Source organism: Janthinobacterium sp. GW823-FHT03B06 (assembly GCF_058796955.1).
Window position 1 is genome coordinate 607257 of sequence record NZ_JBXAJE010000002.1, and the last position, 56523, is coordinate 663779.

Sequence of the window (56523 nt, forward strand, 5' to 3'; positions counted from 1 at the left end):
CCGGCGGTGATGAAGGTGACCAGGGCGGTCTTGTTGTTGGATTTTAATTGGGCGAAGGTGGTGGCGATACGGGACATGGTGAGCTTTCGTGGTGATGGATAGAGGAAGTAATTTCAACCCAGGAGCAAAGACCGGGGTCGGACCCTGAGGGTCCGACCCCAGCCGTTATTGGGGTCTCAGGAGAAATTGAGTCCCATGCGTTCCGCCACGGTATGCATGTCCTTGTCGCCACGGCCCGACAGGTTGGCCAGCACGATCTGGTCTTTCGGCAAGGTGGCCGCCAGCTTGGCCGCGTAGGCCAGCGCGTGCGACGATTCCAGGGCCGGGATGATGCCTTCGATATGGCAACAGTCGTGGAAAGCCTGCAGCGCCTCGTCATCGGTGATCGACACGTATTGCGCGCGGCCCGAATCTTTCAGCCACGCATGTTCCGGCCCCACGCCCGGATAGTCGAGGCCGGCCGAGACGGAATGCGTCTCGATGATCTGGCCGTTGTCATCCTGCAGCAGATAGGTGCGGTTGCCATGCAGCACGCCCGGGAAGCCGGCCGTCAGCGAAGCCGAATGCTTGCCTGTGTCCAATCCCTCACCAGCCGCTTCCACGCCGATCAGTTTTACATCCTTCTGGTCGATGTACGGGTAAAAGATGCCCATGGCATTCGAGCCGCCGCCGATGCAGGCCAGCACGTAGTCGGGCTGGCGGCCCGTCATTTCCGGCATCTGCACCAGGCATTCCTCGCCGATCACGGACTGGAAGTCGCGCACCATCATCGGGTAAGGATGGGGGCCGGCCACGGTACCGATAATATAAAAGGTATTCTCGATGTTGGTGACCCAATCGCGCATGGCTTCGTTCAGCGCATCCTTGAGTGTCTTCGAACCCGATTCGACGGGCACGACGGTCGCGCCCAGCAATTTCATGCGGTACACGTTCTGCGCCTGGCGCTTGACGTCTTCGCTGCCCATGTAGACCACGCATTCGAGGCCGAAGCGCGCGCAGATGGTGGCCGTGGCCACGCCGTGCTGGCCGGCGCCCGTCTCGGCGATGATGCGCGGCTTGCCCATGCGCTTGGCCAGCAGGGCCTGGCCGATCACGTTGTTGATCTTGTGCGCGCCCGTGTGGTTCAAGTCTTCGCGCTTGAAATAAATTTGCGCGCCGCCGGCCATCTCGGACCAGCGCTTGGCGTGGTAGATGGGCGAGGGACGGCCGACGAAGTGTTTCAGCTCGTAGCGGAATTCTTCGAGGAATTCCGGGTCCGTGCTGTAGCGCGCATAGGCGTCTTTCAGTTCGGCCAGTGCATGCGTGAGCGTTTCGGCAACGAAGGAGCCGCCGTACGGGCCGAAGTGGCCGCGCAGGTCGGGAAACGGGTAATCGGTAGCGTGGAACAATGCGGCGGCTGCGCCGGGCGAGTTGGTGTGGTCATTCATGGTGGTTTCCTCTGGCAATGATGGCATCGGCATCCCCCACCGCGGCGATGAACGCGCGGACTCGGGATGCGTCCTTGATGCCCTTGGACGCTTCGACACCACTGCTGATGTCGACGGCGTAAGGGCGCACGCGCACCACTGCGTCAGTCGCGTTTTGTACGCTCAAGCCACCACTTAAAACGACCCGAGGCGCGAGTTCTTCTGGAATGAGGGACCAATCGAATACCTTTCCTGCACCGCCGTAGGCATCCACATAGGTATCGAGCAAGAGGCTCGAGAACAAGGGGCTGGCGGCGCGATAGCGCTGTTCGTATTCTAGCAAATCTTCAAAGCGGGTGTCGGGTTTGACGCGGAACACTTGCGTAAACGGCGTATTCACGGCACCGGCGAGCGCCGCGCTGTGCTCAGGCGTCTCGTCGCCATGAAATTGCAGCAGAGATAAAGGCGCCACGGCCCTGGTGGCCCGCACCTCGTCCACGGTGGCATTGACGAACAGGCCCACCGTCGTCACGTAGGGGGGCATGGCGGCGATCAGGCTGGCGGCCTGCCCGGGCGTCACGTAACGGGGGCTTTTCGGATAAAACACGAAACCGATGGCGTCGGCGCCCGCCGCCACGACAGCCTGGATGTCTTCGACGCGGGTCAGGCCGCAGATCTTGATGCGTGTGCGTGGCATGGCTATCCTTTATTGATGCAGATCAAAACCAGGGCAAGGCGCTGCTGCTGTCTTGCGGCAAGGCCCATTTCGGATCGTAATCGATCTGTGCCAGGTACAGGCCGTCCGGCATGAAGGTGGGCGCCGCCGCGTGGCGGTCCTTGCTTTCCAGCAAATGCCCGAGCCACTCCGGCTTTTCTCGTCCCGTGCCGATGTAGACGAGCGAACCGACCAGGTTGCGCACCATGTGGTGCAGGAAGGCATTGGCCGTAATCGTAAAAATCACGCAATCGCCGCGCCGCTCGATGCGGATGTCATGCATCAGCTTGACGGGCGACTTGGCCTGGCATTGCGCGGCGCGAAACGCCGTGAAATCGTGCCAGCCCAAGAGCGGCTGCACGGCCTGGCGCATCAGTTCCACGTCCAGCGGACGGAAAAAGAAACCGGCGCGCCCCTCCACCAGCGGCGAACGGGTGGCGTTGTTGTACAACACATAATGATAGGTGCGCGCGCGGGCGCTGAACCGGGCGTGGAAGAAGTCATTGACCGTCGGATCGCCGTCAAGTTCCTTGGCCCAGCGCACGGCGATCGATTTGGGCAGGAAAGCGTTGACGCCGCGCACCCACGAGTGCACATCGCGGTTCAAATCCGTATCGAAATGCACGACTTGCTCGAGCGCATGCACGCCCGTATCCGTGCGGCCAGCGCACGTGGTGGCCAGGCGCACGCGGGCAAACTGTTCCAGCGCGTTTTCCAGCTGGTCCTGCACCGTTTGCCCGTCTTCCTGTTTCTGGTATCCATGCCAGGCCGTGCCGTCGTACTGCAGGCCGAGGACGATACGCTTCAATGGCGTTGCTGTCGTAATATTTTGCATCGAAGCATTATACCGGCGCAAAGGCGGCCCCGCCTCCTGCCACACAAGCGCCTGAGACGGCGTTCAGGGCAAGGCGCATGGTCGAAGACAGTACGAATAGTACGGCGAGACCGTGCAACGCAGCCATGGACGTCGTATCTGGTGCTTAGCTCAGCAAAGCTCTCATGGTATTCGCCTTGGCGACCTGCTCCTCGCTCCCCCCCTTGATGACCTCATCGATCAGCTCGCGCGCGCCTTCCTTGTCGCCGATTTCCTGGTATGCGATCGCCAGGTCCAGCTTGGTATCCATTTCCATGTGGATGGCCGACAACGGGTCGTCCACGCCCACGCTGGCCGTCTTGCCATCGTTGAGGTCCAGGTCGATGCCGGACAGGTCGAATTCCTGTGCGGGCGGTATCGCTTCCGGCAAGCTCGCCGGCGCTTGCGCATCGTCGAACAGGCTGTCGAGGGAAGGCTCGGCCGCCGCGACGGGTGCGACGGGCGCGGCAGCCGGCGCCACGGGTTCGTCGAGGTCGAAGTGGGCCAGGTCGACCTCCTTCAACGGATCAGGCAACGGCGTCAAACCGGCGCCCACGCCATTGACGGGGCCGGCAGGCGGCTCCAGGTCCAGGCCGAAATCCATGCTGGCGTCATACTGCGCATCGTGCGCGGCAGGGACCGGCTTGCTGTCCGGCCCCGGCATGACGATCGGCTCGCTGGTGGAAACAGGTTCGAAATCGAGGCTGTCGAGGTCAAAGTCGAGGGGGGCGCGCGCATCGCGGGCCGTCACGGAGGAGACCGGCTCGGCCGGCGCCAGGTCGGCCAGCGGCCCGTGCGGCTCGTCGGGCAAGTCCATGCTCTGGCCATGCACGTCGTCGCCGGCTGCCTTGCTCAGGCTGACCACGGCGTCGTCTTCCGTATCGCCATACAGGGGATTGGTGGGATCGAGCGCCAGTCCCAGTGCGGCCGCCTGCGGCCACTCCTCGCCCTGGCCACGCGTCAGACTGTAGAGCTCGCTGGCCTGGTCTTCAAACGCGCGCACGTCGTTGCGGGCCGAATAGATTTCCAGCAGCTTCAGGCGGGCCGCATGGCGTTCCGGGTGGATGCGCAAGGCTTCCTTGAGGATGTCTTCCGCCTGACCATCGCGGCCGTAAGCGATATACACGTCCGCTTCGGCGACGGGGTCCGTTTCATTCGCATCGAGCATGCTCGCGCCCACGGCGGCAGCCACGCCGGCAGCGGCCGCGCCCGTACCGAACAGGTGATTGCTCGCTTCGGACTGCTGGTCTTCCGGCGCCAGGCCGGACGGCGGCGTCACGGGCGCTTCCGGTTCCGGCTCGACCACGGGGGCGATATCGCCCTGGGCTGGCGGCGGCGTCTCCTTGCGGCGCCGCGCGACCACCAGCGCCGCCACGGCCGCCAGCAGCGCGGCGATGCCGATGCCGATGGCGCCCAAGTGGTCATTGATCTTGTCGGTAATCGTCGGCTCCAGCGGCGATGGTTTTTTCACCAGCGGCACCGGTTTGACCTTCGGTGCGGCCGGCTGAGGTGCGGGCGGCTGCGCCTCGGCCGGCGCGCTGGCGGGCGCGCTGGCAGCGGCCTCAGCCGGTTTGGCGGGTGCGGGGGCGCTCTTGTCGGCCATGGCCTTGCTCTTGACCGCCATCAACTTTTCCAGGTCGCTGACGTTCTTTTCCAGCTCCTTGACGCGGGCAGCGGCTTCATCGACCTGTTTCGCCTTGGCGATCTTGTCTTCCTCGCTGGCGACGGCGCTCTTGCCGGCCGACTTGGCCGCCGGCTCCGCCTTCGACAGTTTCAGCTTGTCTTGCGACTCGCTCACGGCCGTCGGCTTTTCCTGCACCTTGGTCGCACCGATCTTGCCGGCCGTGCTTTGCGTCGCTTGCGCGGCCTTGGCCGGCTTGCTTTGCGACACCTGACCTGCCAGCTTGTTGCGGTAGGCCTCGAAATCGATGGCGTGCGCCGTCACGATGCCCTTCGCTTCAGCCGCACCGGTAGCGCGCACGGCGTCCGCGCCAGGCACGGCCAGGATGCGCCCGGCCTGCATGCGGTTCATGTTCTCGCCCTTGAAGGCGTCGGGATTGGCGCGGTACAGGGCGACGAGCATCATGTCGAGCGACACGCCCGAAGGCTTCAGTTCGCTGGCGATGCGGCTCAGGGTGTCGCCCGTCTTGACCTTGTATTCCCCGGCCGGCTTTTTCGCCGCAGCTGGCGCAGCATCGGCCGCCGCCTTGCCTTTGCCCGGTTCGGCCGGCGCCGTCACTTGCGCGCCGCGCGTCTGGCGCGCTTCCGGCGTATCGAGCACGAACGCATATTCGCGCACCTGGCGACCGCTCTTGCCGCTCAGTTCCAGCAAGAGATCCACCATGGGCTCGGCCACCGGTTGAGCCGAGCTGATGCGGATGAAGGGCTTGCCATTGCGGTTTTCCACGGCAAACGTCAAGGCGTTCAATGCGGGATTGAATTCCACGTTGGCCTGGCGATAGGCCTCCGGCGGCGCCAGCTTGGCCAGCAGGCTGGCTGCCTCGCCTGGCTTGATGGCCGATAATTCGACCTCGGCGCGCAGCGGCTGGCCGGCGGCGGACAGCACCGTGATCTTGCCCAGCTCGGCTGCGGATGCCGCCGGTGACAATAACACCGCACAGGCGACAGCGCTGCTGAGTGTTTTAATGGCAAGGGAGGCGACCCGGGGACGAGTGTGTACAGGCATAGTTGGCGGCATCTTAGTTGACATGGGAAAACAGTTACTTTTCCAGAGGTATCAACATATCATCATGCCCAGAGCTATGCAAGCTCCGCATGGTTGAGCCTTGACGGGCTCAGGGCGAAAAAAAAGCCGGGAAAACAGCCCCGGCTTGATCCGCATCAGCAATTAATTGCTGATTTATTGCTGTTACGCATCCAGCAAAATACGCAGCATGCGGCGCAGCGGCTCGGCCGCGCCCCACAGCAACTGGTCGCCCACGGTGAACGCGGACAGGTATTCGCCGCCCATGCTCATCTTGCGCACGCGGCCGACGGGAATCGTCAGGCTGCCCGTGACAGCCGCCGGCGACAAGTCGCGCACGGACGCTTCGCGCGTGTTCGGCACGAATTTCACCCATTGATTGTTGCTGGCGATGATGTCGTTGATTTCATCGAGCGGCACATCTTTCTTCAGCTTGATGGTCAGCGCCTGCGAATGGCAGCGCATGGCGCCGATGCGCACGCACAGGCCGTCGACGGGAATTTCCTTGGTGCCGAAATCGATGCCGCGGCCGAGGATCTTGTTCGTTTCCGCGCCCGCCTTCCATTCTTCCTTGGACTGGCCGTTGCCCAGGTCCTTGTCGATCCACGGGATCAGGTTGCCGGCCAGCGGCGCGCCGAATTGCTTGATTTCATCCGGCGAATAGCCGTGCTGGGTGGCCAGCACCTGGCGGTCGATTTCCAGGATGGCGGACGCCGGGTTTTCCAGCAGCGCCTTGACTGAGCTGTTGATGGTGCCAAATTGCGTCAGCAGTTCGCGCATGTGCTGCGCGCCGCCGCCCGAGGCCGCCTGGTACGTCATCGACGTCATCCAGTCGATCAGGTCGTGCTGGAACAGGCCGCCCAGGCCCATCATCATGCACGACACGGTGCAATTGCCGCCGATGTAGTTCTTGACGCCCTTGCCCAGCGCATCCTTGATGACGTGCAGGTTGACGGGGTCGAGCACGATGACGGCGTCTTTTTCCATGCGCAAGGTCGAGGCCGCATCGATCCAGTAACCGTTCCAGCCCGCTGCGCGCAGCTGCGGGAACACAAAGCTCGTGTAATCGCCGCCCTGGCAGGAAATGATGATGTCGCACTTGGACAGTTCGGCGATGTTGTTGGCATCCTTGAGGATGGTTTCATTCTTCGCCATGGCCGGCGCCGCGCCGCCCGTGTTCGAGGTGGTGAAAAACACCGGTTCAATGTGGGCGAAATCGCCCTCTTCCTGCATGCGCTGCATCAGGACCGAACCGACCATACCGCGCCAACCTACCAAGCCAACTAATTTCATTACCATTCCTCAAGATGAGACGGCGACTGCCATCATTGAAATATTTTATCCTAATGCACGCACTACGGCATCACCCATGGCCTCGGTACCGACCAAAGTCGTGCCCGCTTCGTGGATGTCGGCCGTGCGCAGCCCCTGCGCCAGCACCTGCTTGACGGCGCCTTCGATGCGGTTTGCCTGCTCTTCGCGGTTCAGCGAATAGCGCAGCATCATGGCGGCCGACAGGATCGTCGCCAGTGGATTGGCGACGCCCTTGCCCGCGATATCGGGCGCCGAACCGTGCGACGGCTCGTACAAGCCCTTGTTGTTGGCGTCCAGCGAGGCGGACGGCAACATGCCGATCGAGCCCGTCAGCATGGCGGCCGCGTCCGACAAGATATCGCCGAACATGTTGCCAGTCACCATGACATCGAATTTCTTCGGCGCCCGCACCAGCTGCATGGCCGCGTTATCGACATACATATGGTCGAGCGCCACGTCCGGGTATTCCTTGTGCACATCGGTGACGATATCTTTCCAGAACTGGAAGGTTTCCAGCACGTTCGCCTTGTCCACGCTGGTGAGGCGCTTGTCGCGCTTTTGCGCGGCCTGAAATGCCACGTGGGCGATGCGGCGGATTTCGCCTTCCGCATAGCGCATGGTGTCGAAGCCTTCGCGCTGGCCCTTGAACGGACCGTCCGGGCACTCGCGCACGCCGCGGGGCTGGCCGAAATAAATATCGCCCGTCAATTCGCGGATGATCAGGATATCCAGGCCCGACACCACTTCCGGCTTCAGGGTCGAGGCGCCCGCCAGTTCCGGATACAAAATGGCCGGACGCAGGTTGGCGAACAGGCCCAGGTTCTTGCGCAAGCCCAGAATCGCCTGTTCCGGGCGGAACTGGCGCTCGAGGTTGTCGTATTGGTAGTCGCCCACGGCGCCGAACAGCACGGCATCGGCCGCTTTCGCCAGGGCCAGCGTGCCTTCCGGCAAAGGGTGGCCATGGGCCGCGTAGCCGGCGCCGCCCACGGGCGCCGTTTCCAGCTCAAACGATTCGCCCAGCACATTCAAGACCTTGACGGCTTGCGCGACGATTTCAGGACCGATGCCGTCGCCGGGTAAGATTGCAATTTTCATATTTTAATCGTTTAAATGACGTTGGCCAGCCAGGGCTGAGCAGAAAGATGGCGTTCTTCGAAGGCGCGGATGTCGTCGGCGTGGCGCAGGGTCAGGCCGATATCGTCGAGCCCATTCATCAGGCAATATTTGCGGAAGGCATCGATCTCGAACGGGTACGAGACGGAACCGTTGCTGGTGCGCACGCATTGCTGCTCCAGGTCCACCACCAGCTTGAAGCCGGGGAAAGCCTTGACTTCATTGAACAGGTGCTCGACCTGGCTTTCCGACAGCACGATGGGCAGCAAGCCGTTCTTGTAGCAGTTATTGAAGAAGATGTCGGCAAACGAGGGCGCGATGATGGCGCGGAAGCCATATTGATCGAGCGCCCACGGCGCGTGTTCGCGCGAGGAGCCGCAGCCGAAGTTCTTGCGCGTGAGCAAGATCGAGGCGCCCTGGTAGCGCGGCTCGTTGAGCACGAACTCGGGGTTCAGCGGGCGGCGGCTGTTGTCCTGGCCCGGTTCGCCATGGTCGAGGTAGCGCCATTCGTCGAACAGGTTGGGGCCGAAGCCGCTGCGGTGGATCGATTTCAGAAATTGCTTCGGAATAATCGCGTCGGTGTCGACGTTGGCGCGGTCCAGCGGGGCGACCAGGCCTTCGTAAATCGTAAATTTATCCATGCTGTTTCTACTCGGTAAGACGCGCGGCGCGGGGCGCCGCCACGTCACGGTTTATTTTCCGCCGGCGCCAGTGACGACCTGGCCGACTTTCTGCACATCGCGGCCGATGCCCGAGACGGTGTTGCAGCCGGACAAGATGACGGTGGCGATGAGGAGGGCGAAGAGTTTTTTCATGATGATTTCAGTCTATGTGCTAATGGTTGCAAATCCCGTTAGTGTAAACCACCGGCAAATGCTGGGGTCAGACCCAACGGGTCTGACCCCAAATTCATCGCAATCCCCGCACGTCGACAAAGTGGCCGGCGATGCCCGCCGCCGCCGCCATCGCGGGCGACACCAGGTGGGTACGACCGCCCTGCCCTTGCCGGCCTTCGAAGTTGCGGTTCGAGGTCGAGGCGCAGCGTTCGCCCGGTTCCAGACGGTCCGCATTCATGGCCAGGCACATGGAACAGCCCGGCTCGCGCCACTCGAAGCCGGCATCCTTGAAGATGCGGTCGAGTCCTTCGCGCTCGGCCTGATCTTTCACCAGGCCGGAACCGGGCACGACCAGCGCCAGGGTGACGTTCGAGGCGCGGTACTTGCCGCGTACCACGGCGGCGGCCGCGCGCAAATCTTCGATGCGCGAATTGGTGCAGGAACCGATGAAGACCTTGTCGATGCGGATGTCCGAGATCGGCGTGTTCGGCTTCAGCGCCATGTAGACGAGCGCCTTTTCGATGGCGTCGCGCTTGACGCTGTCTTTCTCATTGTCCGGATCCGGTACGCGGCCATCGATGCCAACCACCATCTCGGGCGAGGTGCCCCACGTCACTTGCGGTTCGATCTCTTGCGCGTTGAGCGTGACGACGAGGTCGAAACGGGCGCCCGGGTCCGAATGCAGCGTGCGCCAGTAGGCCACGGCGCGTTCCCAGTGCGGACCGGCCGGCGAAAACGGACGGCCCTTGACGTAATTGATGGTGGTATCGTCCACGCCGATGATGCCGGCGCGCGCGCCCGCCTCGATGGCCATATTGCACACCGTCATGCGGCCTTCCATCGACAGGGCGCGGATGGCCGAACCGCCGAACTCGATACAGTAACCGGTGCCGCCGGCCGTGCCGATCTTGCCAATGATGGCCAGCACGATATCTTTCGCCGTCACGCCGGCCGGCAAGGCGCCGTCGACCTGCACCAGCATGGACTTGGATTTCTTTTGCAGCAAGGTTTGCGTGGCCAGCACGTGTTCCACTTCGGACGTGCCGATGCCGTGCGCCAGCGCGCCGAACGCGCCGTGCGTGGACGTGTGCGAATCGCCGCAGACCACCGTCATGCCGGGCAGGGTCGCGCCCTGTTCGGGGCCGATCACGTGCACGATACCCTGGCGCTTGTCGTTCATGTTGAAGTAGGTCAAGCCGTAGTGCTTGGCGTTCTTGTCCAAGGTTTCCACCTGCAGGCGCGAGACGGGATCGGCAATGCCGTCGACCCGGCTGGTGGTGGGCACGTTATGGTCGGCCACGGCCAGGTTGGCGGAAATGCGCCACGGCTGGCGGCCCGCCACGCTGAGGCCATCGAAGGCTTGCGGGCTGGTGACTTCGTGCAGCAAGTGCCGGTCGATGTACAAAATTGTCGTGCCATCATCTTCGGCCCGAACAACGTGGGATTCCCAGAGTTTGTCGTAAAGCGTCTTCATCATGATTTATGCAGCGTTGCCACAGCCTGTAGTAAGTGATCAAGTGATACCAGGTCATACGGTGATCCACGAGGATTATGCCATATATTGCGCGACACAGAACCGAAACAGGCAAAAGCGTGGGATTGGCGATACAAAGTTTGGCCGCATTGTTGGATATGAGCTGGAAATTGCCGATATCAGCATATCGGCGACATGACGGCCCCATCTGCGGGCAGGCCGCCGAACGAGCCACGGCGCGGCCAGAAATCGATACTTTTTCTTTAATCTTTCGTGTATTGTATTCGACAACAATTTCAGGAAAGACTGCATTGATGAGACTGTGTTCTTTTGCCGCCACGCTCCTGGCTACTTTGACAGTCAGCCATACGCAAGCGGCCACGCCGGGCGAGACCTGCCGGCAGGACTTGCGCGCCCTTCCCGCCTTTTTGCTGGAAAACGATACTGGCGCGCGCCAGCATCTGGCACAAAAAGGTCAAGCGTATTTCGACCAGGCATTGGCCAGCGCCAGCACCGCGGCGGCCAGGGTGAACGATGAGGCTGCCTGCAATACGGTACTGTCCGGTTACCTGAGCCAGTGGCGCAAAGGCCACCTGCAGATCATGCCGACCGGTGCGCTGAAACATGAGACACCAGCTGCAGCGCCATCCTCAACCGCCGCGCCAACGGCCACCATCGATGACAGGGCGCCATCGCTGCAGCTGCTGTCGCCGCACACGGCGCTGCTGACCTTACCGAGTTTTTTCCCGGGGTACGCCGAGCTCATCAATGATTTACTGGAAAGCAAGCGCGACGAACTGGCCAGCCGTCGAAACTGGATTATCGATGTGCGGCGCAACAACGGCGGCAGCGACAGCACATATGCGCCCTTGCTGCCATGGCTAGCTTCAGGCGAGAGCGTCAATATCGGTGGCGAATGGCTGTCCACGCCGGCCAATATCGCCAGCCAGGAAAACATCTGCGCGCTGTACGCTCCCGGCGACGCCACCTGCACGAAATATATGGCACTGGCCGTCACCCGCATGCGCAGCGTGCAGCCCGGCCAGTTCGTGGCGCAAAGCACCAACGGGCCTGTCAGCTATGCGAGTGTGTCTGGCCAGGCAGTACAGCCGTCCAGGGTGGCGGTGCTGGTTGACCGCGATTGCGGCAGTTCCTGCGAACAGTTTCTGCTGGAAGCGCGGCAAAGCTTTCGCGTCAAGCTGATCGGACGCAACAGCGGAGGCGCGCTCGATTATTCGAATCTGCGCATGCACCCTCTGCCCTCGGGACGGCGCCAGCTGGCCTACGCCACCTCGCGCTCGGCCCGCTTGCCATATCTGCAGGTCGATCTCGACGGCATCATGCCCGACATCTATCTGCCGCCGCCGAAGGACGAGGCGGAGCGCGCCCAGGAAATCGTGCGCGTGCAGCGCTGGCTGGAAGGCGGCACCTTACGCCCTAACAACATCTGACACCGCTGGCGCCATAAAAAAAGCCCGCTATGCCTAGCGGGCTTTCTAACGATTGAAGCAAGACTCAGGCAGCTAGACGAACGCTTCCCCGGCAGCCGTCCATCAGGAACGACAGGCCCACGACCAGCACCAGCTCGCCTTCGGCCGAGCGGGCCGTACCGGTAATGCCTTCCACGGTGATGGCCGTCATCGGCTTGATCACCAGGTCGGCCGTGCCGTCGACGGCTTCCACGGCAAGAATGTACGGCTGTGGCGCGGCGACGACGATGCCGACGCGTTCGCTGCACGATTCATAGCCCAGGGCACCGGCCAGCGACCGTACGGGCAATGGACGGCCCTGGTCTTTCAGCACGGGCGCGCCGCCCACTTCCATGAAGGTTTCCGGCAATTCGACGACGCGCTGCACCACCGCCATCGGCAGCGCCAGCGCGGCGCCCGAGGTCGACACGAGCATGGTCGGCACGATCGACAGTTCGATCGGCAGGCGGATGGCGAACTTCGTGCCCTTGCCCAGCGTCGACTCGATGTGGATGGCGCCGCGGTTTTTCTCCACGGCCGTTTTCACCACGTCCATGCCCACGCCGCGGCCGGAGACGCTGGACGCCACTTCCTTGGTCGAGAAGCCCGGCAGGAACACCAGCTGGAAGCATTCGTCGTTGCTCAACTGCGCGTTTTCGCTGATCAAGCCCTTTTGCTGGGCCTTGCTGCGCAGGAAGACCGGATCCATGCCCTTGCCGTCATCCTGCAGCACGATCATGACGCTGTTGGCCTCTTGCCAGGCTTTCAGCGAAATATACGACTTGGCGGGCTTGCCGGCGGCCAGGCGCGCTTCCGGCGATTCGACGCCATGGTCGAGCGAGTTGCGCAGCATGTGCACGAGCGGATCGTACAGGCTGTCCACGACGACGCGGTCGACTTCCGTTTCCGCGCCTTCGATGGTCAGCTCGACATCCTTGCCCAGGTCTTTCGCCAGCTCGCGCACCAGGCGCGGGAATTTCTGGAACAGGCGGCCGACAGGCTGCATGCGCGTGGCCAGGGTGGCCCGCTGCAGTTCGGTCGAGTAACGCGAGGCGCGCTCCAGGGTTTCCGCCAGGGTCGCCATCAGGGTAGCGGCCTGACCTTCGAATTTGAATTGCAGCAAGCGTTCGAGCAGCACGGCAGCCTGGTTGGCGGCCTGCACGGATTCGCCGGCCACTTCCAGCAGCGCGTCGAGCTTGACGGCGTCGACGCGGATGCTGTCTTCCTTGACGGGCGCGGCATGGCGCACTTCCGGACGCTCTTCGCGTCGCTCGGCGCCATCCCAGGCCTTGGCGGCCGGCTTGGCGGCAGCGGCAGCAGCGGCGGGCGCAGCGGCGGCCACGACGGCAGGGGCAGCGGCGACGGCGGACACCGGCGCGGCAGCGACCCGGTTGCCCTCGGGCACGACGGCGTTATACATGCCTTCCCAGTCCAGGCCATCGGTGCCGGCAGTGGAGACGGCGGCGGCAGGCGTGGCGGCAGGCACTTCCGCAACCTCGGCAACGGGCGCGGCCACTTCCGCCACCACGGCGGCGGCAGGCGCAGGCGCATCCATGCCCTTGCCTTCGATGGCGTTCGTCAGGATGTGTTCCAGCTCTTCCGGCATGGCCGGCAAGCTTTCCGGCGCGGCGCCGTTGGCCAGTTCCGTCAGCTGGTCGGCGACGAAACCGGACGCCTGCAGCGCCGCCTCGATGGCGATGGGGGTGACGGGCGCGGCGCCCGTGCGCAAGGCGTCGAACAGGTTTTCCGTCAGGTGGCAGGCCGCCACCAGCGCGGGCAAGCCCATGAAGCCGGCACCGCCCTTGATCGTGTGGAAGGAACGAAACACCGCATTCAGTGTTTCCTTGTTGTCAGGATCGCGCTCGAGGCGCAACAAGTGCTCTTCAACATTAACCGCAAGATCCATCGCCTCAACGACGAAATCCTTGAGCATATCGTCCATTAGAATCCCAAATCCGCAAGAAGGTCGTCTACATTATCCTGGTCCAGCGCCACCGACGGCACGGACGGGCCCTGCATCAGCGGCACCGGCTTTTGCGCCAGTTTCTCGCGCACCTCGGCCGGCGCGTTGTCGCGCAACAGCTGGGCCAGTTCGTTTTCCACGGTCTTGGTGATGTTGACCACTTTTTTGATCAGCTGGCCCGTGATGTCCTGGAAGTCCTGCGCCATCATGATTTCCAGCAAGCGCGCTTTTTCCGCTTCCGTCGCTTCGGCAACGGCTTGCGCGAACTGGCGCGAGTCGCCGGCCAGGGCCTTGAATTCTTCCAGGCTCAGCTTGCCGTCGAACAGCGCCGTCCAGCGGCCGTCCATGTCCTTGGCTTTCTTCGACAGTACATCCTGCGCCGGCATGCCTTCGTCGAGCGTGTTCAGGACCTTGTTGGCGGCCTGCTCGGTCAGGGTGGCGACGTATTCCAGGCGGTCCTGGGCGTCGACGATCTGCGACGACGCTTCCGTCAGCGCCTTGTCGTAGCCCAGTTCGCGCAGCGAATCGTGCAGCAGGCGCACGATGCCGCCCAGACGCTCGAACATCGGCTTGTCGGACTGGTCGACGGGATCGGCCGCGTCGCCAGACGCCTCGGCGCTGGCCACAGGCAGCGCTTCCGCCTCGGCGGCCACGGGCTCGGCGGCTGCCGGCACGGCGGCGTTGGCCGACACCGAGTCGAACAGCGCGTCGAAATCGTCCTCCGCAATCACGGCGGGAGCGGGCGCGGCGGCAGGCGCGGGCTGAGCCGCGGCCGCACTTTGCGCAGATACTTCATCGAATAATGCGTCGAAATCATCAGCGGCGTTGGTCATATCCCTGCTTCTCCATAATTTGTCAAAATTCCGCCTGAACTGTGCGTTTTACAGACTGATACCCACAATTTCTCGATTAAGATGATTTGAGGCAATACCGCTGCGATGGTGCGAGTGTAGCAGGGCGCCGCCCTGTTGGTAAATCTCAAAACGCGCTTCCTGGTGCAAAGCTGGCCTACAAGAGCTTTTCCACAAGGAAATATGTGTTCCAGCTGTTGTATTTTGAAATACTACCATTGGCGTGCGTGCAAGACCACGCACAGCAGAAGAAATCCTGCTTCCGGGCGTCTGCGCAACAGCGCCACATGGACATCGTTGCAGCTACACACGATCTTTCTGCCAATGTTGTCTATACTGAAGGTGCAGTTGTATTGATAATTATCAAGTCTTTGCATGAATACAATGCTGCCGCCGCGTCTACAATAAGAGGCGTTGCGCGCGCTCAGTCACCGCCAAAGGACCTGCCATGTATAAGAAAATTCTGATCGCCACCGATGGCTCCACCGTCTCCAACCTGACGGCCTGCGCCGGCGTTGCTTTTGCCGAACAGATGCACGCCGACATCCTTGCCTTGTATGTGGCGCCCGAATACCAGTACCCGGTGTACATCGAAATCATTCCGCCAAGCTATCCCAGCGAGGAGGAGTACCGCATCGCCATGCGCAAGGCCGGCGCCGACCACTGGCAGCCCATCCTCGACGCGGCCGCCAAGCGCGGCCTGGAAGCGACGGGCCTGACGGCCTTTTCCGACAGCCCGGCCCTGAAGATCGTGGAAGTGGCGCAATTGCAGCATTGCGATCTGATTTTCATGGGTTCGCATGGCCGCAGCGGCTGGGGGCAATTGCTGTTGGGCAGTGTGACCAATAAAGTGCTGTCGCATTCGAAATTGCCCGTGCTCGTGCATAGGCTGATCAAGGAACCCCCGTCCGAATAAGAGGTCACATGACCACCGGGGCCGCCGTTGCCGGCATATGCAGAAAAAGGCATAATGCGGCCGCCTCAGTTAAAATGACAACGTTTCTCGTTTCTCAACATTTGATTGTCCGGTGACGGACAGAGCAGATTTCACGCATCCAGATTGCCCGCCTATGATACGTATTGTAATTGCCGACGACCACACCATCATGCGAGAAGGCTTGAAGCGCATCCTTGACGGCGCGCCGGATATCGATATCGTGGGCGAAGCCATCGACGGCTTTGAAGTACTCAATCAGGTGCGCCAGGGCGGCTTCGACCTGCTGCTGCTCGACCTGTCAATGCCGGGCCGCAGCGGCGTCGACCTGATCCGGCAAATCCGCAGCGAGGCGCCCAAGCTGGCCATCCTGATCCTCACCATGCACGAGGAAGAACAATATGCGGTGCGCGCCATCCGCGCCGGCGCACAAGGCTATCTGACCAAGGAAAGCGCTGGTACCCAGCTCGTGGGCGCCATTCACAAGGTGGCGTCGGGACGCCCCTACATCAGCGCCGAGGTGGCCGAGCAGCTCGTGCTCAACATCATGATGCCGAATGAAAGCTTGCTGCACAAACAGTTATCGGACCGCGAGTTCGAAGTCTTTTCCCTGCTGGTGGCGGGCAAGTCGATCACGGAAATCGCCAACAACCTGCACCTGAGCGTGAAGACGGTGAGTACGCACAAGACGCGCATCATGCAAAAAATGGGCATGAGTTCGCTGTCCGAAATGGTGCAGTACGCCGTGGCGCACCGCCTGCTCTCCCCCTTCAAGACGTAAGCCCGGCGGCGCGCGCCCGCGCGTCGACCGTAGGAACAATCCTACTCCCCCTACCGTAGCTCCTACTGCCATATTCAGCCACTGCTGATATTAATTGCATATGGTTGTTGGCATACTGAAACCAGTAATCAAGTTGCTGGGAAGTTATTTCATCACACAGCAAGTCGTCAGCGAATTGAGCTTTACCAGCCTGGACGCGCGCCGCCCTTTCCCTGCCCGCCGTCTGCGCACCCTGTCATTCAACTCTGAACTACCTGTCACCAGGAGATGAACATGCTGTCCACGCAAACGCCCGAAACCCGCGCCGCCGCCCCATCGCTGGCCCCCTCTTCCCCGATGGAAGCAGGGCGCCAGCGCCAGGGGCGGCTATGGTCGAACCTGAAGGAAGTATGCGATCTGCTGCATATCTCCAGCGCCTGCACCATCGCCGCCGACGAACTGCTGTTCCAGCACGTGCAATTCAAGACGGGCCAGCGCGTGCATACCATCGGCCAACCGTTCGACACCTTGTACATTGTCAATTCGGGCTTCCTGAAAACCGTGCTCATCGACGAATTCGGCAATGAACAAGTACTGAGCTTTCCCATGAAGGGCGACATGCTGGGCGTCGACGGCATCCACTCGCGCCACTACTCCTCGGAAGCGGTGGCCCTGTCCGACTGCGACCTGATCTTGTTGCCGTTCAAGAAGCTGACGGCGCTGGGACGTGTTCACCTGGAACTGGAAAACGTCATGTACGGCGTGATGAGCCGCGAACTGGTGCGCGAACAGGCGATGATCGGCATGCTGGGCGCCCTGAGCGCCGAGGCCCGCGTGGCGCGCTTCCTCGTCTCGCTGGCCGACCGCTTCGCGCAGATGGGCTATTCGAGCAAGCTGTTCAACCTGCGCATGACGCGCCACGAAATCGGCAGCTACTTGGGCCTGACCCTGGAAACGGTGAGCCGCACTTTGTCCGCCTTCAATGAAATCGGCCTGATCTCGGTTGACCAGCGCACCATCGGCATCAAGGATCCGGACGCCCTGAAAACCCTGCGCCGCTTGCCGCCGTCGCGCTCGCGCGCCAAGCAGCTGGCTGCCGCCAAGCTCAAGGCCGACACCACCGCCGCCGCGGCCGCCTCGGCGCAATTGCTGGCCACGATTTAACGCCATCCCGATTTCTTCCAGCTTGGCACAGGCTTGACCCGACCAAGGCGCGCACCGCCTTGCCGGGTCTTTTTTGCTGCCGCTCCCCTTCCATGCCGCGGCAGTGGCCGTCTTCGCGCAGCGCCATGCTCCACGCTGCCATCCCATCGCAAAAAAGCACGGATTGCGCATAAATAAGCCTTGCTTTTCGGGCCACATTCAACAATAATGCAAATACGAATCATTCTCAACTGAGATAAAGAAAGCCCAACATGCAAAGCTCAAAACCAGCCTTGATCCAGGATGCCGCTACCGCCCACGTCCGTCCTCCCGTCAGCATGGCCCAGCCGGCGCGCCGCATTACCAGCGAAGCGCTGCTGCAGCAGGGCCGCGAAGTGGAGATTGAGCACAGCGGCAAGATCTATCGCCTGCGCGTCACCCAATTGAACAAGCTGATCCTGACTGCCTGAAGCAGCACGGCAGCCAGTCACCACGCTCGCCAGCCAGTCGCGCCCCGTGCGCGCAGCCAGCCAAACCACCGCACAGGAGTGTTTGATGGCGAACGACCGACCTTCCTCGATGTTTCCTTCCCCGCAAGGCCAGCAGCCTGAATTGCTGCTGTCGGCCGTGCTGCACCTGATGTCGCACTACCATGCGGACAGTCCCTGCGAGAAACTGGCCGCAGTCATCGAACGCCATCTGCAAGCGCTGGCCGGCTCGCCCGGCCTCGGCCCCGTGCTGCAAGCGACTTGCCAGCAACTGTCGCAGCAATGGGCCACCCTGGTGGCGCTGCACCGGCCCGCGCCGCCGAAGACCACCTTGCTCGAGCGCCTGGCACGCATGCTGAGCGCCAGACGTCCTGCCTCGCCGCTGCCGCACTAATTTCTATTTCTCTTCCACCGCTGCCCCACCGCCCAACAGGATATCGCCATGTGTGACAAAGACCAGTCCCTGCCCGTCATCAGCAATTGCGCCCACGCCGACACGGAAACGGCCGCGCTCGCTTCGCGCCGCCGCCGGCTGTGGGAACTGTCGCATACCTGCCATTGCCCGCTGGTCGGCGTGGGCTTGCCATTGGGCTACCTGCGCAAGCTGGTGGGCAAGATGACGGGCGGGCGCGTGCTGGCCGACGACTACGAAGTGCACGTGGGTGCCGTGACGGAATGCGGCGCGCGCAACCGCCTGTCCGAAGCGCTGCAAAAGGAACTCGAACGCCGCTACGCCCCCGTGATCCTGCGCTTTCGCGGCGCCAAGACCACGGAACAGGTAGCGCAACTGTGGCGCACGGCCGTCGCCAACGGCGACGTGTCGGGCGCCTTCTGGGCCGGCCTGACGCACCCGCGCTGCGACGCCGAGCTGGAAGAGCAGATGTGCCGCGACTTGCACATGATCCAGCACCAGGCCGGCGCCTGTGTGCGCGCCGACATGGGCAAATTTACAGCCTTGCAGGAAGAAAACGCGCGCCTGACCCACGAACTGGCCAAGCTGCAACAGCGCAGCCAGGCCGCACTGACGGAAAAAACGGGCGAACTGGAACGCCAGGAAGCCGTGCTGCTGCGCACGCGGGCCGAGTCCATCGGCAAGGATAGCGTGATCGACGGCTTGCGCGCGGAACTGGCGCAATTGCAGGCGGCCATCCCGGCACTGGAATCGCGCACGCGCCTGGTCGAACGCCTGGCGCAAATGGATGAGCGCGAAAAGGAACTGCGCCAGCAAATCGCGGAATTGAAACAGGCCCAGCCGCGCCCTGCCGCCGCCGTGCCGCCACCGGCGCCCAAGCTGGAAGTGCCGACCGGCGGCAAGCTGAAAATGCCGATCCGCCTCGTCGATCAAAGCGTCTTGTGCGTGGGCGGACGCAGCGGCAATGTCGCCACCTACCGCGCCCTGATCGAGCGGGTCGGCGCGCAGTTCGCCCACCACGACGGCGGCCTGGAAGACAATGCCAACCTGCTCGACTCGAGCCTGGCGGCCGCCGACCTGGTGATTTGCCAGACGGGCTGCATCAGCCACAGCGCCTACTGGCGCGTGAAGGATTATTGCAAACGCACGGGCAAGCGCTGCGTCTTCATCGACAACCCCAGCATCTCCAGCCTGGCGCGCGGCTTGCAGGAAGTGAGCGGCGACATGGACACGGCGCCGCTGGCTGCGATCCAGCCATAAGCAATCGCTGCTGCATTAATACACGTCGCGCCGGTAGCGCCCTTCGGCCGCCAGCGCGTCGAGCGCGGGCCGGCCCAGTATCTCCTGCAGGGCCTGGTCGACGCCGCCCGCCATGCCGGCCAGGCTGCCGCAGATGTAGATGGCCGCGCCCTGCTCCAGCCACAGCTTGACTTCATCGGCATTGCCGCGCAGGCGGTCCTGCACGTAGGTGCGCTCCGTCTGGTCGCGCGAAAACGCCAGGTCCAGGCGCGGCAAGTCGCCGCTGGCATGCCAGCCTTCAATCTCTTCGCGATAATGAAAATCGTGGGCCAGGTTGCGCTCGCCAAAGATCAGCCAATTGCGCCGCTGCCCTGCCAGCACGCGGCTCTTCAGGTGGCCGCGCAAGCCGGCGATGCCGCTGCCGTTGCCGATCAAAATCAATGGCCGCTGGGCATTGTCTTCCAGCCGGAAGCGTTTGTGCTGGCGCAAGCGCAGCTGCACCACGTCGCCCACCTTGGCCTGCGCCGTGAGCCAGCCCGAGGCCAGGCCCAGGCTGCCGTCGGGATGCGCATGCTGGCGCACCAGCAAGTGCACGCCGCCGTCGCGCGGAATCGAAGCGATCGAGTATTCGCGCGGCTGCGAGGGATCGGCGGGCGCCGTCACCTGCACCAGGTCGCCCGATTGCCAGTCAGGCAAAGCACCCGCTACCGGCGCCAGTTCCACGTGATAGATGGCGCCGCCGGCGCTGCCCGGATTGAGCAGCTGCCTGCGCGTCAGGCGCCAGTCGCCGAAGGCGGGCGCGCTCCAGTCGGGCGCGTCGCTGGTGCCGGCCAGGTGACTCAGATGCTGGAACCATTGCTCGATGCTGTCGCTGGCGCTGCGGTCGACTTCGATGCGCTCGAACAGGCGCGAGGCGCCCTGCGCCGCCAGCCAGGCATCGAGCGCGCGGCCGAAACCGCAAAACTGGCCATAGCTGCGGTCGCCCAGGGCCAGCACGGCGTAATGCAATTGCGGCAGCGCCAGCCCGCCCGTCATCAGGCGACCCATGAAGGCGGCCGCATTGTCGGGCGCATCGCCTTCGCCATAGGTGCTGACCAAAAACAGAGTCCGTTCGGCTTGTTGCAGATCAACGGCCGTGACTTCGGCCAGCGTGCACAGGCGCACGGGGATGCCCGCCAGTTGCAGGCTCTGCGCCGTTTGCGTGGCCAGTTCCTCGGCATTGCCCGTCTGGCTTGCATACGCCACCAGCCAGGCGGGACTGTTTGCCAGCGCCGCCTTGGCGGCGGCGGACGCGCGGCGCCTGGCGCGCGCGCGCAGCCAGGGCGCCAGGCACACGCCCGCGTAGCTGAGGGACAGGGCCGCCAGCAAGGCCAGCCGCGTCGTATCGTGCGTAAAAATCATGGAATTAATCGTTCATTCGTCGAGCATGGCCAGCATCTGGCTGCTCAGCGTTTCGTGAAAGCCAGAGCCGTCGCGCTGCACGAAGCGCGCGGCCAGGCCCTGCTCTTCGGCCAGCGCCATGCCGGCCTCGGCACCGAGCACCGTCAGGGCCGTCGACCAGGCGTCGGCTGCCATGCATTGCTCATGCACGACGGTAACGGAAGCGAGTTGATTGGCGATCGGCATGCCGCTGCGCGGATCGATGGTGTGTGAGAAACGCGCCGTGCCGTCCTCGAAGAAACGCCGGTAGTCGCCCGACGTGGCCACGGACAAGCCGTGCAGCGCCAGCAGCATTTCCGGCGGATCTAGATCCGCGTCGGCGCCGTCGACCTGTTCCAGCATCACCCACCACGGCTGGCCGTCGGGCTTGCTGCCGGCGCCGCGCAGCTCGCCGCCCACTTCGACCAGGTAATGGCCGATGCCCTGGCTATCCAGATAGCGCGCCAGGCGGTCCACGCCATACCCCTTGGCGATGGCCGATAAATCGAGCTGCAAGCCGCCGGGCTGACGCGCGCGGCGGGCCGGCAAGTCCAGCTCCAGGCGGCGGCGCTGGCGCTGCGACAGCAGCAGGGCCACCGTATCGTCTTTCGGCGGCAGGAAACCGGGCTCGTCGTAGCGATGGCGGGGGCCGAAGCCCCACAGGTTGACGAGGGCGCCCGCGCACGGATCATACGCGCCGCCGGACGCCTGCGACACGTGCATGGCAAAGCCCAGCACCTCGCAAAAGGCGGCGGGCAGGCTGTGCCAGCTGCCGGGTTCGGCCCGGTTGAAGCGGCCCAGGTCGGACTCATCGCTCCAGTGGCTCATTTGCGCCACGACCAGGTCCAGCTGCTGCTGCAGGCCCTGCTGCAAATCGGCGCTGCCGGCGCGTCCCGGCATGGCGGACTCGAGCAGGCGCACCGACCAGCTGGTGCCCATGGTCAAGCCGCGCAAGTCCCGGATCGCGGCGCCGGGCGGCGCGGCCTGATCGGAAATATGCTGCGGCAGCAGGACCCGGCGCATCGGCGAGCTCGTGACGATGCCGCCGCTTACTGCGGCAGCACTTCCACGGTGGCCGCGTAGGTCATGCGGCGCTCCGGCATGGCTGGCGGCTGGCCGGCCACGGCAGGTGCGGCCGCAGGCCAGGTGCTGCTCAGGTAATACATGCCGGCGGCCGGCACGGTGAACGTAATCTCGCCCTTGGCATCGGTGCTCTGGCGGATTTCCCCGAGCACGCCACGGTAGCGCACGCCGCCCGGCACCAGGCTGAAGGCCTGGTTCGCGGCCGGCTTGCCGTCGACCAGGAAGCGCCACGTGGCTTTTTCGCCCGCGCGCAAGTCGTTCGGGTGCGTCACCGGCACGAATTCCAGGCCCACGCCCGTCGGCTTGAATACTTCCGTGCTGGTTTCGCCATTGCTGAAGAAGGTTTCCAGCCGCGCTGCCGTGCGCGTGATTTTCAGCTCTTGCGCGTCGGCCGGCACTTCCTTCTTGAACGTCTCTTCATTGCCGCGGAAACGCTTCTGCTCGCCATTGAGCTTGTAGCTGGCCATCACATTCTGCGACACGATGGCCGCTTTATACGTGCCCGGCTTTTCCATCTTCACATCGAACACGCTGCGCAAGCGGCCCGTGAGCGTATTCGCCGGCGCCACTTTCGCGCCATCGGGGCCGGTCACTTGCAGCGCATCCAGGCGCAGCGGCTGGTGGTCGATCTCGAACAGGCCGTCGGAGACGGCAGCGTCCACCGTCACCCAGGCGTCCTTGCTTTCCACCATCGTGCTCGATGGCACCATCCAGCCCCGGTGGGCGTGGGCATTCATGGCCAGGCCGGCCAGCGCCAGGGCGATCAGGGATTTGTTGAATTGCTTGAACATGATGTGCGCCTTATGGTTTGAGTTGGACGACGACATTGCCGAGTTCTTCCTTGCCCTTGGCCGGCACGGACTGGGCCGATTTCAGCGGCCACTGGAACGGCACGCGCACCAGTTCGCGTCCGCCCGCTTCGCGTGCCGCCTCCACCACCACCTGGTATTCGCCGGCCGGCAGCTTGTCGAGCAAGGCCTTGGCGCCGGGGAACGTCAAGGTATGTTCGCCAGGCGCGCGCGTGGCGCCGCTGACGCCGTCAGCGGGCATGGTCAGGTCGCGGCCGCTCTTGCGCCACCATTGACGCATGTCTTTCAGCCATTTTTCGCCCGCCTTGTCCTTCTTTTTCACGTCATACAGCACAGCCAGATTGCCAACGACCTTTTGATCGGCCGTTTCCAGCCACGCCGCCACGTAGGGGCGGTGGTATTCCGCCACGTTCAGTTGCGGGATTTCAAGCTTCAGGGACAGGTCGGCAGCCATCGCCGACGTACCGATCAGGGGAAGGCCAAGCGCCAGGGAGTAGCGTAATTTCATGGTGTGCCTGTAAAAAGGAAAAATAAAAACATCAGTGGATAAACAGCAAGGCGATCGCGCAAGGTATCAGAATACCGAGGCCAACCATCGGCCACGTAAATGGCCGGTTGGCCGCGTGGAACTTCAAAATCAATAGCCCCGTCAGGCAAAACACGATGCAGGCGCCGGCAAAGATGTCGATGAACCAGCTCCAGGCGACGCCCGTGTTGCGGCCCTTGTGCACATCGTTGAGCCAGGACACCCAGCCCCGGTCCGTCAATTCGTATTCGGCGGCGCCGTCTTCCAGGCCGATGCGCACCCAGGCGTCGCCGCCTGCCTTGGGCAACGGCAAATACACTTCGTCGATCGACCATTCGGCGGGACGCCCGCCCGCGTTGAGCGACCACTGCTGCTTGAGCCAGGTTTCCGCGGCGGCCGGCATCGGTGCATTGGCGCCGTCATGCCCGGTGGCAAAGGCGGCCAGTTCCGTGAGGAGGGGCGCCGGCAACTGCGCCTTCTGGCGCGTGATCGACGGTTTCGACTCGATCTGGCCGGCGTGGTTCAGGGTGATGCCGGTGATGGCGAACAAAAACATGCCCAGCAAACAAAGTGCCGAGCTGATCCAGTGCCATTGATGCAAGTTCTTCAGCCAGACGGCGCGGCTGGCGTTGTTCCTGGCCTTGTCGGCGGCGCCCGCACTATGCATGCTCCGCTCCCGGCAAGGGGCGGGCCAGCTGGCGCGACAAGTCAGTGTGCTTCATTCCCATCCTTCAATCAAAGTGCATGCCGATATTTCAAACAAATGATAATGATTATCATTTATTAAGTCAAGACATGGGGCGCCCCGCCGGGCCGGCGTTTTGTAACAGCTTTGAAACAAAGCACCGCTGCTACGTAAGCTGCCGTACAGAGCCGCATACAGCAAGCGCCTATGCTTGTTGTTCAGGACAACCAACAAGGGAGCACCCATGCAATCGTATTCCAGCGAACAACTGGCCAGCATCGCGGCCAAGATCAAGGACGTCAAATTCGGCATGCTGACCACCAGCGACGACATGCGCACCCTCACCAGCCGGCCGCTGACGCAGCAGCAGGTCGATAACGAAGGGCAGATCTGGTTCTTTGTTTCCGACGAGGCCAGCTATACGCGCGACTTGCTGAACAATCCGCAAGTCAATGTCAGCTTTGTCGACACGGGCGACAGCCTGTACGTGTCCGTCTGCGGCCATGCGCAGCTGCTGAAGGACCGCGCCAAGGCGGAGGAATTGTGGAATCCGCTCGTGAAAGCCTGGTTCCCGGGCGGGCTCGACGATCCGAAGCTGTCGCTGATCAAGGTGACGATCCAGTCGGCCGAGTATTGGGATAGCAGCGCCAGCAAGATGATGCAATTCTATGAAATGGCCAAGGCCGCCATCACGGGCGAGCCGCCGAAAGACATGGGCGAACACGGCCGGGTCGATCTGTAGCAGATTTACCCTATTTTACCCGGGTAATATTGACTTTGTATTTAACCCGGGTAAAATTGCCTGCATTCCCCATGGAGGCAAGACATGCATACCCCCGCACCACCTCAGCTCACCGCCTTTGCCGGCAAGCGAAAAGTCGCCGCCGGCCCTTTACATGCGCTTGCGCAAACACTGAAGGAACTGGTGACGCGCGATCCCGATGCGCAGATCCTGATTTTCGACGACGCCAGCGGCATGCAGGTTGACCTGAACCTGCACGGCAGCCTGGCCGACGTGCTGCAGCGCCTGCCTCGCGCGGCAACGCCAGCGCCGCAGGACGACGCTCCCGCCCCGGCGCGCACGGCAGGCCGCCCGAAGCTGGGCGTCGTGGCGCGCGAAATCACTTTGCTGCCCCGTCACTGGGAATGGCTGGCGACGCAGCCGGGCGGCGCTTCCGTCGCCTTGCGCAAACTGGTGGAACACGCGCAGCGCGGCAACAAGCTGCACGATGAGCAGCGCCAGGCACGCGAAGCGGCCTATAAAGTCATGAATGCGCTGGCCGGCGATGCGCCAGGCTTCGAGGAAGCAAGCCGCGCCCTGTTCGCCGGCAAGCAAGCAGCGTTTCTCGCATGCGTACAGGAATGGCCGGCGGACGTGCGCGAACACGTCTTGCAGCTGGCCCGGCGCGCGTGGCTTGAGAGTGAAGAAAGTTAGGCGGCCAGATCAGACGCCCGTACTGCCCGTGGTGTCGGGCGCATCGTCGGCGCTCTGCCGGCTCTGCCCGGCGGAGCCGGAATGGTGATGGGGCAGGCGGTCGGCGCGCCGCACCTCGCCGATGGAAAACAGATCGTCGCCGATATCGAGCCCTTGCTCGCTATCGACCAGCACAAAGTTCTCGGCAGAATCGGCCGTACTTTGCTTGTTGCCTGCCACGGACGGCGTGCCGCCCTGGCTATTGCCGGCTTGCGGCGTGGTGGAGTTGCCCATCATCTTCTCCCTGATCGTGAGTGCGATTTGACTGCGTTGACTGCGTGTCGGCCTTGGCCGGCGCAGCTATTTCATCATAGTCCATGCCTGCTGCGTTGCATCAAAATTTTGCGGCAGCCAAATAAGCGTGGCCCTGACCAGCAGCGTGCCTGCTTCCCGCTGGCCAGAGCCACTTGCAACTTGCTACTCAGCTGGCACTACTTGTTGCGCGACCCGGAGCTGGAACCGGACCCGGAACCGCCGCTTTGCTTGTTGCCACTGTCACGGTTGCCCTCCTGGTTCATGCTGGCGTTATCGCGCGAACCGCTGGAGCTGGAGGCGCTTTGCCGGTTGGCATCGTTCTTGTGGCTTTGGCTGCCTGCGCGGCGGGCCTCTTCCGACGTGAATTCATGGGCCGTGCCTTTTTCATGCGCGGCACGTCCGCCTTCGCTGGCGATTTCGCGCTGCTGGGCGGGGTCCATGGAAGCGAAACCCCGCTTGCTGGTATCGCTTTGCTTGCTGCCGCCGCTGCCGCCGCTGCTACTGCTACTGGTTTTACTACCTTGCTGTTTATTGTCGCTCGATGTGGCCATGATGATCTCCTTGATCGATGGAATCGGAAACAGTGCAAACCATGCAATTCTCCCCCTCGCATGGCAAGGGAACCGTCATCTTAGTGCGCACATGGGGCACAAGAAATAGGAGGATGGCAAGAGCGCATGTAGGATGAGTCCCGCCTACGGTGGCACAGTTACTTTCAGTTTTCCACCAAAAGTATCTAACACTCAGCAGTTGGCGGGCAGCGGAAAAATCGCCGCGTCGGCCGTCACGTACACGCGCTCGCCAGTGCCTGGCAGCACCGCATGGCCGCCCGTGAAGGCGCCAAACGAGGGCAGGATGGCGCGCTGTTGGCCCAGCAGGAAACACGGCAGGCGCAGGCCGCCGCCGTGCGCTCCGCTCCCTTTGGCACGCAAGTGAAACACGGGATGCACGTGGCCCGCCAGCACGTAGCCGGGCGCGACGGTGTCAGGGTGATGGCAGAACGACAGCTTGCCCACCTGGTGCGGCTCGTCCACCATGCGGATGCCCAGCGCGGCGGCCGGATCGCCCGCATGCGCGTCATGGTTGCCGCGCACCACCGTCAGGCGCACGTCGCGATGACGCATGCGCCACGCCAGCATGGCCGCCACGGTGGCGGCCGCATGGGCGGCGCGCGCGTGCAAAAAATCGCCGAGAAAGACGATTTCCTCGCAGGCGTAACTGGCCAGCAAGGCGTCGAGCGCCAGCAGGTTTTGCGTGGTGGTGCCGCGCGGCACGGGCACGCCCAGCGCGCGAAACGCCGCCGCCTTGCCGAAATGGATGTCGGCAACGATCAATATCCTGCGCGCCGGCCAGTACACGGCCTTGTGCGCCAGCAGCCAGACCACCTCGCCGGCCAGCTCCACCGCGCAATGCGCCTGCTCCTGTCCCTTCATGCGGCCGCCTTTTCCAGCGCCAGCACCAGCCGCGCCACCCGGTCCGACAGTTTTTCCGTCGTCAGCTGTTCGCGGAAGCGCTCGACCATCAGGCCGAAGGCAAATGGCGAGGCGCGCTCCAGCGCTTGCAGGCAGATGCTGCGTCCATGCAGTTCGCGCAAGGTGGCGCGCAGGCGCGTCAGTTCCAGTTCCTGCTCCAGCACTTCGCGCTGCGCCTGCGTGAGCAGCAAATTGGCCGCGTCGTGCTTGCGGAACACTTCAAAGAACAGCGAGGACGACGCTTGCAGCTGGCGCGCGCTTTTCGGCTGGCCTGGATAGCCCTGGAACACGAGGCCGGCGATGCGGGCGATTTCGCGGAAACGCCGCTGCGACAGTTCCGTCGCGTTCAGGCTGGCCAGCACGTCTTCGAGCAAGTTGTCCGTGCTGAACAGGGGAAGATCGGCACCGCTGGCGGCCGTCAGCAGCGGCGCAAAATCGATATCGTCCGCGCCCAGCAATTCAAAGCCGTAATCGTTGACGGCGATCGACAAGGTGGCCGGCTGCACGCGCGCGATGCGATAGGCCAGCAGGGATGCCAGGCCCAGGTGCACGGAGCGGCCCGCGAACGGATACACGAACAGGTGATGGCCCTCGCGGCTGGACAAGGTTTCCAGCAGCAGGCTGGCGCGCGTGGGCAGGCTGGACCATTTCTGCTGGATGGCCAGCAAGGGCGCCAGCGCGCGCATTTCCGGCCCGCTGGCACGGCCCTCCTGCGCCAGCTGCAGCTGGTCCAGCACGGCATGCGCCAGCTCCGACGACAGCGGCATCTTGCCGCCCTGCCAGCGCGGCACGGCACCGCGGCTGCCCGTGGCGCGCCGCACGTAGGCCGTCATCTCATGCACGCGCACGAATTCCAGGATGCGCCCGCCAAACAGAAAATGGTCGCCCTGCTTCAGGCGCGCGATGAACGATTCCTCGATGCTGCCGATGCGTCCCCCGCCGAGGAATTTGACCTGGATCGCCGCTTCCGAGACGATGGTGCCGATGCTCATGCGGTGGCGCCGCGCCAGCGCCAGGTCCGGCACGCGGTAGACGCCTGCATCGTCCGGCAGCACTCTGCGGTATTCCGGGTACACGGTCAGGCTTTGCCCGCCGCGCGCGACGAAGTCGAGCGCCCATTGCCACTCGTCCGGCGTCAGCTGGCGATACGACCAGGCCGCGCGCACTTCCGCGTACAGCGCCGGCGAGTCGAAACCGCCGCCCAGCGCGATCGTCACCAGGTGCTGCACCAGCACGTCGAGCGGCTTGTCCGGCACGGGCCGCGCTTCCAGGTGGCCCTGCGCCAGGGCAGCGCGGGCGGCGGCCGCTTCCAGCAATTCCAGGCTGTTGGTCGGCACCAGGGTGACGCGCGAAATGCGCCCCGGCGCGTGGCCGCTGCGCCCCGCCCGCTGCACCAGGCGCGCGATGCCTTTCGCGCTGCCCACCTGCAGCACCCGTTCGACGGGCAGGAAATCGACGCCCAGGTCCAGGCTGGACGTGCACACGACGGCTTTCAGCTCGCCCGTCTTCAGGTGCTGCTCGACCCACTCGCGCACTTCGCGGTCCAGCGAACCGTGGTGCAGGGCGATCAGGCCGGCCCAGTCGGGGCGCGCATCGAGCAAGTGCTGGTACCACAGCTCGGCCTGCGAACGCGTGTTGGTGAACACCAGGGTGGTGGCGCTGCCCTCGATCTCGGCGATCAGCGGCTGCAGCATCTGGATGCCCAGGTGGCCGCCCCAAGGAAAGCGCGTGGGATTGACGGGAATCAGACTGTCGACAAGGATGCGCTTCCTGACTTTACCTTCGACCAGCACGCCATCGCTTTGTTCTCCCAGCAAGACGTCCTGCGCCTGGCGCAGATTGCCCAGGGTGGCCGACAAGCCCCACGTCATCAAGGTTGCATTCCAGCGGCGCAAGCGGGCCAGCGCCAGCTGCACCTGCACGCCGCGCTTGCTGCCCATCAATTCATGCCACTCGTCGACGATCACCGTTTCCAGCAGGCTGAAGCGTTCCTGCGCGTCCGCTTGGCTCAGCATCAGGGACAGGCTTTCCGGCGTCGTGACGAGCACCTCGGGCCACGCTTTCGCCTGCCGCGCCCGCTGCGCGGCGCTCGTATCGCCCGTGCGCGCCTCGATGCGCCAGCCGGGCGCCAGCGTTTCGCCGGACGCCTGCAGCGCGCGCACGGTGTCGGCCGCCAGCGCCCGCATGGGCGTGATCCACAGCACGCGCATGCCCTGCTTCCTGCCCTTGCGTTGTAGCCGCTCGGCGCGCAGCAAGGCGCCGAACCACACGGCATACGTCTTGCCGGACCCTGTACTCGCATGCAGCAAGCCCGATTGTCCCTGCGCGCCAGCGCGCCAGACGGCGCGCTGGAAAGGAAAGATCGTCCAGCCGCGCCCCGTGAACCACGCATCGATGCGCTGCGCCAGCGCGCTTTTACTCATCGCCTGCTCATGCGGCGCCCGCCAGCATGGCCTTCAGGGTGGCCAGGGTGTCGGCGTCGGCAACTGTCTTGTCTTCGCGGCGGCGCAGGATGCGGGGAAAGCGCACGGCGATGCCCGCCTTGTGGCGGCTGGACGCAGCGATGCCCTCGAAACCGATCTCGAACACCATCGTCGGCTGCACGCTGCGCACGGGGCCGAATTTTTCTATCGTCGTCTTGCGGATGGCCGCGTCGACTTGCGCGATCTCCGCATCGGTCAAGCCCGAATACGCCTTGGCGAACGGTACCAACTTGCGCTCGCCCTGCCCGCCCTCCTCCACGTCATCCCACACGGCAAACGTATAATCCGTGTACAGCGACGCGCGGCGGCCGTGGCCCGCCTGGGCGTAGATCAGCACGGCGTCGATGGCATACGGATCGATCTTCCATTTCCACCACGTGCCCACGTCTTTCGTGCGGCCCACGCCATACGCGGCCGACACGGCCTTGAGCATCAGGCCTTCCACGCCGCGCGCGCGCGATTCCTCGCGGATGATGGCCAATGCCTCCCAGCTAGCCGCGTCAACACGCGGCGACAGGCGCAACGCGGGAGAGTGCACGCCGGCCACCACGCTTTCCAGCAGCGCGCGCCGTTCCAGCTGGGGCAGCTGGCGCACGTCCACGCCATCGAGTTCCAGCACATCGTAAGCCACCAGCACGGCGGGCAGCTCGGCCAGCAACTTGGGAGAGACCGTCTTGCGGCCCATCCGTTGCTGCAAATCGGCAAATGGCGCCGGCACGTCGCCCGGCTGCCAGATGAGGATTTCGCCATCGAGCACGGTACCCTCGGGCAAGGCCAGCTGCGCCAGTTCCGGAAAGCGCTCCGTGATCAATTCCTCGCCGCGCGACCACAGCCAGTTCACGCCATCGCGGCGCAGCAGCTGGGCGCGCATGCCGTCGTATTTCCATTCGGCCAGCCAGCCGCCGATGTCGCCCAGGCTTTCCGGCCCCGCCTGCAGGGGATGCGCGAGGAAAAACGGATACGGCTGGCCGCCGCGCAGCGCATGTTCGCCGTCCGACTGCGCGGCGATCAGCTTCAAGAATCCAGCGCCCGTGGGGTTGACCTTGCCATCGGTCCAGCCCATCAGGCGCTGGGCGATCAGCTTGCTGTCGACGGCGGCGATGGACGCCAGCGCGCGCGTCACCAGCAGTTTTGAGACGCCCACGCGAAAGCCGCCGCCGATCAGCTTGATCAACAGAAAACGTTCGCGCGTTTCCAGCTCGTCCCAGTACCCCAGCAGGGCGGCGCGGATGGCGTCCGGCGCCGCGCCGCGCAACGGTGCGATGCGCTGCTCGACCCACTCGGCCAGGCCGACGTCGCTGCGTTTGGCGGGCGCGGGCAGGATCAGGGCGATGGTTTCGGCCAGGTCGCCCACGGCGTGATAGGCCTCGTCGAACAGCCAGGCATCGAGGCCCGCCCGTTCGGTCGCGTATTCGCGCAGCAATTTGGTGGGCACGGCCTGACGCGGCTTGCCGCCGGCCAGGAAATACACGGCCCAGGCCGCGTTCTCGGGCGAGGCGCCGCGAAAATAGGCTTGCAGCGCCGCCAGCTTGCGGCTGGTGGAGGTCGTCTCGTCGAGTTCCGCGTACAGCCGGGCAAAGTCACGCATGGCTGACGTCCTCCGCCGCCGTGGCCGCACCGGGCGCACCGTCATCGGCCTCGTCATCGCCGTATTCCGTCTCGAAGCCGCCCGCCTGCCAGCCGTTCTGCTGCAGCCAGCGCACCATGACGGGAATCGAGCCATGCGTGACGATGATGCGTTCGGCCTGCGTGGCAGTGATCGCTTGCATCAGGCCGGGCCAGTCGGCATGGTCGGACAGCACGAAACCCCGGTCCACGCCGCGCCGCCGGCGCGCGCCGCGCAGCAGCATCCAGCCGCTGGCAAACGCATCGCTGTAGTCGCCGAAGCGCTTTATCCACGGCGAGCCGGCGGCCGATGGGGGCGCGATCACCAACGCCGTCTTCAGGGCGGCCTTGTCCGCCACCTCGCCCACCATCACGGTGGCGGGCAAGGCCACGCCCGATTCGCGGTAGACCTGCGTCAGGGCTTGCGCCGCGCCATGGCAGATGATGGGGCCGATGCTGGCATCGAGGCCCGCCAGGATGCGCTGCGCCTTGCCGAAGGCATAGCAGAACAGCACGCTGGTGCGCCCTTCGGCCGCATTCCTGCGCCACCACTGGTTGATGTCGTCGTAGATTTCCTGCGGCGCCTGCCAGCGGTAAATGGGCAGGCCGAAGGTCGATTCCGTGATGAAGGTGTCGCAGCGCACGGGTTCGAACGGCAGGCAGGTGGAGTCGGGCTGCAGCTTGTAGTCGCCCGACGCCACCCACACTTCGCCGCGATATTCCATGCGCACCTGTGCCGAACCGAGCACGTGGCCAGCCGGATGCAGCGACACCTGCACGCCGTGGTGTTCGATGGTCTCGCCATACGCGAGCGCCTGGATGGACACGGGGCCAAGGCGCGCGCGCAGCACTTGCTCGCCTGGCGCGGCGCACAGGTAATGCCGGTGCCCGACCCGCGCATGGTCGGCGTGCGCATGCGTGATGATGGCGCGCGCGACGGGACGCCACGGGTCGATGTAGAACTGACCCGGCACACAGTACAAGCCTTCCTTGCGCACCACTACCATGTCTGCCATGCCCTGCTCCCTGCGTTATCACGCGTTGGAATGGGCTGATTCTAGCGCTCTTGCGCCAGATCATCTGTCAGACAGCGCACACTGGGTTCACGCCGGTGCGACAAACTCGGCCATGAAGGTGCGCGTGGTGTTTTCCGGAAAGGCAATCGTGACCTGGTCGCCCGCCACCGACAGCACGGTACCGATCTGGTAGCGGGGCACGCGCACGCGGCTGCCGACGGCGATCTGCGGCGCTGGCGGCGGCGATGGCGCTTGGGACGGGACCGGGGGCAACTCGTCGAGGGAAATGGGCGCGGCCAGCGCGGGCGGCGACAGGCAATTGTCACAGGTGCAGCAGCGCTCGAAATCGCCGGCATCGCCAAAATAATCGAGCAGCAGTTTCCAGCGGCACAAGCCGCTTTGCGCATAGGCCACCATCTGCTCGAGCGCCTGTTTGTCGCGCTCCTGCTTGTCGACGTAGATCTGCGCCAGCTGCGCATACGAGGGCGAGCTGGCCGAGGGCGCTTTCAGGCTGTAGCCCAGCTTGCGGTCCTGGCGCAGCAGCTTGCCGTCTTTCAACAGTTTCAGGCATACCTTCAGGTGGCCGTCAGAAAAATCGGGCAGGCTGGACGCCAGCGCAGCGAAAGTAAACGTGGCCGGCAATTCTTGCGCTGCCGCCACGATGGCGGCCAGTTCCTCGGCCGTCGGGTAATGCTTGGCCAGAAAAAATTGCTGGACCCGCTTGTCTTCCTGGAAGTACAGCAAGGTGCAGTCGGCGGGCAAGCCGTCGCGCCCTGCGCGGCCCGATTCCTGATAATACGCTTCCAGGTTGGCCGGCACCTGCAAGTGGATGACGAAGCGCGTGTCGGGCTTGTCGATGCCCATGCCAAAGGCGTTGGTGGCCACCATAATGCGGCGCTCGCCATTCATGAACAAGTCCTGGTGGAGCTTGCGCTCGCGCGCCGCCAGCTTGCCGTGGTAGCAGGTGACGCTCTCGCCCAACGCTTCCAGCCGCGCCGCCAGGTCTTCGACGGCCTTGACGGTGGCCGCGTACACGATGCCCACGCCCGGCGTTTCGCGCAGCAGGCGCAGGACTTCGTCCCGTTTTTCTTCCGCATTCGTGACCTGGATCACGCGGTAGCGCAAATTGGCGCGGTAGATGCCAGTATTGATGACGTTCAGCTTGCGCGCTTCGAGTTGCGTATCGATATCGTCCATTACTTCCCCGGTGGCCGTGGCCGTCAACGCCAGCACGGGCGGGCGGCCCAGCGCGCGCAGGGCGGCCGCGATTTCCAGGTAGGCGGGACGGAAGTCGTGGCCCCACTGGGAAATGCAATGGGCTTCATCGATGACGACCAGGCTGGGCGGCGTGCCGGCCAGCAGCGACAGGAAGGCGGTATTGGTGAGGCGTTCCGGCGTACAAAAGATGATGAGTCTGCCGCCCTGGGCGATGCGGGCGATGGCGTCGTCTTCCTCGGCGCGCGACAGGCTGCTGTTGAGCTGCACGGCCGTGATGCCCAGTTCGTGCAGCTTTTCCAGCTGGTCCTTCATCAGAGAAATCAGCGGGGACACCACCACGGTGGCGCCCGGCAACAGGGCGGCGGGCAGCTGGTAGCACAGCGACTTGCCGCTGCCCGTGGGCATGATGGCCAGGGTGTCGCGTCCGGCCAGCACGCTGTCGATGACGTCCTGCTGGCCCGCGCGCAGCCGCGCCACGCCAAATACGGCGCGCAGCAGACGCTGGATCTTGCGCTGGCGGGCGCTGCCCGCTTCGTTCACTGCAGAAATGGTAGTCGCCATCGTGGTCCGGTCCCTCACATGCCGGCGCCAGTCGCCAGCTTGCCGCCACTTTACGGCCGGGTCTGGCGTACGACCATAGGACGGCTGCTACAGCCAGCGTAGGAATTCAGGAAGCGAACAGGATGGCCCAGAACAGCATCAGCAGCCCGGCAATCGACACGCACCACACGAGCGTACGCACGACGGGCACGCCGAACGCGTACAGGGGCAGATACAGTACGCGCGCGGCCAGATACAGGGCGGCGCCGTACAGGGTCAGCGCGCTTTCCTGCGCCGTCACGTGGGCGATCAGCACGGCGGCGGCGAACAGGGGCAGGGTTTCGAACAGGTTCGCCTGGGCACGCTGCAAACGGCCCGTGATCTTGCCCACGGGCGGCCCGTCGCCGTCGCGCGCGCTCACGTTATAGGCCGTGCCTGTTTCGCGCGTGCGGAACAGCGCGGGCAGCAGGATTTGCACCAGCGCCAGCACCAGGGTACCGGCCAGCATCGTCAGTTCAGGGGTCATGCCTTACCTCTAGGTGTGAGACGGGCGGGCCGAAGCGGCGCGTGCCCGTCAAGGTTGGTCGAGTGCCGCTTGCAACTCCATCAAATCATAGGGCTTGCGCAAGACACTGGCGGAAAAACCCAGCTCATCCATCGATTCCTTGCCATAGCCCGTGGAAAAGATGATGCGCATGGCCGGTTTATCGCGCAGCACCATGCGCGCCAGCGCGATGCCGGACATGCCGGGCAGGCTGACATCGGTAAACAGGATATCGAAGTCTTGCTCGTTGAGCAATTTCCACGCCGCCTCGCCATCGGATACGCCGCTGACCGTATGGCCCAGCATGCCCACCAGTTCGCACACCATCAGCTGCGAATCGAGGTTGTCTTCCACCACAAGTATTTTCATCGATGTCGGCATGTCCCCCTGTGGTTCCGGAGCATGGCCCGTCAAGTCCAGTCCCGGCGTGTCACTTCCCAGCACGCTGGCAGCCGCGCTGCCGGTCGGCAGGATGCCGGCCACCGGCGCGCCGGACCGTTCAAACTGGCGCGCACGCATTTGCTGCTGGCGGTTGGCCAGCACATGGCGCAGCTTGCGCGCCAGCTCTTCGCGCCGGTACGGCTTGCTGAGCAATTCCACTCCCGCGTCGAGACGCCCCTCATGCACGATGACATCCTGCGCGTAGCCCGACGTAAACAAGACGGCGATATCGGGCTGCAACTCGCGCGCCTGGCGCGCCATCTCCGTGCTGCTGACGGGACCGGGCATGATGACGTCCGTAAACAGCAAGTCGATCTGCGCGCCGCTATGCAGCACGGCCAGCGCGCTTTCGCCATCCTCGGCCTTGAGTACCTTGTAGCCCAGCGCGCCCAGCATATCGACCACGGTGGTGCGCACGCCCACGTCGTCTTCCACTACCAGCACGGTTTCCGTGCCGCCCGTGACGACGCCGCTCAATTCCAGTTCCTCGTCCGCTTCGGCCATCAGGGAACGGGGCAAGTAGATTTTGACTCCCGTGCCCACGCCAGGTTCACTGTAAATGCGGATATGGCCGCGGCTTTGCGTGACGAAGCCATACGCCATCGACAGGCCCAGGCCCGTGCCCGCGCCTTCCGGCTTGGTGGTGAAGAACGGCTCGAACGCGCGCTGCAGCACGGCGCCGCTCATGCCGCGGCCCGTGTCCGTCACCGACAGCATCACGTACTGGCCCGCCGGCACGTCGACCAGATTGTGCACATACTGTTCGTCGAGCACGACGTTGCCCAGCTCGATCGTCAGCTTGCCCACGCCATCCATGGCGTCGCGCGCATTGATGGCCAGGTTGAGGATGACGTTCTCGATCTGGCTGCGGTCGACCAGGGTATTCCACAGCCCGCCGCCGCCCACCAGCACGATGTCGATCGCTTCGCCCAGCGCGCGCCGCAGCAGCGCATCCATGTTGCGCACCACGCGGGCCAGGTCGGCCACCACGGGTTTCAACGGTTGACGCCGCGCAAAGGCCAGCAGGTGCGACGACAATTTGGCGCCCCGCTCGACAGCGGCAATCGCCGTGTCCAGGCGCTGGCGCATGAGGCCATCCGTGCCCGCCAGATGCTGCAGCAAGTGCAAATTGCCGGAAATAATTTGCAGCACATTATTAAAATCGTGCGCGATGCCGCCCGTCAACTGGCCCACGGCTTCCATCTTTTGCGCCTGGCGCAACGCGTCTTCGGCCTTGGTGCGCTCACCGACTTCCTGTTCGACCCGGTGCTCGAGCGTTTCATTCAATTCATGCAGCGCTTTTTCCACACGGCGCCGGTCCGTGATGTCCGTCTTGACGGCGATCAGGGAACGCGTATGACCCTGCTCATCGACGAGGCGGCTGACATTGCTCGACACCCACACTTGCGTGCCGTCGGGCTTCAGGTAGCGCTTTTCCAGCGAAAACGACTCGCCCGTTTCCACCAGACGCTGGAACAGCACGTTGTTGCCGGGCACGTCCGCCGGATGCATGATGTCGTTCATGTTCAAGCTCAGCAGTTCCTCGGCGGAACGCCCCAGCATGCAGCACAGGGCACCGTTGACCCTCTGGAAACTGCCATCGAGGCCCAGCTCGGACAAGCCCACCGAGGCCTGGCCGAAAATGGCCGCCATGCGCTCCTGGCTGGCATTGAGTTCATCCTCGATCTGGCGCCGCTCCGTCACGTCGAACGACACGCCCACGTAGCGGCGCTGGCCCGGCACGCGGCCGGCCACCACCTCGCCCTGGCGCGCGATCCAGCGCAGCGCGCCATCGGCGGGGCGGCGGATGCGGTACTCGACGTATTCGAGGGGATTGGGCGCGACGTCAAGCTTGCTCGGTCCGACCTTTTGCTGGTCGCGCGCGTCGACCAGGCTCACCAGCAGGCGTTCCGTCACTTCCACCTCGTCGGCAATACCCCACAGGCGGCGGAACGTGGGCGACACCACCATCGCGCCCGTCTCGGGGAACCATTCGAAGGTGCCGATGCCGCCGGCCTGCTGGGCCAGGCGCAGCCGCTCCTCGCCTTCCATGCGTTCGGTCACGTCGATGCCTTCGACGAGGATGCCCGTCACCACGCCCTCTTCATCCTTGATGGGCTGGTACACGAAATCGATCTGGCGCTGGCCCGTCTGCCCGTCCGCCGCCTGCAAGTCCACCTTCACCTGGCGCCCCTCGTAAGGTTCTCCCGTGCGGTAGACCTGGTCGAGCAGCTCGATGAAACCTTGCTCCTTGACTTCAGGCAAGGCCGCTTCGACTGTCTTGCCCAGCACATCGCGGTGCCCCACCAGACGCAGATAATGCTCGTTCGCCAATTCGAACACGTGCTGCGGCCCGCGCAGCAGGGCCATGAAACTCGGCGCCTGCTGGAACAGGGCGCGCAGCAGCGCCCGCTCCTCGCCCAGGCGGCGGTTGGCCGCGCGCACGGCCTGGCTCTCGGCCTGCAAGGTGGTGTTGAGTTGGCCCAGCTCGGCCGTGGCCAGCTTCAGCTGGCGCCCCTCCTCCATGCGCGCCGTCAATTCCAGCGCCGTGCACAGCACGCCGTCCACCTGGCCGTCGGCGCCATGCACGGGCGTGTAGAACAGGTCGAAACAGACGTCCGTGCGCTGTCCGCCGCGCAACAACGGCAAACAGCATTCGCGGTGCACCTGCGTCTCGCCGCGCAGTCCCGCTTCGAGGATGCGCGCGTTCCAGTCCCAGATTTCCGGCCAGATGCCCGGCACCGTGCCGCCCAGCGCCGCCGGATGGCGCTCGCCTGCGATCTGGATGTAGTCGTCGTTGTAAATCATGACGTGCTGCGGGCCCCACATCAGCACCATCGCCATGGGCGAATTGAGCACGATGTCGACACTGGTGCGCAGATGGGCGGGCCAGCCATCGACGGCGCCCAGGCTGGTGGCGGACCAGTCGCGCTGGCGCACCAGTTCCCCCATGCTGCCGCCGCCGCGCGGCCAGGCTGGCGCGCTCATGTCGCCCGTCCCGCTTGCACGCACACCTGGCACTGGCGCGGAATGCGCACGGTCGCCAGCGTGCCCTGCGCGGCCGTCGAACTGAGCTCGAGCGTGCCGCCGTGGGCCTTGACGAACATGTTTGCCGTGTACAGGCCCAGTCCCAGGCCCTGCCCCGTCCGGCGCTTTTCGCCCGCCTGCTGGAACGGTTCGAACAGGGTCGGCAGCAAGGTGGCGGGAATGACGCCACGATTGGCGATGCGCAATTCAATACTGCCGGCGTCCCGTCCGTCGAGGGCCAGTTGCACGGGCGCGCCCGGCTCGCCATGCGTGATGGCATTGTTTAACAGATTCGAGATGACTTGCGACAGCAGGCCCGCGTCGCATTGCCCGTGCAGCTCGCCCACGCTGCTGACCTCGACCAGCGGCGCCTGACCGGCCGTCTCGCATTCCTCGACGATGGCGCGTGCCAGCGCCAGGTAGTCGTGCATGCTGCCGCGCAACTCCATCGTGCCGGAACGGATGCGCGCCAGGTCCAGCAACTGGTCGACCATGCGCGCCATGCGCTTGGCGCTGCTTTCGATGCGCTGCGCCGTGACGATCACCTTCGGGTGGTCGCTCATCATCGGCAACAGCATGGCGCCGTTCATCACCACCGACAAGGGCGTGCGCAAGTCGTGCCCCAGCACGGCCGTGAACAGTTCATTCAGGTGCAGCGCATGCTTGAGTTCGTCGAGCTGGGCCGACAATTCGCGTTTCTGCTGGTAGAGCTGCACCAGCACCGCCACCTTGCTTTGCAAGGCTTTCACGTCGATGGGCTTGTAGAGAAAGTCGACGGCGCCCGCCTCGTAGCCGCGGAAACTGTAGCTCGGCTCGCGCGACGCGGCCGTGAGAAAAATCAAGGGAATGCTGCGCGTGCGTTCGCTGCCGCGTATCAGCTCGGCCAGCTCGAAACCATCCATCTGCGGCATTTGCACGTCGATCAGGGCCAGCGCCACTTCATGCGTCAACAGCAGTTCCAGCGCTTGCGCGCCCGAGCTGGCCTTCAGGATGACAATGCCGGGCCGCGCCAGCACGGCTTCGGCGGCGACCAGGTTTTGCGCGATGTCGTCAACGACGAGGATATGAATAGGGGCGGTCACGGAATCATCTTCAGGCATCGCAACGGCAAGACGCCATCGTGTTTCGATATGGACATAAACATTGTTTCAATTCTCACATATATTACACGCACTACACTATTCCCATTCACTTGTGTTCGCCATCGCCGAGCAATGCCAGGCTGGCAGCCATTTGCGGCAAATCGAGCACGCGGTCGGCGCCGGCCAGCTTGAGCGCGGCGGCCGGCATGATGCCACAACTGGCCCGCTGCGGGTCCTGCACCCAGGCGCTGCCGCCCAGCTGCCGCACGCGCGCCAGGCCTGCCGCGCCGTCGGCCGAGGCGCCCGTCAGGATGATGGCCAGCATGGCGCGCCGGTAGGCATACGCAGCCGTTTCCAGCAAGACATCGATCGATGGGCGCGAAAAATACACGGGCGCTTCCTGCGACAGGGAAAAACAGCCATCGGATTCGACTTGCAGGTGGTAGTCGGGCGGCGCGAAATACACGACGCCGGGCTGCAGCGGTTCCTTGTCCTGCGCTTCGCGCAAGGGCAGCTGGCAACGTTCCGCGTACAACTGCGGCAACTGGCTCGAGCGGCCCGGCGCCAGGTGCAGCACCACCACCACGGCCGCGCGGCAGGTGGCGGGCAAGGCACGCAGCACGATGCCCAGCGCTTCCACGCCGCCGGCCGAAGCGCCGATGGCGATCAGGCGCAGGCCGGCCGGCGGTGGCGCGACGTCGGAGCTCGGCAGCATGTCAGGCACGCTGGAAGATGCGTTCGGCCGGGCTCAGCTCGTTAAAGCTGTCCGCATGACGGCTGAAATGCAGGCTTTCCTTCATGCCCAGACCCAGGAAGCCCCGGTTCACCAGCGCTTCGTGGAACAGGCCCAGGCTGCGGTCCTGCAAATCTTTATTGAAATAAATCATCACGTTACGGCAGGAAACCATGTGCACCTCCGAAAACACGCTGTCCGTCGCCAGGCTGTGGTCGGCGAAGACGAACTGGCGCCGCAAGCGCCGGTCAAAGATGGCGCCCTTGTAGGCGGCCGTGTAATAGTCGGACAGCGAGCGCTTGCCGCCCGCCAGCTGATAATTCTCGCTGAACTGGGCGATGCGCTCGACCGGATAGATACCCGCTTCCGCGGCAGCCAGCGCTTCCACATTGATGTCGGTCGCATAAATCATGCTGCGCTCGAGCAAGCCTTCCTCTTCCAGCAAGATGGCCAGCGACCACACCTCTTCGCCGCTGCTGCAGCCGGCCACCCAGATCTTGATCGAGGGATAGGTGTGCAGGATGGGCACGACTTTTTCGCGCAAGGCGCGGAAATACGCGGGATCGCGGAACATCTCGCTCACTTGCACCGTAAAAAATTGCAGCATCTGCGCGAACATGGCCGGCTCGTGCAAGATGCGGTCCTGCAATTGCGACAGGCTGGCGCAGCCGAAGCGCTCCATGGCCTGACGCATGCGCCGGCGCAGGGAGGCCACGGAATAATCGCGGAAATCGTGCTGATAGCGCAGCAATATTCCCTCAAGCAATAATTTCAGTTCTATATCGAAAATATCGTCATCTAACAACATCCACCTCATCGGATACCTGACCGTTGAACACGGTGCAACACGCACCATGCAGTCACTGCCAAATGCTAGCAGATCGTCGCCGATTATCCCGCAGGAAAAGCGTCAGTTAGGTACGCTGGCGTACGCTAGAGCCACTTTTTTCAGGCATCCACGCCCTTCATGCCTTCCTCCGTATAGCGCGCGCCCGCCGCCATGCCCAGGGGAAAGGCCGCGTTCATCGCCGCCAGCTCCGCCCCGTCCAGCCGCACGACCAGCGCGCCCAGGTTGTCGTGCAGGTAGGCGATGCGCTTGGTGCCGGGGATGGGAATGATGTCGTCGCCTTGCGCCAGCAGCCAGGCCAGCGCCAGCTGGGCCGGCGTGCAGCCTTTGGCGCGCGCGATGTCCCTGACCTGCGCGACGATGGCCTGGTTATGCGCCAGGTTGTCGGCGGCAAAGCGGGGATTGAAGTGGCGGAAATCTCCCGCGTCGAGACTGGCCGCATCGGCGATGGCGCCCGTCAGGAAACCGCGCCCCAGCGGGCTGTAGGCAAAGAAACTGGCGCCCACGTCGCGGCAGGCGGCCAGCACGCCCTGCTCCGGCTCGCGCGTCCACAGCGAGTATTCGCTCTGCACGGCAGCCACGGGGCAGAGCGCCGCCGCGCGCCGCAAAGTGGCGGCGCTCACTTCGCACAAGCCTACGGCGCGAATTTTTCCTTCTTGCCTCAATTGCGCCAGCGCTCCCATCGACTCTGCCAAAGGGGTATCGAGGTTCAGGCGGTGCAGGTAAAACAGGTCGATGCTCTCCACGCCCAGGCGCGCCAGCGACGCTTCGCACGCCTGGCGGATGTAGGCGGGGGAATTGTCGACGCGGCGCGCATAGCTGCCCGGCTCGCGCGCCAGGCCGCACTTGGTGGCGACCAGCGCCTGGCCTGGGTGGCGCGCCAGGAAACGTCCCAGCAATTGCTCGTTGTGGCCAAAACCGTAGGCGTCGGCCGTGTCAAACAGGGTCACGCCCGCCGCCAGGGCCGCTTCCAGGGTGGCCATCGATTGCGCCTCGTCCGTGGCGCCATAAAATTCCGACATGCCCATGCAGCCCAGGCCCAGTGCCGAACTGTTCAAGCCGCTATTACCGATCCGTCGTTGTTGCATGCTGCTCTCCTCATGTGTTGACCCGATGCAGCCAGTCTAGGCCGTGCCGGCTGGCGGGGGAATGCGCGATTTCGTGATACCTTTCTGGTATGAGAGCCCTCGACACCCACGCCCTGACCCTGTTTTGCGCCGTCGCCCGTTGCCTGAACTTTCGCCAGGCGGCCGAACAATTGCACATGACCCAGCCGCCCTTGTCGCGCGCCATCAAGACACTGGAAGAAAAACTGGGCGCGCGCCTGTTCGAGCGCGACACGCAGGGCGTGACCTTGACGCAGGCGGGCCGCACCCTGCTGCCGCAGGCACTGCACATCCTCGACTTGCTGGAGACGGCGCAAACGTCGCTGCAGCGTGATGCCGCCCCGGCACGCCTGCGCCTGGGTCTGACCAGCTCCGTGGCGGCCGGCCTGTTCCGCCCGCTGCTGGCGGCGCTGGAGGCGCAACTGGGCAATGTCCGGCTGGAACTGACGGCGGCGCCGTCGCCGCGCCTGGTGGCTGGCGTGCGCAAGGGCCAGCTCGACGCGGCCCTGCTCGCGCTGCCCAGCGCCACGTTCGAACTGGCCGTGCAGCCGCTGGCGCGCCAGCCCATGATGCTGGCCCTGCCCGCCGGGCACCGGCTGGCGAAGAAGCGCAAACTCAGTCTGACCGACATCGCGGCAGAATCGATTTACTGGTTCGAACGGGCGCGCCAGCCCGCCTTCTTCGACCATTGCCAGCAAGTGTTTCGCCGCCATGGCTTCGCGCCCGCCTTCCTGCGCGAGGCGCCCGACCACCATGTGCTGCTCGGCGACGTGGCGGCCGGCAAGGGCATGGCGCTGCTGGCTGACTCGTTCCGCGCGCTGCGCCTCGCTGGCGTGGCCTACCGGCCATTGGCGGAGGGCGAGGAATTGGCGGCCGGCATCGGCCTGGCCTGGCGGGAAGAGCACGGCCATGCGGCCCTGCCCCTGCTGCGCCGGCTGGCGCAGCAACACCTGCAAAAGTGAGGGTCACACGCGGATGCGCCAGACGCGCTACCATAGCGCCTTCCCCATTTTGCGCCCCACCACGACCATGACGTTTACCCTCAACGACGCCGCCTACGCCACCGATACCCCCGAAGCCAAGCAAGCCATGTATGCGGACCTGCGTTCGCAGCTGCAAGGCTTGCTGTCGGGCGAAACCGACTTCATCGCCAATACGGCCAACTTCAGTTCGCTGGTCTTCCACACGATGCCGGGCCTGAACTGGGCCGGCTTTTATTTCCTCAAGGGCGAGGAACTGGTGCTGGGACCGTTCCAGGGCAAGCCGGCCTGCATCCGCATCAAGAAGGGCCGCGGCGTATGCGGCACCACCGTGGTCGAAGGCAAGTCCATCGTCGTGCAGGACGTGCACGCTTTTCCCGGCCACATCGCCTGCGACGTCAATTCCCGTTCGGAACTGGTCGTTCCCGTGTTTGCGCACGGCCAGATCATCGGCGTGTTCGACCTCGACAGCCCATTGACCGGCCGTTTCGATGACGTCGACGCGCAAGGCGTCGAATCGCTGGTGCGCGTGCTGGAAGCGGCTATCGTCGCTGAATAATCAGTTGCCGGACTTGACGGCGATGAATTCGCCCTTGCCGACAGTCGCCAGGCACGTCGTGTAGCGGCTGTCGGCGCGGATGGCGTCAAGGAACTGCGCCATCTCCGCGTAGTGCGAACTGGCGTTGTCGACCACCAGCACGCCGCCCGCCGCCAGCACCCGGTCCAGCTGCGGCCACCATTGTGCATATTGCTGGCGCGCGGAATCGAGGAAGATGAAATCGTAGGCGCCGTCCGCCGCATCGCGCAGCACGTCGCCCGCGTCCGCCAGCAGCTGACCGATCACGCCTTGCAATTGCGCGCGCACAAAGTTGTCGTGCGCCATGTCGAACTTGTCCTGCGCCTTTTCCACCGTCACCACGCTGCCGCCCAGCGCCTGCGCCGCGCGCGCCAGCCACAGGGTCGAGTAACCGTTCGAGGTGCCGATTTCCAGCAGCCGGCGCGCGCCGCGCGCGTGCACGAGCACGGCCAGCAATTCACCCGTGTCGCGCGTGATATTGAGCATGCGGCTGGCGCGTTCCGTGTGCGCCGCATCGTTGCTGCTGCCGAAGGCTTCGAGTTCGCTCAACAGGGTATCAATGTCCGGCATGATGGCTCCTTGTGAAAAACATCAGCATAGCAAAAAAACTAGGCGCTGGCGCGGCGCAGGGGACGTTTCAGCGTTTGCACCATCACCACGCCCAGCAGGGTCACGCCGCCGCCGATCACATCGTAGCTGTGCAAGGTTTCACCGAGAAACAGCATGGCGATGATCACCGTGAACACGGGCAGCAGATTCATCAAGGTCGTGGCGCGGCTGGGGCCCAGCTTGGCCAGGCCATGCATCCACAAAAACGGCGCGACAATCGATGCGGGGATGCCGGCAAACAGCACCAGCGGCAAGCCGGCGCCCGTGACGGGCGGCGCCGACTGGCTCAGGTAATACACGAACAGCACGGGCACGGCGCACCAGACCTGGATCAGCAGCGAATGCCAGTTATTCAAGGGAATCTTCCAGCGCTTGAGCAGCACGCCGTAGCCCGCATACGACAGGCAGGCCAGCAGCATCAGGGCGTCGCCCAAGGCCGCGCCATGGGCGATCAGGGCGGCCGGGTCGCCATGGCTGAGCAGGTAGCCAAGTCCCAGCAAGGACACGATGCCGCCGAACACGCCGCCCACGGTAGGCGCCTCCTTCAGCACCAGTACGGACAGGCCCACGGCCAGCAGCGGCATCATCGACGCGAGGATGCCCATGTTGGTGGCCGTCGTCGTCTGTGCGGCGATGTAGGCCAGACACTGGTACATGACCATGCCCAACATGCCCAGCACAAACAGTTTGCCCAGATACGGTGTCACCACGGCCCGCTGCTTCCACACGGCGCGTCCAAACACGAGCGCCAGCAGCACGCCGGCCAGCAGCCAGCGGAAGAACGAGATGGCGGCCGGATCGATCACGCCCACGGCCAGCTTGCTGACGATGGTATTGATGGCCCAGATCAGCACGGCGATCACGGGAAACAGATAGTGCTTGGCTTGCATGCGGCGGACTCCAGATTTCAATACCGTCATTTTCGCATGGTCTGATTCCATGGATATAATGCATATCGGACAATCGATGCGAAGAACAGGACAAAGACACCATGGCCAGCAACCAGCATTTCCCCGCCGTTTCCGACGCCCTGCCCTATCCCGTGTACTTTCGCCTCGACGATTATCACGCGCACCAGCAGTTCGATTACCAGAGCCATCCGTGGGGCCAGCTCACGTATTGTTCCACGGGCGTGATGGAAATCATGGTGGCGGGCCAGCGCTATCTGTCGCCGCCCCAGTACGCCGTGTGGATACCGCCCGAGACCCTGCACGACGGCTATATCCGCCAGGACGTCGTGTTTCACTCCGCCTACATCGATGCCAGCCTGTGCGCGCAGCTGCCGGCCCAGCCGTGCGCGCTGGTATTGAGTCCCCTGCTCAAAGCCATCCTCGGCGACTTCGCCGACAGAAACGTCACCACGCCCGCCACCGCAGCCGACCAGCGCCTGGCGCAAGTGCTGGTCGACCAGCTGCAGCTGGCGCCGTGCAGCCGCAACTACCTGCCCGGGAGCGACGAGCCCGTCATCGCAGCCTTGCTGGCGGCCCTGCAGGCGGAGCCGGGAAGTAATCGCTCACTGGCCGAGTGGGCCGCGCAATTGCACGTCACCGAGCGTACTCTGGCACGCCGCTGCCAACGCGAACTGGGCATGCCGTTCGGCGAATGGCGCCAGCGCCAGCGCTTCCTGGCCGCCCTGCCCCTGCTGGAACAGGGAGAAACCGTGCAGGCGATCGCGCTGGAACTGGGCTACAGCACGGCCTCCGCCTTCATCGCCATGTTCCGCCGCCAGAGCGGCGGCACGCCGGACCAGTTCCGCCGCAGGCTGCGCTGAAAAAGCGGCTCCGCTTTGTCATGCTTTGTCATATGAGGATGCTAAAATTCAAACATCTTTCCAGAGAGCAAAAGGACGCGCATGAACCCCAGCACCGACACGGCCCATGAAACCCCAGGCAGCGAGGATACGCCGCAGGTGACAGAGACGGCCGTGGCGGCGCCAGCGCCCGTCACGCTCGGCAAGGAAGACATCCCCACCGTATTGGGCAAGCTGCGCACCCTGGTGCAGGACAAGACGCGTTTCGAGCCGCACGACATCACGCCGCTGGGCGAGGAAGACGTGCTGCAGGATTTTTCCCTGCAAGCCAATTACGCGCTCGAAGCGCGCTTCGAACAGCGCGTGATCAACGGCTATTTCACGCCCTCGGGCAATGACTGCCGCTGTGGCTCCCACGAGGTGGGAGCGCTCGCTCACGCGCAGGAGAAGGAGCGGCTGCGCCGCGCGGCGGGCAAGCTCGACAATGCCTTGCGCCAGGCGGGCCAGGCCTACAACGCCATCGAAACGGGCGCCTACCTGCCGCACGCCGTCAAGTACTGGCACCTCGATACGTGCGTCCCCTGTTCGGGCAAAGGCCGCATCGGCTGCCACACCTGCCACGGCGCGACGACGGAAACATGCTGGAACTGCCACGGCGGGCGCACCGTCAGCTGCGACGCTTACGGCTGCTACGGCAGCGGCAAGGTGTCGTGCTCGTATTGCAGCGGCAGCGGCACGGTGGCCGAGCAAGTCACCGATTACATCACGGTGCAAGTACCCACTACCACCTACAGCAACGGCAGCTCGCACACGAGCTACCACAGCGAAACGCGCACGCAATACCGCACCGAGCATCGCAATTGCTACCATTGCAGCTACGGCAAGGTCACGTGCAACACCTGCCACGGTTCCGGCAACATCAATTGCGGCACTTGCCGCGCCAACGGCAAGGTCACTTGCCGCACCTGCAGCGGCGTGGGCGACCTGCGCTGCAACCCGTGCGACGGCTCCGGCAAGGTGGGCACGGCGGCCTGGGTCGACGTGCACGTGACGCCCGGCTACAGCGTCAGCCTGCCCAAGCAGGCGCCCGACGACGCGCGCCGCATCCGCGACAAGGAGAGCGTGCACTCACTGGCGGCCATTGCCAGCAGCCTGGCCCTGGCAAAAGTGAGCATTTACAATGAAGACCAGCCGCAGGAAGTCGACGCCCTGTATGCGGCCAAGCTGCGCATCGTGCGCCTGGACGCATCGTGCAACGCAGAAAAACACCACCTGGTGGCGTACGGCACGGACTTGCGCTGGCTGACCCTTGACCACATCGTGGAAAAGCTGCTGCGCGGCGACCTCAAGGCGCTCAGCGATGCGCTGGCCGGCAGCGCCGACGACGGCCTGTTCTCGGCCCACGTGCAGGGGCTATTGACGCCGCTGCGCGACGTGGCCGCCTCGGAGCTGAATGCGGACGTGATCGAGTCTGTCCTCAGCGGCGACGCGGACCACGCCCACGTCGATGTCGTCTCCGCCGACTATGCCAACAATGTGCGCACCTGCGTGCTCGGCGCCCTGCGCCAGGTCTACACGCGGCTGGCCAAGCAATTCTGGTGGAAAAGCGCGCTGGCCGCGCTGGCCGCCGCCATCGCCGCCTGGTTCTTCGCCGGGCGCGGCGCGGCCGCCATCGCCGGCTTGCTCATCACGGGCGCCGGCTACTGGCTGTTCAACCGCAAGGTGAAAAGCGTGCTGAGCGAAGCGCTGGGCGGCCAGCAGCAGGCCGAACGCGCCATGGGCATCGCCGGCAAGGGACGCCGCAACCAGCTGGCGCAAGTGCTGATCCTCGCGCCCGCCAGCGTCGCCGTGCTGGCCGCCAGCTATGGCTTGCCCGTGCGCGTGCGTCCGGCTGCGCCGCCGCAGCAAACGGCCATGGCCTCGGCACCCGTCGCGCCCCATGCACCGGCCGCCGTGCCGCTGGACGCAAGCAGCGCCAGGGCCGTCAAGCTGTACGAAAATGGCGACAAGGCACAGGCGCTGGCCATGCTGGAAAGCCTGGTCGGCAAGGGCGACGCGGGCGCGTATGGTCTGTATGGCTGGATGCTGCTGATGGGCGAAGGCAAGCCCGGCCCCGTCACGGCGCCGACGGCGCAGCAGCGCGAAGCGCGCCAGCGGGCCGCCAAGCCCCTGGTCGGCAAGGGCCTGCTGAAGAACGACAGTTATGCGCTGACGGCGAAGGGCGTGATGCTGGCCGAAGGCTGGCAGGAACCGCGCAACATGGCGCGCGGGCTCGACCTGCTGAAACAGGCGGCGAACAAGGGCAATGCGCAAGCCATGCACTTATTGGGCCTGTACCACGTGCGCGGCTACCAGATTCCCGTCAACCACAAGGAAGCGCGCAAATGGTTCACCCTGGCCGCCGACAAGGGCAGCGCAGGCGACATCTACAACCTGGGACTGATGGACTGGGAAGGCGCCGGATTGAAACGCCCGGACCGCGCCAGCGCCATGCAGCGCTGGAAAATCGCGGCCGCCATGGGCGAGGAACGCGCGATCAAGGCCGTCGCCCAGGGACAGCCTTAAGCGGCTGCCGCCAGCGCCTGCAAGGCCATCGGGTTCGGCGTGGGCTCACCGATTTTCGTCAGCAGGTTGCGGTCCGTGTGGTGGAACGGCTCATCCTTGCCGCGAATGAGCATGACCGTGTCTTCATCGTAGCCCCAGGTGCCGTCGGCGTGGATATCGACCTTGATCCGGTATTCGACGGTGGTAAATGCGTGTTCGAGGAAAGGGTTCGAACAGATGCCGTAGGCCGTCGAATCGCGCTTGGCCACCAGTTCGAAACTGGTGGCGTCCGCCGTCGTCGTGCCCGACGCCATGGCGATCTGGCCGCGCGGGATGGCCAGGGTCTGGATCACGGCGCCCGTGGCCGGCTCCCACAGCCAGTAGCCCACCTGCTCATGATAGGTTTTCACTTGATCCGGCTTGGTGATGTGGATGTAGTAGCGCAAGCCGTAGAACAGCTGCGGGCCGTTGGTGACGGGGTCGATCGGCTGCAGCTCGATGCGCTCGACGAAGGCCTGCTTGCGCGGACCGTCCGCTTTCGGCTTGACGTCCAGGCCGCGCGTGCCCGTCCAGATGCCGGCCATGCCGGTCAGGGGCCCCAGGTTGTTCAGGGTATGCACGTCGGCGGACGGCTCGGTGTAGATATCTTCGGGAAAATCGCTCATGCGGAAGTCTTCAAAATGGGGCAACAGTGCTTGCCGCCATTGTAAGACGCAGGCCGCTATCTGGGAAAGAGCGCGATGTGGCGTTCGATGAACAGCAAGGCCGCTGCCGCCAGCGCAGGGCGCTGCGTTTCGAACACGGCCGCATCGCGCGTTTGCAGCAGATTGGCTGCCGCCTCGGGCAGGCCCAATTCGCCGGCGACGAACGCCGCCACCGCGTCGATATTCGCGTACAGGGCGCTGTCGAAGCCTTCCCAGTCCACGTAGGCCAGCCACTCGGCCAGGGTCAGCACTTGGGCGACGGGCGGCGCCAGGGCTGCGATGCGTTCAGAACGCAGCACGCTGTCGTCGCGGATGCCTTCCTGCTGCAGGACGGCCAGCGCCACCTGCTGCAGCGCGTCTTCGGGATCGTGCCGGTATTTGTTCAGCAGGCGCTGCGTCAGGCTGGTACTGGCCGCATCCATGCTCAGACCAGCGGCTCGGTCGAACCGGTCAGGGTAAAGATCTCAAAGCCCGTTTCCGTCACGGCCAGCGAATGCTCGAACTGCGCCGACAGCGAACGGTCTTTCGTCACCGTCGTCCATTTGTCGGGCAAGACCTTGACCTGGTAGCTGCCCACGTTGAGCATCGGTTCGATCGTAAAGATCATGCCTGGTTCGAGCACGATGCCCGTGCCGGCGCGGCCGTAGTGCAGCACTTGCGGCGTGTCGTGGAAGACCTGGCCCACGCCATGGCCGCAGAAGTCGCGCACGGAGGAAAAGCCCTGTGCCTTGGCCACCGCCTCGATGGCGGCGCCCACGTCGCCCAGGGTCGCGCCCGGACGCACGGTGTGGATGCCGGCCATCATGGCGTCATACGCCGTGTTGACGAGGCGGTTGGCCAGGATGGACACGGCGCCCACCTTGAAGGTGCGGCTGGTATCGCCGAACCAGCCGTTGAATTTCGGGGTCACGTCGATGTTCAGGATGTCGCCCACTTTCAGGATCTTGGTCTCGGACGGGATGCCGTGCGTGACGACGTGATTGACGGAGATGCAGCTGGCGTGCTTGTAGCCGTGGTAGTCGATGGTGCCGGGGATGGCGCCGGCGGCGCGCATGAATTCCTCGCACAGGGCGTCGAGCTTGGCCGTCGACACGCCCGGTTTGACGAAAGGCGCGATGTAGTCGAGCGTGTCGGCGGCGATGCGGCCGGCCGCGCGCATGCCGATAAAACCTTCTTCGTCGTGCAGCGGGATTTTCTTGCCGTGTTCTAGCTGGGTGGAATAGCGCATGGGGATTCTTTTCTTTGTCTTTGTCAGTGTGTGATGGTTTGGGTCGCCCAGCCGCGCACGGCGTCGTGCGAGGCGCGCAGCATGGCGTCGACGCTGGCCGGTATCGGCCTCTCCTGGGTCAGGTAAGGCTTGACGACCGCCACGGGGGCGTCGATCAGCACGAATTTGAGCAGCATGTGATCGAGGTCAAGCTCCGTGGTGGCCGGCATGGCTTCGGCGCAGCGCACAAAGCAGGCATCGAGCGCCGCCTGCTCCTCTTCCACGGCGGCCAGCAACTCCTCGCTGAGGCCACCGCTGAAATCGGGGCTGTCCGCGCATTGCAGCAGGAAGCGCGCATACACGGGCTTGCGCCGGCACCAGTCCAGCAGACCGTGCACGCCGGCCCAGGTGTCGCCGCCGAGCCAGCGGCTGGCCACTTCCTCGCGGAAGTCGCTTTTCACGCGCAGCCAGGCGCGCGCCAGGATGGCGTTGCGCGAATCGAAGCGGTGATACACGGAGCCGATGGGCGCACCGGCCTTGACGGCGATGGCGGCCATCGACACGGCGCCCACGCCGCACTGGGCGGCGACGGCGATCGCGCTGTCGATGAAGTTGTTTTCGTTGAATTTGGCAAGTCTGACCATTCAAATAGAATACAGATTCTATTTGAATCCGTCAAGCGCCCCCGACATGCGCCAACATGAGTTGCCGCGCTGCCTTACAATGGTATGCACGAACCGCTACAAGGAGAATCCGCTTGCTTACGCCCCCCTTCATCGCCTCCTCCCGCTTCGACGATCCACGCCTGGCGTTGGAACAGGTGCAAGCCATCTACCGCAGCAGCATCGAACACTTGCGCGACGCGCTGCAGCGCTTTGTCGCCGGCGAAGACATGCACGAACGGGTGCGCGCCTGCTACCCCTTCGTGCGCATCCAGACCGACACCGTGGCGCGCGCCGACTCGCCGCTGGCCTACGGTTTTGTCGCCGGTCCCGGCGTGTTCGAGACCACGCTGACGCGCCCCGACCTGTTCGGCGATTACTATCTCGACCAGTTCACGCTGCTGCTGAAAAACCATAACAGCGGCCAGAAAGTCCACCTGGAAGTGGGCGTCAGCGCCCAGCCCATCCCCGTGCATTTCTCGTTCGCCGAGCATGACCATATCGAAGGCAATATGGATGCGGGCCGCCGCCTGGCCATGCGCGACCTGTTCGACCTGCCCGACCTGTCGGCCATGGACGACGGCATCGCCAACGGCACGCACGAACCGGCGCACGGCGAAGCGCAGCCCCTGTCGCTGTTCACGGGACCGCGCGTCGACTATTCGCTGCAGCGCCTGCGCCATTACAGCGGCACCTCGCCGCAGCATTTCCAGAACTTCGTCCTGTTTACCAATTACCAGTTCTACATCGATGAATTCATCCGCCTGGGCCACGCCATGATGGACCGCGCGCCCGATGCGGCCGCGCCATCGGACGACGACGGCTACGTCGCCTTTGTCGAACCGGGCAACGTGGTCACGCGCCGGGTCGGCCAGACGGTCGAAAGCGAGGATGCGCTGGGCGCCGCCCCGCCGCGCCTGCCGCAGATGCCCGCCTACCACCTGCTGCGCGCGGACGGCAGCGGCATCACCATGGTCAATATCGGTGTCGGTCCGGCCAACGCGAAGACCATCACCGACCATATCGCCGTGCTGCGCCCGCACGCCTGGCTGATGCTCGGCCATTGCGCGGGCCTGCGCACCACGCAAAGCCTGGGCGACTACGTGCTGGCGCACGCGTATGTGCGCGAAGACCACGTGCTCGACGAAGACTTGCCGCTGTGGGTGCCGATCCCGCCGCTGGCGGAAATCCAGCAGGCGCTGCAAACGGCGGTGGCGGAGATCACCCAGCTCACGGGGCATGACTTGAAACACATCATGCGCACGGGGACCGTGGCCAGCACGGACAACCGCAACTGGGAACTGCTGCCGCAGCGCACGCCGGAGCGCCGCTTCAGCCAGAGCCGCGCCATCGCGCTGGACATGGAAAGCGCGACGATCGCCGCCAACGGTTTCCGCTTCCGCGTGCCGTACGGCACATTGCTGTGCGTGAGCGACAAGCCGCTGCACGGCGAAATCAAGCTGCCCGGCATGGCCAACCACTTCTACCGCGAACGGGTCGACCAGCATCTGCGCATCGGCATCCGCGCCGTGGAACTGCTGCGCCGCCAGGGCGTGGACCGGCTGCACAGCCGAAAATTGCGCAGTTTTGCGGAAGTGGCGTTTCAATAAGCGCGCTTCCCCGTCATGCCAGCCGCCCTCCAAGGGCGGCTTTTTTTTGCCCGTGGCGCTGGCGCAATGCGGCAGGCAATCGTCGCAACGACACTATAAAACGTCACAAAAAAACAACAGATGTCTAGATCGGCATTACAAAAAAACAAAACTATCCACGCTTTTTTTGCCAACGGGAAAATTAAATTTATTTAACAATTGAAATTTAATGATTTCCTGCCATACACAAATCAAATTCATCCAGCGTCGTTCTTCGAAGAGAGAATCCATACGCAAAAAGCAGAGCCGTCTTGACAGCCCAAGGCGAAAAATGGTCTGATGAATTGTAAATTTAAGCTGCTAAATTTATAAACATGGTAATTTTGAAAATACTTTCAAATAGCTAAATAAAAACCCTAAGGAAACTAAAGTTTCCTAGTTGGAGGATGGACAATGATTGAAAAGAAATTAAGCAAATCCTTGCGCATGATGTTTGCCGGCACTTTGGTCATGAGCGCAGGCTTCATGCACCAGGCCGCTCAAGCGCAGGAAGCCAAGGCTGACGAGAAATTGCAGCGCGTGGTCGTCACCGGTTCCGCCATCAAGCGCGTGGATGCCGAAACGGCCGCACCGGTGGAGATTTACACCAAAAAAGATATCGAGCGCACGGGCGCCACCAGCGTTGCCGAATTGGTCAAGAATCTGGCCTCGATCGACATCAATGATCAAGGCGAGCTGAGCGCCAACTCGCCTTCCGGTTCCGGCACCACCAACATCAAGATGCGCGGCTTGAGCGAACGCAACGTGCTGATCCTCTTGAACGGCCGCCGCCTGCCAACCAATGCGCTGGCTGACGGTTCGGGCGCGGGCGCCGCGGTCGACGTCAACGCTATCCCGCTGAGCGCGCTGGAACGCATTGAAATCCTGAAGGACGGCGGATCCGCCATTTATGGCGCCGATGCGGTGGCCGGCGTGATGAACTTCATCACCAAAAAGAACTACCAGGGCCTGGAAGCGAAGACCAGCTATGGTCAAAGCTCGCGCTCGGACGCCAAGGAAAAGACGGCCAACCTCGTGTACGGTTTTGGCGACTACGACACCCAGGGCTTCAACGTACTGGCCACGGTCGACGTGTTCAAGCGCGATCCGATCTACCGCAAGGACCGCGACCTGACCCGTTCGGCCGACTTCCGCCGCTTTGGCGGCCCGGATGGCCGCAGCGGCTTCCATCCTAGCGGCAATATCGCCGGCGGCGGCACCCTGGTGCCATGCCCACCGGACGATTTGAGCAACGGCTCCTGCCGTTTCGACGTCAACAAGACCTTGCTGACCTCGACCAACGGCGCCGACCGCGTCAGCGGCATGCTGATCGGCAGCCTGAAAATCAGCGACAACATCCGCGCGTTCGCGGAATTTACCTATTCCGAAAGCAAGGATGACTTCGAAGCCCAGGCTGCTCCGGGCAACTTCGTAGTCAATGGCAAGACCGTTGCCGGCCGCTTTATGCAAATGGGTCCTCGCAAGACCAACCGCAAGGGCACAATGACCCAGTTCTCGACGGGCCTGGAAGGCACGACGCGCGGCATCGACTGGGACGTCGCCATCGGCAAGGGCGTAAGCAAGGCCACCAACCGCGATTCGAACTACGCACATTACGATCTGTTCAACGAAGCGATCGAGAATGGTTCGATCGACCCGACCCGCACCGACAACCCGCAAGCCGCCGTCGACAAGATTCGCCTGACGCCTACGCGCGCCGGCAAATCGGAACTGACCTTCTTCAACGCCAAGGCCTCGGCGCCGATCATGGACCTGGCTGGCGGTGCGATGGCCTACGCCGTCGGCGTGTCGTACAACAAGGAAACGCTGAGCGACCAGCCCGACCAGAACCAGATCGATGGCCTGGTCTTCGGCAGCATCCAGCAGGCTGCCGTGAAGGCGGACCGCAATTCCAAGGGCATCTTCGGCGAACTGTCGATTCCCTTCCTGAAAAACGTCGAAGCTCAGGTCGCCTTGCGCTATGACGACATCTCGAATGTCGGCAGCAAGACCAGCCCGAAACTGGCGTTGCGCTACCAGCCGCTGAACAACCTGATGTTCCGCGGTTCGTATGCAGGCAGCTACCTGGCGCCATCGCTGAAACAGATGTATGGCGGCGTCGATGCCGGTGCCTATACGACGAACGACAAGGAAATCTGCAATGCCTTCCCTTCGATTTCCGGCAATTGCACCAACTTCTCCTACTACCAGGTCTCCGGCTCCAACAAGGACTTGAAACCTGAAACGGGCAAGACCTATAACCTGGGCGTGGTGTTCTCGCCAGTGAACTCGCTGACGGTCAGCATCGATTACTTCAAGATCGACAAGAAGAACGAGATCGGTACCCTGACGGAAACCAAGGCGATCGAGCGCGGCAACGTCGAAATCAAGAATGGCGACGCGCGCATCCTGCTGAACAACCAGAACCTGGCTACCACCGAAGTACGCGGTTTCGATACGGACGTACGCTACACCTCGCCGCAAACGATGTTCGGCAAGTTCACGATCCGCAATGCGTCCACCGTCTACACCCGCATGGAAACGCAGGATACGGAAACGGATCCGGTGCAAAGCACGCTGAAGACGTTCATGAACCCGAAATACCGCAACACGTTTACTGCGAGCCTGGAAAAGGACAATATGTCCGGCTCCCTGGTCATTCGCACGACGGGCGACATGATCGACTCTGACAAGCGCCGCGAAGAAATCAAGCCGGGCACCCGCACGATTCCTTCGCACACGGAAGTCGATCTGACGGGCCAGTACGTGGCGATGCAAAACCTGACCTTCACGGCCGGCATCAAGAACCTGTTCGACAAAATGCCACCGTTTAGCGCAATGGGCGCGGGTAACCAGTACGGCACCCTGGGCTTTGCTCAGCTGTACAACGTGCGCGGCCGTTACTTCTACATCGGCGCAGGCTACAAGTTCATGTAATGTAGCGCAATCCCCGGCAGCCTGAAACGGGCTGCCGGTACTGCCCCCGAAAGCCGCACGAGAGTGCGGCTTTTTTCATGCCCAGCAGACGAAAAAAAGCTATGTCACCGTCAAATGTGGGAACTCGCCCAATGTTGCCTTCAATAATGTTTCTGGGGAGCGGATGCGCCCGGCGTCCAGTATCCAGCGCCAGCCCAGGTAATTCGGCAGGTAGCGCGTCGCCACGCCGTGAAAGGGGCGTAGCCAGCCGCGCAAGCGGCTGTGATACGCGTTGACGTTCTGCACGTGGGCGGCGCCCTGCACGCGGATGCCGGCACGCACATTGACGGCCTGGTGACTGATGCCCGCTTCACGCGCGAAGGCGCGATAGGCAGCGTGGCCGTCGGTCATCAGCAAGATGTCCTTGTCGATCACCGGCGGCAGGCAGGCATGCAGCTGCGCCTTGGTCAGCGCCCCTTTTCCCGCGACGAAATCGCGGGTTTGTCCCGTGCGGTCGCGCGCCACCAGGATGCAGACTTGTTCACTGGAAATGCCGTGCTTGCGGGCATGGCCGCCACGGCGGCGCGCCGGACGGGTCAGATGCCGCGCGCCCTTTTCCGATTCCAGCACATACAGCTCGTCCGCTTCGGCGATGCCATGCAGGCAATGGGGCCGGTCCGTCTTGGCCAGGCTTAAAAACCGGTGGCGCCAGCGAAAGGCGGTGTTGCGGTGCACGCCCAGCTGGCTTGCTGCCTTGCGCACGGAAGCCGATTCGAGCAGGCAGTTGGCGTAGTCGAGCCACAAGGTCTTGTGGCGCAAGCGGGCCAGCGGTGTGCCGGTGAGCGCATTGAAGGTGCGCCCGCACGGCACGCAACGGTAGCGCTGCAGTCCGTGCGCATGACCGTGC

General features: G+C 63.9%; 52 protein-coding genes (2 of these 52 running past the window's edge). 15 read left to right on the forward strand and 37 right to left on the reverse strand.

What is annotated here, in order from left to right:
- The 10 genes from trpA to leuC all read right to left on the reverse strand — a co-directional run.
- Nucleotides 1–77 carry the 5' end (the start) of a tryptophan synthase subunit alpha gene (gene trpA / locus AC1RBA_RS08690; protein WP_492417669.1) on the reverse strand. 721 nt of this gene lie to the left of the window's left edge, so the window shows 77 of its 798 coding nt (coding positions 1–77); it begins with the start codon at nt 75–77; its stop codon lies beyond the left edge, outside the window.
- 99 nt (nt 78–176) lie between these two features.
- Entirely contained in the window at nt 177–1427 is a 1251-nt protein-coding gene (trpB, locus tag AC1RBA_RS08695; RefSeq protein ID WP_492417670.1) for a tryptophan synthase subunit beta, read from the reverse strand.
- The gene (locus tag AC1RBA_RS08700; RefSeq protein WP_492417672.1) at nt 1420–2103 is read right to left on the reverse strand and encodes a phosphoribosylanthranilate isomerase; all 684 of its coding nucleotides are present in this window, start codon (nt 2101–2103) and stop codon (nt 1420–1422) included. Before AC1RBA_RS08700 ends, trpB begins: the two co-directional genes overlap by 8 nt.
- Before the next feature lie 22 nt (nt 2104–2125).
- Nucleotides 2126–2929 carry a tRNA pseudouridine(38-40) synthase TruA gene (truA, locus tag AC1RBA_RS08705; protein ID WP_492417674.1) on the reverse strand — a complete coding sequence of 268 codons (804 nt, stop codon included), beginning with the start codon at nt 2927–2929 and terminating at the stop codon, nt 2126–2128.
- Between the two features lie 172 nt (nt 2930–3101).
- Nucleotides 3102–5588: a motility hub landmark protein FimV gene (locus tag AC1RBA_RS08710; RefSeq protein ID WP_492417676.1), complete on the reverse strand. Its 2487-nt coding sequence runs from the start codon at nt 5586–5588 to the stop codon at nt 3102–3104.
- Between the two features lie 255 nt (nt 5589–5843).
- Entirely contained in the window at nt 5844–6971 is a 1128-nt protein-coding gene (gene asd / locus AC1RBA_RS08715) for an aspartate-semialdehyde dehydrogenase (RefSeq protein ID WP_230505750.1), read from the reverse strand.
- A 45-nt stretch (nt 6972–7016) separates the two neighbouring features.
- Nucleotides 7017–8087, reverse strand: coding sequence for a 3-isopropylmalate dehydrogenase (leuB, locus tag AC1RBA_RS08720; RefSeq protein WP_492417678.1), 1071 nt, complete (start codon nt 8085–8087; stop codon nt 7017–7019).
- Between the two features lie 11 nt (nt 8088–8098).
- Entirely contained in the window at nt 8099–8746 is a 648-nt protein-coding gene (gene leuD, locus AC1RBA_RS08725) for a 3-isopropylmalate dehydratase small subunit (protein WP_034783435.1), read from the reverse strand.
- A gap of 51 nt (nt 8747–8797) precedes the next feature.
- Nucleotides 8798–8920, reverse strand: coding sequence for an entericidin A/B family lipoprotein (locus AC1RBA_RS08730; RefSeq protein WP_010400408.1), 123 nt, complete (start codon nt 8918–8920; stop codon nt 8798–8800).
- A 94-nt stretch (nt 8921–9014) separates the two neighbouring features.
- Entirely contained in the window at nt 9015–10418 is a 1404-nt protein-coding gene (gene leuC / locus AC1RBA_RS08735; RefSeq protein WP_070221120.1) for a 3-isopropylmalate dehydratase large subunit, read from the reverse strand.
- Between the two features lie 311 nt (nt 10419–10729).
- Here leuC and AC1RBA_RS08740 point away from each other — a divergent pair, with 311 nt between their 5' ends.
- Nucleotides 10730–11866 carry a S41 family peptidase gene (locus tag AC1RBA_RS08740; RefSeq protein WP_492417680.1) on the forward strand — a complete coding sequence of 379 codons (1137 nt, stop codon included), beginning with the start codon at nt 10730–10732 and terminating at the stop codon, nt 11864–11866.
- A gap of 64 nt (nt 11867–11930) precedes the next feature.
- Here AC1RBA_RS08740 and AC1RBA_RS08745 read toward each other — a convergent pair whose 3' ends face one another.
- Nucleotides 11931–13826: a chemotaxis protein CheA gene (locus tag AC1RBA_RS08745; protein WP_492417682.1), complete on the reverse strand. Its 1896-nt coding sequence runs from the start codon at nt 13824–13826 to the stop codon at nt 11931–11933.
- The gene (locus tag AC1RBA_RS08750; protein ID WP_070291820.1) at nt 13826–14680 is read right to left on the reverse strand and encodes a protein phosphatase CheZ; all 855 of its coding nucleotides are present in this window, start codon (nt 14678–14680) and stop codon (nt 13826–13828) included. The genes AC1RBA_RS08745 and AC1RBA_RS08750 overlap by 1 nt, the downstream gene beginning before the upstream one ends.
- A gap of 466 nt (nt 14681–15146) precedes the next feature.
- Here AC1RBA_RS08750 and AC1RBA_RS08755 point away from each other — a divergent pair, with 466 nt between their 5' ends.
- The 6 genes from AC1RBA_RS08755 (at nt 15147) to AC1RBA_RS08780 (ending at nt 19695) form a co-directional block, all read left to right on the forward strand.
- A complete protein-coding gene (locus AC1RBA_RS08755) occupies nt 15147–15614 on the forward strand; it encodes a universal stress protein (RefSeq protein ID WP_070221114.1) in 468 nt (155 codons plus the stop codon).
- Nucleotides 15615–15768: 154 nt separating this feature from the next.
- Nucleotides 15769–16413, forward strand: a complete 645-nt coding sequence (locus tag AC1RBA_RS08760) for a response regulator (protein WP_070221113.1) — start codon at nt 15769–15771, stop codon at nt 16411–16413.
- Between the two features lie 336 nt (nt 16414–16749).
- Entirely contained in the window at nt 16750–17556 is an 807-nt protein-coding gene (locus AC1RBA_RS08765; RefSeq protein ID WP_070221155.1) for a Crp/Fnr family transcriptional regulator, read from the forward strand.
- Between the two features lie 251 nt (nt 17557–17807).
- Nucleotides 17808–18005: a hemin uptake protein HemP gene (hemP, locus tag AC1RBA_RS08770; protein ID WP_034750559.1), complete on the forward strand. Its 198-nt coding sequence runs from the start codon at nt 17808–17810 to the stop codon at nt 18003–18005.
- A gap of 85 nt (nt 18006–18090) precedes the next feature.
- Nucleotides 18091–18417: a hypothetical protein gene (locus tag AC1RBA_RS08775; protein WP_070221111.1), complete on the forward strand. Its 327-nt coding sequence runs from the start codon at nt 18091–18093 to the stop codon at nt 18415–18417.
- A gap of 48 nt (nt 18418–18465) precedes the next feature.
- On the forward strand, nt 18466–19695 hold the full coding sequence (locus AC1RBA_RS08780) for a DUF2325 domain-containing protein (RefSeq protein ID WP_492417684.1): 1230 nt from the start codon (nt 18466–18468) through the stop codon (nt 19693–19695).
- 15 nt (nt 19696–19710) lie between these two features.
- On the opposite strand, the gene AC1RBA_RS08785 is transcribed toward AC1RBA_RS08780, so the two are convergent.
- Genes AC1RBA_RS08785 through AC1RBA_RS08805 form a run of 5 tightly spaced genes read right to left on the reverse strand, consistent with a single transcriptional unit; the run spans nt 19711 to nt 24178 of the window.
- Nucleotides 19711–21075, reverse strand: a complete 1365-nt coding sequence (locus tag AC1RBA_RS08785; protein WP_492417686.1) for a sulfite reductase subunit alpha — start codon at nt 21073–21075, stop codon at nt 19711–19713.
- 12 nt (nt 21076–21087) lie between these two features.
- Entirely contained in the window at nt 21088–22116 is a 1029-nt protein-coding gene (locus tag AC1RBA_RS08790) for an FAD:protein FMN transferase (protein ID WP_492417688.1), read from the reverse strand.
- 26 nt (nt 22117–22142) lie between these two features.
- The gene (locus AC1RBA_RS08795; RefSeq protein ID WP_492417690.1) at nt 22143–22967 is read right to left on the reverse strand and encodes a DUF4198 domain-containing protein; all 825 of its coding nucleotides are present in this window, start codon (nt 22965–22967) and stop codon (nt 22143–22145) included.
- 10 nt (nt 22968–22977) lie between these two features.
- Entirely contained in the window at nt 22978–23493 is a 516-nt protein-coding gene (locus AC1RBA_RS08800; protein WP_492417692.1) for a DUF2271 domain-containing protein, read from the reverse strand.
- Nucleotides 23494–23524: 31 nt separating this feature from the next.
- Entirely contained in the window at nt 23525–24178 is a 654-nt protein-coding gene (locus AC1RBA_RS08805) for a PepSY-associated TM helix domain-containing protein (protein WP_492417694.1), read from the reverse strand.
- 262 nt (nt 24179–24440) lie between these two features.
- Between AC1RBA_RS08805 and AC1RBA_RS08810 the strand changes: the two genes are divergently transcribed.
- Both AC1RBA_RS08810 and AC1RBA_RS08815 read left to right on the forward strand, forming a co-directional pair.
- Complete coding sequence (locus tag AC1RBA_RS08810) at nt 24441–24938, forward strand: pyridoxamine 5'-phosphate oxidase family protein (RefSeq protein WP_070221099.1); 498 nt, start codon at nt 24441–24443, stop codon at nt 24936–24938.
- A gap of 84 nt (nt 24939–25022) precedes the next feature.
- A complete protein-coding gene (locus AC1RBA_RS08815) occupies nt 25023–25631 on the forward strand; it encodes a DUF2239 family protein (protein WP_492417696.1) in 609 nt (202 codons plus the stop codon).
- Between the two features lie 9 nt (nt 25632–25640).
- On the opposite strand, the gene AC1RBA_RS08820 is transcribed toward AC1RBA_RS08815, so the two are convergent.
- The 13 genes from AC1RBA_RS08820 to AC1RBA_RS08880 form a co-directional block, all read right to left on the reverse strand.
- Nucleotides 25641–25907 carry a hypothetical protein gene (locus AC1RBA_RS08820; RefSeq protein ID WP_492417698.1) on the reverse strand — a complete coding sequence of 89 codons (267 nt, stop codon included), beginning with the start codon at nt 25905–25907 and terminating at the stop codon, nt 25641–25643.
- A 194-nt stretch (nt 25908–26101) separates the two neighbouring features.
- On the reverse strand, nt 26102–26476 hold the full coding sequence (locus AC1RBA_RS08825; RefSeq protein WP_070221093.1) for a KGG domain-containing protein: 375 nt from the start codon (nt 26474–26476) through the stop codon (nt 26102–26104).
- A gap of 192 nt (nt 26477–26668) precedes the next feature.
- Entirely contained in the window at nt 26669–27358 is a 690-nt protein-coding gene (gene pdeM / locus AC1RBA_RS08830; protein WP_070221091.1) for a ligase-associated DNA damage response endonuclease PdeM, read from the reverse strand.
- The gene (locus tag AC1RBA_RS08835; RefSeq protein ID WP_492417700.1) at nt 27355–29820 is read right to left on the reverse strand and encodes a ligase-associated DNA damage response DEXH box helicase; all 2466 of its coding nucleotides are present in this window, start codon (nt 29818–29820) and stop codon (nt 27355–27357) included. Before AC1RBA_RS08835 ends, pdeM begins: the two co-directional genes overlap by 4 nt.
- Before the next feature lie 7 nt (nt 29821–29827).
- A complete protein-coding gene (locus AC1RBA_RS08840; protein WP_121670187.1) occupies nt 29828–31468 on the reverse strand; it encodes an ATP-dependent DNA ligase in 1641 nt (546 codons plus the stop codon).
- Nucleotides 31461–32501: a ligase-associated DNA damage response exonuclease gene (locus AC1RBA_RS08845; protein WP_492417702.1), complete on the reverse strand. Its 1041-nt coding sequence runs from the start codon at nt 32499–32501 to the stop codon at nt 31461–31463. The genes AC1RBA_RS08840 and AC1RBA_RS08845 overlap by 8 nt, the downstream gene beginning before the upstream one ends.
- Nucleotides 32502–32588: 87 nt before the next feature.
- Complete coding sequence (locus AC1RBA_RS08850) at nt 32589–34280, reverse strand: RecQ family ATP-dependent DNA helicase (protein ID WP_492417704.1); 1692 nt, start codon at nt 34278–34280, stop codon at nt 32589–32591.
- A gap of 106 nt (nt 34281–34386) precedes the next feature.
- On the reverse strand, nt 34387–34785 hold the full coding sequence (locus AC1RBA_RS08855; RefSeq protein WP_099410027.1) for an MAPEG family protein: 399 nt from the start codon (nt 34783–34785) through the stop codon (nt 34387–34389).
- A gap of 48 nt (nt 34786–34833) precedes the next feature.
- A complete protein-coding gene (locus AC1RBA_RS08860; protein ID WP_492417706.1) occupies nt 34834–38232 on the reverse strand; it encodes a hybrid sensor histidine kinase/response regulator in 3399 nt (1132 codons plus the stop codon).
- Nucleotides 38229–39353, reverse strand: a complete 1125-nt coding sequence (locus tag AC1RBA_RS08865; RefSeq protein ID WP_070312869.1) for a hybrid sensor histidine kinase/response regulator — start codon at nt 39351–39353, stop codon at nt 38229–38231. Before AC1RBA_RS08865 ends, AC1RBA_RS08860 begins: the two co-directional genes overlap by 4 nt.
- Nucleotides 39354–39459: 106 nt before the next feature.
- Nucleotides 39460–40068: a chemotaxis protein CheB gene (locus AC1RBA_RS08870; protein ID WP_070312853.1), complete on the reverse strand. Its 609-nt coding sequence runs from the start codon at nt 40066–40068 to the stop codon at nt 39460–39462.
- Between the two features lies 1 nt (nt 40069).
- Nucleotides 40070–40894 (reverse strand): CheR family methyltransferase, encoded by an 825-nt coding sequence (locus tag AC1RBA_RS08875; protein ID WP_200899269.1) that lies wholly within the window; start codon nt 40892–40894, stop codon nt 40070–40072.
- A gap of 140 nt (nt 40895–41034) precedes the next feature.
- Nucleotides 41035–42021, reverse strand: a complete 987-nt coding sequence (locus AC1RBA_RS08880; RefSeq protein WP_070291835.1) for an aldo/keto reductase — start codon at nt 42019–42021, stop codon at nt 41035–41037.
- 89 nt (nt 42022–42110) lie between these two features.
- Here AC1RBA_RS08880 and AC1RBA_RS08885 point away from each other — a divergent pair, with 89 nt between their 5' ends.
- The gene (locus tag AC1RBA_RS08885) at nt 42111–43001 is read left to right on the forward strand and encodes a LysR family transcriptional regulator (RefSeq protein WP_492417709.1); all 891 of its coding nucleotides are present in this window, start codon (nt 42111–42113) and stop codon (nt 42999–43001) included.
- Nucleotides 43002–43068: 67 nt separating this feature from the next.
- Nucleotides 43069–43578, forward strand: a complete 510-nt coding sequence (locus tag AC1RBA_RS08890) for a GAF domain-containing protein (protein WP_492418134.1) — start codon at nt 43069–43071, stop codon at nt 43576–43578.
- On the opposite strand, the gene AC1RBA_RS08895 is transcribed toward AC1RBA_RS08890, so the two are convergent.
- Both AC1RBA_RS08895 and AC1RBA_RS08900 read right to left on the reverse strand, forming a co-directional pair.
- On the reverse strand, nt 43579–44166 hold the full coding sequence (locus tag AC1RBA_RS08895; protein WP_492417710.1) for an O-methyltransferase: 588 nt from the start codon (nt 44164–44166) through the stop codon (nt 43579–43581).
- A gap of 38 nt (nt 44167–44204) precedes the next feature.
- Nucleotides 44205–45095, reverse strand: a complete 891-nt coding sequence (locus AC1RBA_RS08900) for a DMT family transporter (RefSeq protein ID WP_492417712.1) — start codon at nt 45093–45095, stop codon at nt 44205–44207.
- A gap of 101 nt (nt 45096–45196) precedes the next feature.
- Between AC1RBA_RS08900 and AC1RBA_RS08905 the strand changes: the two genes are divergently transcribed.
- Both AC1RBA_RS08905 and AC1RBA_RS08910 read left to right on the forward strand, forming a co-directional pair.
- Entirely contained in the window at nt 45197–45976 is a 780-nt protein-coding gene (locus AC1RBA_RS08905; protein ID WP_492417713.1) for an AraC family transcriptional regulator, read from the forward strand.
- A gap of 81 nt (nt 45977–46057) precedes the next feature.
- Nucleotides 46058–48520 (forward strand): tetratricopeptide repeat protein, encoded by a 2463-nt coding sequence (locus AC1RBA_RS08910; RefSeq protein WP_492417715.1) that lies wholly within the window; start codon nt 46058–46060, stop codon nt 48518–48520.
- Here AC1RBA_RS08910 and AC1RBA_RS08915 read toward each other — a convergent pair.
- Genes AC1RBA_RS08915 through AC1RBA_RS08930 form a run of 4 tightly spaced genes read right to left on the reverse strand, consistent with a single transcriptional unit; the run spans nt 48517 to nt 51054 of the window.
- Nucleotides 48517–49164, reverse strand: coding sequence for an FABP family protein (locus tag AC1RBA_RS08915; protein WP_070221060.1), 648 nt, complete (start codon nt 49162–49164; stop codon nt 48517–48519). The genes AC1RBA_RS08910 and AC1RBA_RS08915 overlap by 4 nt on opposite strands.
- A gap of 56 nt (nt 49165–49220) precedes the next feature.
- Complete coding sequence (locus AC1RBA_RS08920; RefSeq protein WP_492417717.1) at nt 49221–49625, reverse strand: hypothetical protein; 405 nt, start codon at nt 49623–49625, stop codon at nt 49221–49223.
- 2 nt (nt 49626–49627) lie between these two features.
- The gene (gene map / locus AC1RBA_RS08925) at nt 49628–50431 is read right to left on the reverse strand and encodes a type I methionyl aminopeptidase (protein ID WP_070260327.1); all 804 of its coding nucleotides are present in this window, start codon (nt 50429–50431) and stop codon (nt 49628–49630) included.
- Between the two features lie 23 nt (nt 50432–50454).
- The gene (locus tag AC1RBA_RS08930) at nt 50455–51054 is read right to left on the reverse strand and encodes a TetR/AcrR family transcriptional regulator (RefSeq protein ID WP_070312844.1); all 600 of its coding nucleotides are present in this window, start codon (nt 51052–51054) and stop codon (nt 50455–50457) included.
- A 113-nt stretch (nt 51055–51167) separates the two neighbouring features.
- Between AC1RBA_RS08930 and AC1RBA_RS08935 the strand changes: the two genes are divergently transcribed.
- Both AC1RBA_RS08935 and AC1RBA_RS08940 read left to right on the forward strand, forming a co-directional pair.
- Entirely contained in the window at nt 51168–52682 is a 1515-nt protein-coding gene (locus AC1RBA_RS08935; protein ID WP_070221052.1) for an AMP nucleosidase, read from the forward strand.
- Nucleotides 52683–53114: 432 nt separating this feature from the next.
- Complete coding sequence (locus AC1RBA_RS08940) at nt 53115–55637, forward strand: TonB-dependent receptor (RefSeq protein ID WP_070221050.1); 2523 nt, start codon at nt 53115–53117, stop codon at nt 55635–55637.
- A 99-nt stretch (nt 55638–55736) separates the two neighbouring features.
- Here the strand turns inward: AC1RBA_RS08940 and AC1RBA_RS08945 are convergent, their stop codons facing one another.
- Nucleotides 55737–56523, reverse strand: the 3' portion of a protein-coding gene (locus tag AC1RBA_RS08945) for an IS1595 family transposase (RefSeq protein ID WP_492417719.1). 182 nt of this gene lie beyond the right edge of the window; only the last 787 of its 969 coding nucleotides appear in the window; its start codon lies beyond the right edge, outside the window; the stop codon is at nt 55737–55739.

What these genes read in the sequence shown, in the direction of transcription:
- AC1RBA_RS08765 (WP_070221155.1), top strand. Translation starts at nt 16,750, where the DNA reads ATGGAAGCAGGGCGCCAGCGCCAGGGGCGGCTATGGTCGAACCTGAAG.
- AC1RBA_RS08840 (WP_121670187.1), bottom strand. Translation starts at nt 31,468, where the DNA reads ATGCGTGACTTTGCCCGGCTGTACGCGGAACTCGACGAGACGACCTCC.
- AC1RBA_RS08775 (WP_070221111.1), top strand. Translation starts at nt 18,091, where the DNA reads ATGGCGAACGACCGACCTTCCTCGATGTTTCCTTCCCCGCAAGGCCAG.
- leuB (WP_492417678.1), bottom strand. Translation starts at nt 8,087, where the DNA reads ATGAAAATTGCAATCTTACCCGGCGACGGCATCGGTCCTGAAATCGTC.
- AC1RBA_RS08755 (WP_070221114.1), top strand. Translation starts at nt 15,147, where the DNA reads ATGTATAAGAAAATTCTGATCGCCACCGATGGCTCCACCGTCTCCAAC.
- AC1RBA_RS08795 (WP_492417690.1), bottom strand. Translation starts at nt 22,967, where the DNA reads ATGTTCAAGCAATTCAACAAATCCCTGATCGCCCTGGCGCTGGCCGGC.
- AC1RBA_RS08885 (WP_492417709.1), top strand. Translation starts at nt 42,111, where the DNA reads ATGAGAGCCCTCGACACCCACGCCCTGACCCTGTTTTGCGCCGTCGCC.
- asd (WP_230505750.1), bottom strand. Translation starts at nt 6,971, where the DNA reads ATGAAATTAGTTGGCTTGGTAGGTTGGCGCGGTATGGTCGGTTCGGTC.
- AC1RBA_RS08875 (WP_200899269.1), bottom strand. Translation starts at nt 40,894, where the DNA reads ATGTTGTTAGATGACGATATTTTCGATATAGAACTGAAATTATTGCTT.
- AC1RBA_RS08730 (WP_010400408.1), bottom strand. Translation starts at nt 8,920, where the DNA reads ATGAAAAAACTCTTCGCCCTCCTCATCGCCACCGTCATCTTGTCCGGC.
- AC1RBA_RS08825 (WP_070221093.1), bottom strand. Translation starts at nt 26,476, where the DNA reads ATGGCCACATCGAGCGACAATAAACAGCAAGGTAGTAAAACCAGTAGC.
- leuD (WP_034783435.1), bottom strand. Translation starts at nt 8,746, where the DNA reads ATGGATAAATTTACGATTTACGAAGGCCTGGTCGCCCCGCTGGACCGC.
- AC1RBA_RS08855 (WP_099410027.1), bottom strand. Translation starts at nt 34,785, where the DNA reads ATGACCCCTGAACTGACGATGCTGGCCGGTACCCTGGTGCTGGCGCTG.
- AC1RBA_RS08905 (WP_492417713.1), top strand. Translation starts at nt 45,197, where the DNA reads ATGGCCAGCAACCAGCATTTCCCCGCCGTTTCCGACGCCCTGCCCTAT.
- AC1RBA_RS08910 (WP_492417715.1), top strand. Translation starts at nt 46,058, where the DNA reads ATGAACCCCAGCACCGACACGGCCCATGAAACCCCAGGCAGCGAGGAT.
- AC1RBA_RS08845 (WP_492417702.1), bottom strand. Translation starts at nt 32,501, where the DNA reads ATGGCAGACATGGTAGTGGTGCGCAAGGAAGGCTTGTACTGTGTGCCG.
- AC1RBA_RS08805 (WP_492417694.1), bottom strand. Translation starts at nt 24,178, where the DNA reads ATGCATAGTGCGGGCGCCGCCGACAAGGCCAGGAACAACGCCAGCCGC.
- AC1RBA_RS08835 (WP_492417700.1), bottom strand. Translation starts at nt 29,820, where the DNA reads ATGAGTAAAAGCGCGCTGGCGCAGCGCATCGATGCGTGGTTCACGGGG.
- AC1RBA_RS08860 (WP_492417706.1), bottom strand. Translation starts at nt 38,232, where the DNA reads ATGAGCGCGCCAGCCTGGCCGCGCGGCGGCGGCAGCATGGGGGAACTG.
- AC1RBA_RS08785 (WP_492417686.1), bottom strand. Translation starts at nt 21,075, where the DNA reads ATGATTTTTACGCACGATACGACGCGGCTGGCCTTGCTGGCGGCCCTG.
- AC1RBA_RS08870 (WP_070312853.1), bottom strand. Translation starts at nt 40,068, where the DNA reads ATGCTGCCGAGCTCCGACGTCGCGCCACCGCCGGCCGGCCTGCGCCTG.
- AC1RBA_RS08915 (WP_070221060.1), bottom strand. Translation starts at nt 49,164, where the DNA reads ATGAGCGATTTTCCCGAAGATATCTACACCGAGCCGTCCGCCGACGTG.
- AC1RBA_RS08880 (WP_070291835.1), bottom strand. Translation starts at nt 42,021, where the DNA reads ATGCAACAACGACGGATCGGTAATAGCGGCTTGAACAGTTCGGCACTG.
- AC1RBA_RS08700 (WP_492417672.1), bottom strand. Translation starts at nt 2,103, where the DNA reads ATGCCACGCACACGCATCAAGATCTGCGGCCTGACCCGCGTCGAAGAC.
- pdeM (WP_070221091.1), bottom strand. Translation starts at nt 27,358, where the DNA reads ATGAAGGGACAGGAGCAGGCGCATTGCGCGGTGGAGCTGGCCGGCGAG.
- trpB (WP_492417670.1), bottom strand. Translation starts at nt 1,427, where the DNA reads ATGAATGACCACACCAACTCGCCCGGCGCAGCCGCCGCATTGTTCCAC.
- AC1RBA_RS08760 (WP_070221113.1), top strand. Translation starts at nt 15,769, where the DNA reads ATGATACGTATTGTAATTGCCGACGACCACACCATCATGCGAGAAGGC.
- map (WP_070260327.1), bottom strand. Translation starts at nt 50,431, where the DNA reads ATGCGCTATTCCACCCAGCTAGAACACGGCAAGAAAATCCCGCTGCAC.
- AC1RBA_RS08895 (WP_492417710.1), bottom strand. Translation starts at nt 44,166, where the DNA reads ATGCCGGACATTGATACCCTGTTGAGCGAACTCGAAGCCTTCGGCAGC.
- AC1RBA_RS08940 (WP_070221050.1), top strand. Translation starts at nt 53,115, where the DNA reads ATGATTGAAAAGAAATTAAGCAAATCCTTGCGCATGATGTTTGCCGGC.
- AC1RBA_RS08850 (WP_492417704.1), bottom strand. Translation starts at nt 34,280, where the DNA reads ATGGCGACTACCATTTCTGCAGTGAACGAAGCGGGCAGCGCCCGCCAG.
- AC1RBA_RS08780 (WP_492417684.1), top strand. Translation starts at nt 18,466, where the DNA reads ATGTGTGACAAAGACCAGTCCCTGCCCGTCATCAGCAATTGCGCCCAC.
- AC1RBA_RS08750 (WP_070291820.1), bottom strand. Translation starts at nt 14,680, where the DNA reads ATGACCAACGCCGCTGATGATTTCGACGCATTATTCGATGAAGTATCT.
- AC1RBA_RS08890 (WP_492418134.1), top strand. Translation starts at nt 43,069, where the DNA reads ATGACGTTTACCCTCAACGACGCCGCCTACGCCACCGATACCCCCGAA.
- AC1RBA_RS08810 (WP_070221099.1), top strand. Translation starts at nt 24,441, where the DNA reads ATGCAATCGTATTCCAGCGAACAACTGGCCAGCATCGCGGCCAAGATC.
- AC1RBA_RS08900 (WP_492417712.1), bottom strand. Translation starts at nt 45,095, where the DNA reads ATGCAAGCCAAGCACTATCTGTTTCCCGTGATCGCCGTGCTGATCTGG.
- AC1RBA_RS08790 (WP_492417688.1), bottom strand. Translation starts at nt 22,116, where the DNA reads ATGCGCCGGGTCCTGCTGCCGCAGCATATTTCCGATCAGGCCGCGCCG.
- AC1RBA_RS08815 (WP_492417696.1), top strand. Translation starts at nt 25,023, where the DNA reads ATGCATACCCCCGCACCACCTCAGCTCACCGCCTTTGCCGGCAAGCGA.
- AC1RBA_RS08820 (WP_492417698.1), bottom strand. Translation starts at nt 25,907, where the DNA reads ATGATGGGCAACTCCACCACGCCGCAAGCCGGCAATAGCCAGGGCGGC.
- hemP (WP_034750559.1), top strand. Translation starts at nt 17,808, where the DNA reads ATGCAAAGCTCAAAACCAGCCTTGATCCAGGATGCCGCTACCGCCCAC.
- AC1RBA_RS08800 (WP_492417692.1), bottom strand. Translation starts at nt 23,493, where the DNA reads ATGAAATTACGCTACTCCCTGGCGCTTGGCCTTCCCCTGATCGGTACG.
- AC1RBA_RS08740 (WP_492417680.1), top strand. Translation starts at nt 10,730, where the DNA reads ATGAGACTGTGTTCTTTTGCCGCCACGCTCCTGGCTACTTTGACAGTC.
- leuC (WP_070221120.1), bottom strand. Translation starts at nt 10,418, where the DNA reads ATGATGAAGACGCTTTACGACAAACTCTGGGAATCCCACGTTGTTCGG.
- AC1RBA_RS08920 (WP_492417717.1), bottom strand. Translation starts at nt 49,625, where the DNA reads ATGGATGCGGCCAGTACCAGCCTGACGCAGCGCCTGCTGAACAAATAC.
- AC1RBA_RS08930 (WP_070312844.1), bottom strand. Translation starts at nt 51,054, where the DNA reads ATGGTCAGACTTGCCAAATTCAACGAAAACAACTTCATCGACAGCGCG.
- AC1RBA_RS08745 (WP_492417682.1), bottom strand. Translation starts at nt 13,826, where the DNA reads ATGGACGATATGCTCAAGGATTTCGTCGTTGAGGCGATGGATCTTGCG.